General features: G+C 39.3%; 55 protein-coding genes and 1 pseudogene (2 of these 56 running past the window's edge). 44 read left to right on the top strand and 12 right to left on the bottom strand.

What is annotated here, in order from left to right; translation table 11 throughout:
- The 3 genes in view from IGI49_RS13605 to IGI49_RS13595 are tightly spaced (each overlapping or abutting the next) and all read left to right on the top strand, a layout consistent with a single transcriptional unit that may run on beyond the window.
- Positions 1-64, top strand: the final stretch of a protein-coding gene (locus IGI49_RS13605; RefSeq protein WP_207703965.1) for an ABC transporter permease. The gene continues 1,592 nt to the left of window position 1, outside the view; 64 of the gene's 1,656 nt are visible here — the last part of the coding sequence; the start codon falls outside the window, past its left edge; the stop codon is at positions 62-64.
- Positions 57-1,109 (top strand): ABC transporter ATP-binding protein, encoded by a 1,053-nt coding sequence (locus tag IGI49_RS13600; RefSeq protein WP_429962136.1) that lies wholly within the window; start codon positions 57-59, stop codon positions 1,107-1,109. The genes IGI49_RS13605 and IGI49_RS13600 overlap by 8 nt, the downstream gene beginning before the upstream one ends.
- Positions 1,100-1,993, top strand: a complete 894-nt coding sequence (locus IGI49_RS13595; protein WP_429962135.1) for a metallophosphoesterase family protein — start codon at positions 1,100-1,102, stop codon at positions 1,991-1,993. The genes IGI49_RS13600 and IGI49_RS13595 overlap by 10 nt, the downstream gene beginning before the upstream one ends.
- Before the next feature lie 63 nt (positions 1,994-2,056).
- On the opposite strand, the gene IGI49_RS13590 is transcribed toward IGI49_RS13595, so the two are convergent.
- Positions 2,057-2,983 carry an alpha/beta hydrolase gene (locus tag IGI49_RS13590; RefSeq protein ID WP_429962134.1) on the bottom strand — a complete coding sequence of 309 codons (927 nt, stop codon included), beginning with the start codon at positions 2,981-2,983 and terminating at the stop codon, positions 2,057-2,059.
- Between the two features lie 382 nt (positions 2,984-3,365).
- Here IGI49_RS13590 and IGI49_RS13585 point away from each other — a divergent pair, with 382 nt between their 5' ends.
- The 3 genes from IGI49_RS13585 (at position 3,366) to IGI49_RS13575 (ending at position 4,502) form a co-directional block, all read left to right on the top strand.
- Positions 3,366-3,773, top strand: a complete 408-nt coding sequence (locus tag IGI49_RS13585; RefSeq protein WP_429962133.1) for a hypothetical protein — start codon at positions 3,366-3,368, stop codon at positions 3,771-3,773.
- 91 nt (positions 3,774-3,864) lie between these two features.
- Positions 3,865-4,167: a DUF5960 family protein gene (locus tag IGI49_RS13580; RefSeq protein ID WP_429962132.1), complete on the top strand. Its 303-nt coding sequence runs from the start codon at positions 3,865-3,867 to the stop codon at positions 4,165-4,167.
- A gap of 104 nt (positions 4,168-4,271) precedes the next feature.
- Positions 4,272-4,502 carry a hypothetical protein gene (locus IGI49_RS13575; RefSeq protein WP_429962131.1) on the top strand — a complete coding sequence of 77 codons (231 nt, stop codon included), beginning with the start codon at positions 4,272-4,274 and terminating at the stop codon, positions 4,500-4,502.
- Positions 4,503-4,512: 10 nt separating this feature from the next.
- Here the strand turns inward: IGI49_RS13575 and IGI49_RS13570 are convergent, their stop codons facing one another.
- The gene (locus IGI49_RS13570; RefSeq protein ID WP_429962130.1) at positions 4,513-5,694 is read right to left on the bottom strand and encodes a NupC/NupG family nucleoside CNT transporter; all 1,182 of its coding nucleotides are present in this window, start codon (positions 5,692-5,694) and stop codon (positions 4,513-4,515) included.
- 202 nt (positions 5,695-5,896) lie between these two features.
- Between IGI49_RS13570 and IGI49_RS13565 the strand changes: the two genes are divergently transcribed.
- The 5 genes from IGI49_RS13565 (at position 5,897) to IGI49_RS13545 (ending at position 11,607) form a co-directional block, all read left to right on the top strand.
- Complete coding sequence (locus IGI49_RS13565) at positions 5,897-6,547, top strand: GntR family transcriptional regulator (protein ID WP_429962129.1); 651 nt, start codon at positions 5,897-5,899, stop codon at positions 6,545-6,547.
- Between the two features lie 138 nt (positions 6,548-6,685).
- Positions 6,686-7,903: a quaternary amine ABC transporter ATP-binding protein gene (locus IGI49_RS13560; RefSeq protein ID WP_278253139.1), complete on the top strand. Its 1,218-nt coding sequence runs from the start codon at positions 6,686-6,688 to the stop codon at positions 7,901-7,903.
- Positions 7,896-9,617, top strand: coding sequence for an ABC transporter permease/substrate binding protein (locus IGI49_RS13555; RefSeq protein WP_429962128.1), 1,722 nt, complete (start codon positions 7,896-7,898; stop codon positions 9,615-9,617). The genes IGI49_RS13560 and IGI49_RS13555 overlap by 8 nt, the downstream gene beginning before the upstream one ends.
- A 345-nt stretch (positions 9,618-9,962) precedes the next feature.
- Positions 9,963-10,874: a helix-turn-helix transcriptional regulator gene (locus IGI49_RS13550; protein ID WP_429962127.1), complete on the top strand. Its 912-nt coding sequence runs from the start codon at positions 9,963-9,965 to the stop codon at positions 10,872-10,874.
- A gap of 61 nt (positions 10,875-10,935) precedes the next feature.
- Positions 10,936-11,607: a flavin reductase family protein gene (locus IGI49_RS13545; protein ID WP_429962126.1), complete on the top strand. Its 672-nt coding sequence runs from the start codon at positions 10,936-10,938 to the stop codon at positions 11,605-11,607.
- 831 nt (positions 11,608-12,438) lie between these two features.
- Here the strand turns inward: IGI49_RS13545 and IGI49_RS13540 are convergent.
- Complete coding sequence (locus tag IGI49_RS13540) at positions 12,439-13,176, bottom strand: NADPH-dependent oxidoreductase (protein ID WP_429969598.1); 738 nt, start codon at positions 13,174-13,176, stop codon at positions 12,439-12,441.
- 93 nt (positions 13,177-13,269) lie between these two features.
- On the opposite strand from IGI49_RS13540, the gene IGI49_RS13535 reads away from it, so the two are divergent.
- From IGI49_RS13535 to IGI49_RS13515, 5 genes and pseudogenes are all read left to right on the top strand, one after another.
- Entirely contained in the window at positions 13,270-13,647 is a 378-nt protein-coding gene (locus IGI49_RS13535; RefSeq protein WP_429964919.1) for a winged helix-turn-helix transcriptional regulator, read from the top strand.
- 25 nt (positions 13,648-13,672) lie between these two features.
- Positions 13,673-14,000: pseudogene (locus IGI49_RS13530) on the top strand (AAA family ATPase); the annotation flags it as partial.
- 673 nt (positions 14,001-14,673) lie between these two features.
- Positions 14,674-15,789: a tyrosine-type recombinase/integrase gene (locus IGI49_RS13525; RefSeq protein WP_429964918.1), complete on the top strand. Its 1,116-nt coding sequence runs from the start codon at positions 14,674-14,676 to the stop codon at positions 15,787-15,789.
- Positions 15,790-16,318: 529 nt separating this feature from the next.
- A complete protein-coding gene (locus IGI49_RS13520) occupies positions 16,319-18,403 on the top strand; it encodes an LPXTG cell wall anchor domain-containing protein (protein WP_429964917.1) in 2,085 nt (694 codons plus the stop codon).
- A 78-nt stretch (positions 18,404-18,481) separates the two neighbouring features.
- Positions 18,482-18,928 (top strand): hypothetical protein, encoded by a 447-nt coding sequence (locus IGI49_RS13515; RefSeq protein ID WP_429964916.1) that lies wholly within the window; start codon positions 18,482-18,484, stop codon positions 18,926-18,928.
- A gap of 239 nt (positions 18,929-19,167) precedes the next feature.
- Here the strand turns inward: IGI49_RS13515 and IGI49_RS13510 are convergent, their stop codons facing one another.
- The 3 genes from IGI49_RS13510 to IGI49_RS13500 form a co-directional block, all read right to left on the bottom strand.
- Positions 19,168-19,995 carry a hypothetical protein gene (locus IGI49_RS13510; RefSeq protein WP_429964915.1) on the bottom strand — a complete coding sequence of 276 codons (828 nt, stop codon included), beginning with the start codon at positions 19,993-19,995 and terminating at the stop codon, positions 19,168-19,170.
- 73 nt (positions 19,996-20,068) lie between these two features.
- Complete coding sequence (locus IGI49_RS13505) at positions 20,069-20,629, bottom strand: 5-bromo-4-chloroindolyl phosphate hydrolysis family protein (RefSeq protein ID WP_429964914.1); 561 nt, start codon at positions 20,627-20,629, stop codon at positions 20,069-20,071.
- A gap of 57 nt (positions 20,630-20,686) precedes the next feature.
- Positions 20,687-21,340, bottom strand: coding sequence for a hypothetical protein (locus tag IGI49_RS13500; protein ID WP_429964913.1), 654 nt, complete (start codon positions 21,338-21,340; stop codon positions 20,687-20,689).
- Positions 21,341-22,337: 997 nt separating this feature from the next.
- Between IGI49_RS13500 and IGI49_RS13495 the strand changes: the two genes are divergently transcribed.
- From IGI49_RS13495 to IGI49_RS13465, 7 genes are all read left to right on the top strand, one after another.
- A complete protein-coding gene (locus IGI49_RS13495; protein ID WP_429964912.1) occupies positions 22,338-23,387 on the top strand; it encodes a tyrosine-type recombinase/integrase in 1,050 nt (349 codons plus the stop codon).
- Between the two features lie 381 nt (positions 23,388-23,768).
- On the top strand, positions 23,769-24,506 hold the full coding sequence (locus IGI49_RS13490; RefSeq protein WP_429964911.1) for a WxL domain-containing protein: 738 nt from the start codon (positions 23,769-23,771) through the stop codon (positions 24,504-24,506).
- A 76-nt stretch (positions 24,507-24,582) separates the two neighbouring features.
- Positions 24,583-25,647: a DUF916 and DUF3324 domain-containing protein gene (locus IGI49_RS13485; RefSeq protein ID WP_429964910.1), complete on the top strand. Its 1,065-nt coding sequence runs from the start codon at positions 24,583-24,585 to the stop codon at positions 25,645-25,647.
- Positions 25,644-25,985 (top strand): hypothetical protein, encoded by a 342-nt coding sequence (locus IGI49_RS13480; protein ID WP_429964909.1) that lies wholly within the window; start codon positions 25,644-25,646, stop codon positions 25,983-25,985. Before IGI49_RS13485 ends, IGI49_RS13480 begins: the two co-directional genes overlap by 4 nt.
- Positions 25,975-28,467 carry a WxL domain-containing protein gene (locus tag IGI49_RS13475; protein ID WP_429964908.1) on the top strand — a complete coding sequence of 831 codons (2,493 nt, stop codon included), beginning with the start codon at positions 25,975-25,977 and terminating at the stop codon, positions 28,465-28,467. The genes IGI49_RS13480 and IGI49_RS13475 overlap by 11 nt, the downstream gene beginning before the upstream one ends.
- Positions 28,468-28,488: 21 nt before the next feature.
- Positions 28,489-28,704, top strand: a complete 216-nt coding sequence (locus tag IGI49_RS13470) for a hypothetical protein (RefSeq protein ID WP_429964907.1) — start codon at positions 28,489-28,491, stop codon at positions 28,702-28,704.
- 85 nt (positions 28,705-28,789) lie between these two features.
- Positions 28,790-29,506, top strand: coding sequence for a winged helix-turn-helix domain-containing protein (locus IGI49_RS13465; protein ID WP_429964906.1), 717 nt, complete (start codon positions 28,790-28,792; stop codon positions 29,504-29,506).
- Between the two features lie 247 nt (positions 29,507-29,753).
- Here IGI49_RS13465 and IGI49_RS13460 read toward each other — a convergent pair whose 3' ends face one another.
- The 6 genes from IGI49_RS13460 to IGI49_RS13435 all read right to left on the bottom strand — a co-directional run bounded on the left by IGI49_RS13460 (position 29,754) and on the right by IGI49_RS13435 (position 32,793).
- On the bottom strand, positions 29,754-29,834 hold the full coding sequence (locus IGI49_RS13460) for a putative holin-like toxin (protein ID WP_242704509.1): 81 nt from the start codon (positions 29,832-29,834) through the stop codon (positions 29,754-29,756).
- Between the two features lie 125 nt (positions 29,835-29,959).
- Positions 29,960-30,637, bottom strand: coding sequence for a DUF2922 domain-containing protein (locus IGI49_RS13455; RefSeq protein ID WP_429964905.1), 678 nt, complete (start codon positions 30,635-30,637; stop codon positions 29,960-29,962).
- A gap of 46 nt (positions 30,638-30,683) precedes the next feature.
- A complete protein-coding gene (locus IGI49_RS13450; RefSeq protein ID WP_429964904.1) occupies positions 30,684-31,067 on the bottom strand; it encodes a hypothetical protein in 384 nt (127 codons plus the stop codon).
- Between the two features lie 20 nt (positions 31,068-31,087).
- Positions 31,088-31,294 carry a hypothetical protein gene (locus IGI49_RS13445; protein WP_429964903.1) on the bottom strand — a complete coding sequence of 69 codons (207 nt, stop codon included), beginning with the start codon at positions 31,292-31,294 and terminating at the stop codon, positions 31,088-31,090.
- 407 nt (positions 31,295-31,701) lie between these two features.
- Entirely contained in the window at positions 31,702-32,424 is a 723-nt protein-coding gene (locus tag IGI49_RS13440; RefSeq protein WP_429964902.1) for a hypothetical protein, read from the bottom strand.
- Between the two features lie 45 nt (positions 32,425-32,469).
- Positions 32,470-32,793: a hypothetical protein gene (locus IGI49_RS13435; RefSeq protein WP_429964901.1), complete on the bottom strand. Its 324-nt coding sequence runs from the start codon at positions 32,791-32,793 to the stop codon at positions 32,470-32,472.
- 787 nt (positions 32,794-33,580) lie between these two features.
- Between IGI49_RS13435 and IGI49_RS13430 the strand changes: the two genes are divergently transcribed.
- The 21 genes from IGI49_RS13430 to IGI49_RS13330 form a co-directional block, all read left to right on the top strand.
- The gene (locus IGI49_RS13430) at positions 33,581-34,687 is read left to right on the top strand and encodes a tyrosine-type recombinase/integrase (protein WP_429964900.1); all 1,107 of its coding nucleotides are present in this window, start codon (positions 33,581-33,583) and stop codon (positions 34,685-34,687) included.
- Between the two features lie 383 nt (positions 34,688-35,070).
- On the top strand, positions 35,071-35,757 hold the full coding sequence (locus tag IGI49_RS13425; RefSeq protein ID WP_429964899.1) for a WxL domain-containing protein: 687 nt from the start codon (positions 35,071-35,073) through the stop codon (positions 35,755-35,757).
- Between the two features lie 66 nt (positions 35,758-35,823).
- The gene (locus IGI49_RS13420) at positions 35,824-36,873 is read left to right on the top strand and encodes a DUF916 and DUF3324 domain-containing protein (RefSeq protein ID WP_429964898.1); all 1,050 of its coding nucleotides are present in this window, start codon (positions 35,824-35,826) and stop codon (positions 36,871-36,873) included.
- A 5-nt stretch (positions 36,874-36,878) separates the two neighbouring features.
- Complete coding sequence (locus IGI49_RS13415) at positions 36,879-37,280, top strand: LPXTG cell wall anchor domain-containing protein (RefSeq protein ID WP_429964897.1); 402 nt, start codon at positions 36,879-36,881, stop codon at positions 37,278-37,280.
- Entirely contained in the window at positions 37,273-40,056 is a 2,784-nt protein-coding gene (locus IGI49_RS13410) for a WxL domain-containing protein (protein WP_429964896.1), read from the top strand. The genes IGI49_RS13415 and IGI49_RS13410 overlap by 8 nt, the downstream gene beginning before the upstream one ends.
- 18 nt (positions 40,057-40,074) lie before the next feature.
- Positions 40,075-40,302: a hypothetical protein gene (locus IGI49_RS13405; protein ID WP_207703731.1), complete on the top strand. Its 228-nt coding sequence runs from the start codon at positions 40,075-40,077 to the stop codon at positions 40,300-40,302.
- Between the two features lie 60 nt (positions 40,303-40,362).
- Positions 40,363-41,079, top strand: coding sequence for a helix-turn-helix domain-containing protein (locus IGI49_RS13400; RefSeq protein ID WP_429964895.1), 717 nt, complete (start codon positions 40,363-40,365; stop codon positions 41,077-41,079).
- 323 nt (positions 41,080-41,402) lie between these two features.
- A complete protein-coding gene (locus tag IGI49_RS13395) occupies positions 41,403-43,940 on the top strand; it encodes a sigma 54-interacting transcriptional regulator (protein ID WP_429964894.1) in 2,538 nt (845 codons plus the stop codon).
- A 150-nt stretch (positions 43,941-44,090) separates the two neighbouring features.
- A complete protein-coding gene (locus tag IGI49_RS13390) occupies positions 44,091-44,609 on the top strand; it encodes a PTS sugar transporter subunit IIB (RefSeq protein ID WP_429964893.1) in 519 nt (172 codons plus the stop codon).
- Between the two features lie 11 nt (positions 44,610-44,620).
- Entirely contained in the window at positions 44,621-45,766 is a 1,146-nt protein-coding gene (gene dgoD, locus IGI49_RS13385; protein WP_429964892.1) for a galactonate dehydratase, read from the top strand.
- Positions 45,767-45,790: 24 nt separating this feature from the next.
- Positions 45,791-46,573: a PTS mannose/fructose/sorbose/N-acetylgalactosamine transporter subunit IIC gene (locus IGI49_RS13380; protein ID WP_429964891.1), complete on the top strand. Its 783-nt coding sequence runs from the start codon at positions 45,791-45,793 to the stop codon at positions 46,571-46,573.
- Between the two features lie 7 nt (positions 46,574-46,580).
- Positions 46,581-47,450 carry a PTS system mannose/fructose/sorbose family transporter subunit IID gene (locus IGI49_RS13375; RefSeq protein WP_429965008.1) on the top strand — a complete coding sequence of 290 codons (870 nt, stop codon included), beginning with the start codon at positions 46,581-46,583 and terminating at the stop codon, positions 47,448-47,450.
- A gap of 18 nt (positions 47,451-47,468) precedes the next feature.
- Entirely contained in the window at positions 47,469-47,966 is a 498-nt protein-coding gene (locus tag IGI49_RS13370) for a PTS system mannose/fructose/N-acetylgalactosamine-transporter subunit IIB (protein ID WP_429964890.1), read from the top strand.
- Positions 47,967-47,970: 4 nt separating this feature from the next.
- Positions 47,971-48,384 carry a PTS sugar transporter subunit IIA gene (locus IGI49_RS13365; protein ID WP_429964889.1) on the top strand — a complete coding sequence of 138 codons (414 nt, stop codon included), beginning with the start codon at positions 47,971-47,973 and terminating at the stop codon, positions 48,382-48,384.
- 31 nt (positions 48,385-48,415) lie between these two features.
- Positions 48,416-48,841 (top strand): PTS sugar transporter subunit IIA, encoded by a 426-nt coding sequence (locus tag IGI49_RS13360; protein ID WP_429964888.1) that lies wholly within the window; start codon positions 48,416-48,418, stop codon positions 48,839-48,841.
- A 29-nt stretch (positions 48,842-48,870) separates the two neighbouring features.
- On the top strand, positions 48,871-49,941 hold the full coding sequence (locus IGI49_RS13355) for a mannonate dehydratase (protein ID WP_429964887.1): 1,071 nt from the start codon (positions 48,871-48,873) through the stop codon (positions 49,939-49,941).
- 31 nt (positions 49,942-49,972) lie between these two features.
- Positions 49,973-50,611, top strand: coding sequence for a bifunctional 4-hydroxy-2-oxoglutarate aldolase/2-dehydro-3-deoxy-phosphogluconate aldolase (locus IGI49_RS13350; protein ID WP_429964886.1), 639 nt, complete (start codon positions 49,973-49,975; stop codon positions 50,609-50,611).
- Between the two features lie 606 nt (positions 50,612-51,217).
- A complete protein-coding gene (locus IGI49_RS13345) occupies positions 51,218-51,880 on the top strand; it encodes a hypothetical protein (RefSeq protein WP_429964885.1) in 663 nt (220 codons plus the stop codon).
- A 612-nt stretch (positions 51,881-52,492) separates the two neighbouring features.
- The gene (locus IGI49_RS13340; protein ID WP_429964884.1) at positions 52,493-53,584 is read left to right on the top strand and encodes a homing endonuclease associated repeat-containing protein; all 1,092 of its coding nucleotides are present in this window, start codon (positions 52,493-52,495) and stop codon (positions 53,582-53,584) included.
- Positions 53,585-56,080 (top strand): homing endonuclease associated repeat-containing protein, encoded by a 2,496-nt coding sequence (locus tag IGI49_RS13335; protein WP_429965007.1) that lies wholly within the window; start codon positions 53,585-53,587, stop codon positions 56,078-56,080. It abuts the gene before it with no gap.
- 293 nt (positions 56,081-56,373) lie between these two features.
- On the top strand, positions 56,374-57,671 hold the beginning of the coding sequence (locus IGI49_RS13330; protein WP_429964883.1) for a cation-translocating P-type ATPase. 1,384 nt of this gene lie beyond the right edge of the window; the window shows 1,298 of its 2,682 coding nt (coding positions 1-1,298); the start codon lies at positions 56,374-56,376; its stop codon lies beyond the right edge, outside the window.

Here is a 57,671-nt window from a genome sequence, read left to right as displayed (position 1 = left end):
TATCTTAGTAATTCTAAGTATTCGTTCCAGTTTGGAGAAAAAAGGGAGGGTAACGAATGACTAAGTTGATTGTAGAAAAATTGTCCAAAATTTATTCGACAGCTGCCGCATTAGAATCTATTGATTTAGCGATCGATCAAAATGAATTTATCGCAATTTTAGGACCTTCAGGTTGCGGGAAGACAACGTTGTTACGTTGTATCGCTGGTTTTGTCGAGCCTACCAGTGGTTCTATTCAGTTCAATGAGCAGGCCTTCTATCAAAATAGTCGCCAAATCCCCGTAAATGAGCGGGAACTTGGGATGGTCTTCCAACAATTTGCCCTGTGGCCACACATGAATGTGCTGCAGCATTTGTTGTATCCTCTAAACAGCAGCAAGCACAAGCAGCTGCTGTCACAAAAGGAAAAAGAAGAGCGTATTGCTGAAATTTTAACCCTAGTAGAATTAACGAACTTTAAGGAACGGTTTCCCAATGAATTATCCGGTGGACAGAAGCAGCGGGTGGCTTTAGCCAGAGCAATCGTTTCAAAGCCGCAGCTGCTATTAATGGATGAGCCGTTAAGTGCACTAGATGCTCATCTGAAGGAAACCATGATCCGCGAAATCAAGAAAATCCATCAAGCAACCCAAGCTACTATTCTATATGTCACACACGACCAGAAGGAAGCAATGGCTTTGGCTGATCGAATCATTGTAATGAATCAAGGAAAGATTGAACAATTTGATACGCCTTATAATCTCTATCATTATCCGGCCTCTGAATTTGTTGCTGACTTTGTCGGCAAAGCCCAGCTTATCCAAGGAAATTGGCGGGGATCACAGTTCTATCCTGCGGGCACCGATACTGAATTTTTCTGGACAGGCCAGGAGGTGCATCCACATTTTAGGCAGCAGCAAACCTATCCTGTTCATCCTGAAGATTTTGTTCTCTCAGCAGATCAGGGACTAACGGTTCAAGTAATCGACAAACAATTTTTAGGACGAGAAACACAATACACCGTTCAACTGCAGCAGCAGGAAATGGTCATTTTGTCTCAAGATGCCCAAGCAGCCGAAATTGGGGACCAAGTAAGGATCAATCGGAAAGGCTATCAACTATGCGGTTAATGCGTTCGGAAAAAAACTCAAGTAGTTTCCGTATCCTTCAATTCACTGATTTACACCTGCGAACCTGGCCGCTGGACGAAGCGGATCAGCAGACTTTGCAAATGATTCAAGCGATGAGCAAGAAAGAACAGCCTGATTTGATTTTGTTTACCGGTGATATTGTTTGGAGCACTATTGCCGACGCTCCCTTGGCCATATTTCAAGAGTTTATTGATTTTTGCAATACTTTAGAATTTCCGATTGCTCTAACTTATGGCAATCATGATTCCAATCACCCGGCTATTACGCGAGGAATGCTGCGACAAAAAGAAATGGACATCAAATCTTTGGCTGAAAAAAAGTGTTCGTTGATTGCTAACGATCGGGAGAGCTATGTATTGGAGATATACAATTCAAACCAACTACAGATTGAACATCTTTTGTTTATTATTGATTCTGGTGAATATACCGACAGCCCCTACAGCCGGTATGATTGGATCCTACCCGAGCAAATCGATTGGTTTAAAACAACAGCTCGTTACTATCATAAACATAGCGCAGTGAAGAGTGCGTATAGTTTTTTGCACATTCCTTTGCAGGAGTTTATGGAGGCTTACCAAGTAAATCGTCCGATAAATAGTGTAGTGGACGAGTTACGAGTCGATAGTCCGGAGATCAATACGGGTTTCTTTGCCGCATTGTTGTTTGATCCCATAACTAAAGGAGTCTTTGCGGGTCATAACCATGATAATAATTTTCAGACGAATTATTTAGGATTAGAAGTCGTATTTGGACAAGTTTCAGGCTATGGAGCGATTAGTCAAAACAGAAGGGGCGCTCGTTTAATTGTTTTGGAGGAACAGCAGCTTCAGACCTCGATTCTATATGGTGAGAATTATTTTTAAGACGGGATAAAAAAACGAAGCGAAAACCACCTATCAATGTGGTATCGCTTCGTTTAATTTATTTTACGGATGAGCAGTCAAGAAATTCTCAACTGTCTCTTTGTATTTAGCTGGGTCTTTCGACATGGCTTGTGCATGTCCAGCCCCGGCGACAACATATTTTTCCTTTGGTGCATCGGTGGCTGCATAGACCTCATCTAGCATATAAAATGGCACGAAGTCATCCTTGTCACCATGAATAAATAGCATTGGAGTTGTATTTTTCTTCAATTGTTTCACAGCATCTGCTTCGCCAAAGAAGTAGCCAGCGCGCACCTTGGTCACTAGACTGGTTACTGGAATCAACGGAAATGAGGGCAGGTTAAACATTTCCTTCAACTGATAGCTTAGTTCATCCTTAGCAGAAGTATAGCCGCAATCCTCAATGATCGCTTTCACATTCTCCGGTAATTTTTCACCGCTGGTCATCATAACGGTGGCAGCACCCATACTAACACCATGTAAGACGATCGATTCATCTGAGTTAGTCTTCTTCAATACTTCCTGAATCCACTGCACGTAATCCTTGCGTTCATCCCAACCGAAGCCGATATAGTCCCCTTCACTGGACCCGTGACCTCGAGCATCTGGCACTAGCACGTTGTAGCCTAAGCTATGGTAAAGATCGGCATACTCAGCCATGTCCTCAGCTTTGCCCATATACCCATGAGCCAAAATCGCCGTCTTCTTTTCATCGTTGTCTGCAGGTAAATAGATCGCTGATAAGTCAAGACCATCGTCCGAAGTCAGTTTCCAGGTTGTCCGATTATTCTTATCGGTAAACCAAGATTCTGCTTGGATCAGTTCTTCAGTTTTCTCACTGCTGCCATCTCCTAAAAAGCTCTTTTCAGCCGGAACGACAGCGTAATTGTAAAAATAATTACCAGCAAATACCAAGCCAATGATCAAAACGATCACAACACCAATTAAAATTTTCATACTTTTTTTCACAAAACTGCTCCTTCATCATTTTCTTTCGTTCAAGCTTTTCAGCCTGTGTTCTTCACTTCGATAGCTTGTCTACTTGTTAATTATACTTGAGAATAGGAGGGACTGCCAAATGCAGAATTAGAGCTGCCTCCAAAATAAGGGAAACAAATTTATCATTGATCTTCGGATGTCTGCCATCCAACGAAACAGGCAGGCATTAAGAGAGCTTTAATCCAAAAAATGTGCCAAAAGCTGGACTGACACCTCTTGCAGTATAGTGAATAGTTGGGCTGCTGACAAGAGGCGGTTAGCAATAGTTAAAAATAACTAATTATGCGCAAATTGATCAAGGCTATTGTTGGAAAACATGCTACAATCTGTTCTGGAAAGGACGAATGTACATATGAAACTTACTTTGGCAATTGATCTTCTAGAAAATGAATGGAACATAGTAGAACCCAATAAGCTTGTTTCACCGGAGCCGCTGATTTTTGCGACCTTCTTGATTCATAAGAAGCGGTTGACTGTTGACTCAAACAATCAGCCCCAGCTGGGTCGTAACGACGAACGGGAGTTGAAGAAAATTCTTAAGCTGCTGCGTACGAATCATCGTGAATATTTGCAGGCGCTGGATCAGGATATCCTGCTTTCAAATAATGAGCATCTTTTTCAGCAGCAGCTATTGATGCAGGCAATGCTTAGTGAATTACGTAAGCTGGAGGCACCCGATGAACTGAAACTGATTCGTTTGGAGCTGACAGGCAGCTGGCCCTTGTATCAAACCGAAGAAGGATTGATGGATTTATATTAGCCAGCTTATGTTTGGTCAATACCTTTCATTAACGTTTTTTGGAGATTTCTTTTACAATGAAAGAAAGAGCTAGTGAAAGGAAGGAACAAAAATGGTATTAGAATATTTTGATGGACAAGAAAATTTTTTCAACGACTATAAAAAAGCCGTAAAAGAGGAAGACTTTGACGAACAAAGCGTGATTGATGATGTAATGGCGCAGCTAAGCCTGCCTGCTGAGGATGGCAGGTTAAGCTATACGCTTTCCGGCAGCAAAACAAAAAGCAGCCGTCCATCAAGCTTCCCTTTTAGAAAAGAATTAGTTGCTCGGGATCCTGAGGCAACCGTTGACACCCTCTACTTTTATGAGGGCGAACCTTACGAATTTGATTTACAAGAAGACGAACAACCGTAGCATCCGACAGTTTCTGTGAAAGCAGAGGCTGTTTTTTTTGAGTCGTTTTAGCAGACAAATTTCCAGGACTTTTATAGGCTAGGGGATGAGGTGATGCACCTGTTTTGCAGCAAGTGCATCACAACTGGTGGACAGATGTACTCGTGCCATTACTGGGCTTTGTCATTACCATTTTTTTACTGATTAAGTTCGATTGGGTGGCTCAGTTTACCCAAATGGTTAACGGTCAACGTCACCTTAATCTGTTGGCGATTGGTGCGATGATAATGGGCTTTATCATTATGCCGGCATTATTGTATTGGTGGAACAAAAAAAGCTTAAGGTCGCGGCCTTAAGCTTTTTACTCTAATAAATTAACCCAGTAACAATGGCACTCAGAAAGCTGACCAAGGTAGCACTCAGCAAAATCTTTAAGCCATTTTTAGCAACCAGATTCCCTTTTTCTTCATTCAAGCCCTTCATTGCACCTGAAATGATGCCGATGGAAGAAAAGTTAGCAAAGGAAACCAAGAAAACTGAGACAATCGCAGTCGTCCGTCCGCTAAAATCCCAAGAACCCTTTGCCAGCTCAGTCATCGCCACAAACTCATTGGTCACCAATTTAGTAGCCATTAAGCTGCCAGCAGAAACAGCTTCATCCCATGGAATTCCCGTAATAAAAGCAAAGGGTGCAAAAATGTATCCCAAAATCTCTTGGAAGGTCAGTCCAGTTATTTTGCTAAAAATAAAGTTGATCATGGCAATCAATGCGACGAAACCAATCAGCATAGCAGCAACGGTAATAGCCACATGGAATCCATCTAAAATGTATTCTCCCAGCATTTGAAAGAAGGTTTGCTGGTCGTCTTCCGCAATCAACAGCTCGTCCTCTTGCTGATCCAATTGATAAGGATTGACCAAGGACGAAATGATAAAGCCGCCGAAGAGGTTCAACACTAGCGCAGTAATCACATAGCGAGGTTCTAGTAGTGCCATGTAAGAGCCCACGATCGACATCGAGACTGTCGACATCGCAGAAATACTCATCGTTGTTAATCGCTTTTCTGACAGGAAAGGCAGCTCCTTTTTAATCGAGATAAACACTTCTGACTGACCCAAAATAGCTGAGGCAATCCCATTGTAGGACTCAAGCTTCCCTAAGCCGTTAATCTTGCTTAGACCCAAGCCCACCCATTTCATAAAAAACGGCAGGATTTTGATGTAGCGCAGAATTCCAATAATGGCTGAAATAAAAACGATCGGCATCAGTACGGTCAAAAAGAACGGCGCACTGCCCTTGTTGGTAATTCCGCCAAAAACAAAGGTTACTCCGGAGTGAGCAAACGTTAATAAAGCCGCAAATACATTCGCTAAGCCACCGACTAAGGTAGTTCCGAAGGTTGTTCGCAGCAGAAGAAAGCCTAATAAAAATTGCAATACCAGCATCACGATCAATGGCCGCAGCTGAATTCCCTTGCGATTCGTGCTGATTCCATAGCTTAAGCCCAGCACCAATAAAAGACCGATAATCCCCATGATAAATGACAAAAAATCTCCCCCTAAAAATATAATCTGTGACAGATTACGACTTTTTGAAGCGAAAAGCGAGGCAAAACCCTCCAACTGGGCATTTTTTTAGCAAGATATTATATAGAAAGCACTAACAAATTAAGGTTTCTCTTGCGTAAAAATCCGTGGATAGGGTAAACTATGTATGCTTTTACCAAATGACGTAAAAAGGGGCACCATCATGGATAAAGATAAGAAACATGTGCGGCTGCCGCGCTATCAGCAGGTTGCGGTCGAGATTGCCGAACGAATTGCTGATCAGCGCTATGGGGTGGGCCAGAAAATTCACGCCCGTTCCACCTTGGCGAGCAACTTCAATGTATCCCCAGAAACAGCCCGCAAAGCGATCAATGTGCTAGTAGACTTAGAAATAATGGAAGTTCGTCACGGCAGTGGTGCGTACGTTCTTTCTCGTGAGAAGGCCCAGGCCTATTTAGAAAAATACAAAGATGTTCAATCCATTCAGGAAATCAAAAAGGAAATTTTGGACAGTGTCGAGCAGCAAAAGCAGGAGCTGGAAAACTTCTCCCATTTGCTGGATCAGTTGGTTTCTCAAACCAAACGGGTGCATAATTTCGCGCCGTTTATTCCTTATGAGTTGAAGTTGACAGAAGAGGCTCAGCATTTGAATGCAACGGTTAACGAATTGAATCTTTGGCATGAAACGGGAGCGACGATCATTGCCATTCAAGACGAGGATGAATTACTGCTGTCCCCAGGACCCTACGCGAAGCTGACGAACGGCTGCACCTTGTTCTTTGTTAGTAATGAATTAGGCTTCCAGCGGATGCAAAATCTTTTTTATCCTGATCAGCTGCCAGAAATCGAATAATTGACGCCAGCCTCTCAATCGAATTTGTTCACTTGAGGGGCTTCGCACGTATTTTCTGAAAATTTACACTTTCTCTTTGACAAAAGTGACCACATGGTGTTAATATATGGTGGTCACTTTTTTAAAGGAGGAAGTTGTTTGAGTAAAGTTAAGGTAGAACATTTAACCAAAATATTCGGCAAGCGGCAGCAGCAAGCCCTAGCCATGATGAAAGAAAATAAAAGCAAAACGGAGATCTTGAAGAAAACCGGCGCAACCGTTGGGGTTTATGATGCCAGCTTTGAGGTCAACGAAGGGGAAATATTCGTAGTCATGGGTCTTTCCGGTAGTGGGAAGTCTACAATGATCCGTTTATTAAACCGTTTAATCGATCCAACATCCGGTGAGATTTTTATTGATGGACAAGACATAGCCAAAATGAATAAAGAAGAACTAAGAGAGGTTCGCCGCCATAAAATCAATATGGTCTTTCAAAATTTTGGACTCTTTCCTCACCGTACCATTTTAGAAAATGCGGAATACGGCCTAGAAGTTCGCGGCGTACCAAAGGAAGAACGCCAAAAATTAGCAGAGCAGGCCTTGGATAATTCCGGATTGCTCTCATTTAAAGATCAATACCCAAATCAACTATCCGGTGGGATGCAGCAGCGGGTTGGATTAGCGCGGGCTTTAGCCAATGATCCAGAGATTTTGTTGATGGATGAAGCTTTCTCAGCGCTTGACCCATTGATTCGCCGCGAAATGCAGGACGAATTATTGGATCTTCAATCGAATGTGCAAAAAACGATCATCTTTATTACCCATGATTTGAATGAAGCACTGCGCATTGGTGATCGCATTGCCTTGATGAAGGATGGCGAAATTATGCAAATTGGTACCGGGGAAGAAATTCTGACCAATCCTGCGAACCAATATGTTCGCGATTTCGTTGAAGATGTCGATCGTTCCAAGGTACTAACGGCAGCCAATATCATGGTGCCAGCCTTTACAACGAATATCGAAATCGATGGACCAAACGTAGCCTTGAATCGGATGCGTAAAGAAGAAGTCAGCATGCTTTTAGCTGTTGACCGCAAACGGATGCTGAAGGGCAGCCTGACAGCCGACAAAGCGCTGGAAGCGCGGCAAAAGAATTTATCCTTGAAGGATGTTATTGATAAGAATGTACGCACTATTCCAAAAGATATGCTGGTAACAGACATCTTTAATCTGATTTTCGATTCTCCAACACCATTAGCAGTAGTTGAGAACAATCGCTTAGAAGGTGTAGTTATCCGCGGCAGTGTGCTGGAAGCACTAGCGGAAACAACCGATGAACAGACAGAGGAATTGGAAGGAGTGACTGCAAATGACTAATTTCCTACAACAAAGCTTGCCAATTGCTGACTGGGTTGAATCCTTCACTGATTGGCTGACCAGTACCTTTGCAGGACTATTTTCTGCCCTGCAGCACGGTGGACAATTCGTCATGGATGGCATGACCGGCATTTTAACGTCTATTCCAGCTTTGCTTTTAATTGCTGTAATTACCGTTGCGGCCTTCTTTATCTCAAATAAAAAATGGGGGCTGACCTCGTTTACCTTGATTGGTTTGTTGTTTATTTACAATCAAGGCTTATGGACAGACTTGATGAGTACGGTCACTCTAGTTATTTTGTCTAGTGTCATTTCGATCGTAATTGGGGTGCCATTAGGAATTCTGATGGCTAAAAATGAAACAGCGAAGACGATTATTACACCGATTCTGGACTTTATGCAGACCATGCCTGGTTTCGTGTACTTGATTCCAGCGGTAGCCTTCTTTGGTATCGGGATGGTACCAGGGGTATTCGCCTCAGTCATTTTCGCATTGCCACCAACTGTTCGTTTTACGAACTTAGGAATTCGTCAAATTCCGAAAGAACTGGTAGAAGCCTCTGATTCATTTGGTGGAACAGCCAGTCAAAAATTGTTCAAGCTAGAATTGCCATTAGCAAAAAGCACAATCTTGGCCGGTGTAAACCAAACCACCATGCTTGCTTTATCAATGGTAGTAATTGCTTCGATGATCGGTGCCCCCGGTCTAGGACGTGGCGTCTTGTCAGCCTTGCAACGTGCACAGGTTGGTAACGGCTTTGTGAATGGATTGGCTTTGGTTATCCTAGCGATTATCATTGACCGCTTTACCCAAAACATCAACAAGCCTAAGCAGCAAAAAGCCAAACAAACTGCTGGCAGCAAGAAAAAAACCGGCATTTTGATAGCCGCTGCAGCGGTAGTCGTAATTATTGGTTCAGTTGCTTTTGGCGGATCAAAGGATGCAACTAAGGGCACTGTTAATTTATCCTATGTAGAATGGGATACAGAGGTCGCTTCCACTCACGTAGTCGGTGAAGTCTTAAAAGACATGGGCTACCAAGTGAACCTAACGCCACTGGACAATGCGATTATGTGGGAATCAGTTGCTAAAGGCGAAACCGATGGAATGGTAGCAGCCTGGCTGCCAAACACCCATAAAGCACAATATGCTCAATACAAGGATCAAGTAGATGATCTAGGTGTGAACCTTGAAGGAGCTAAGCTGGGCTTAGTTGTTCCAGACTACATGGACGTTAATTCTATTGAAGACTTAACCGACCAAGCCAACAAAACCATCACAGGTATCGAACCTGGTGCAGGAGTAGTAAATGCAGCAGAGAAAGCCTTGACCGATTATCCTAATCTAGCTGATTGGAAGGTTGCTACTTCTTCTTCTGGAGCGATGACTGTAGCGTTAGGTCAAGCGATTAAGAACAAACAGCCGATCGTGATTACTGGCTGGTCTCCACATTGGATGTTTGCCAAATATGGGTTGAAATATTTGGAAGATCCGAAGGGTTCAATGGGCCAAGCAGAATCCATTCATACGATTGCTCGCCAAGGGTTAAAGGATGACGAACCAGAGGTCTACAACGTGTTGAATAATTTCAATTGGACCAAGGATGACATGGAAAGTGTCATGCTGGCGATCAACGAGGGTCAAGATCCGACCGATGCAGCCAAGGATTGGATTGCTGCTCACCCTGAGCAAGTCGCTGAGTGGAAGAAATAAGAAGAATCAGCAGTTGAATTACTGAAAAAAGAAAGACTCTCTTTGAATTCTGATATTCGAAGAGAGCTTTTTTTGACTATTGAAAGTATGTGTTTTTAGGAAAAGGTTAAGTTTTTAATTACCTTTTCATCTTATAGGAAGGCTGCAACCCCCTTATCCTGCGCGGGATAGGGATATACAAGAAGCCATCACATTTACACAGAGCGCTACCTATTGGATAAAGGGGAGGTGCTTTGTTTGTGATAGTGCAATGCTTGCCGGTTAGCAAAAAGACTAAATAACAGGAAAAGGAACAAGACATATAAGTGTCCTATTCCAATGTTATAATAGTTTGGAGGTGAGCGTATGAAAATAGACCGACTGATCGGTATCATTACAATTCTTTTGCAAAAGGAAAAAGTAACAACAGCACAATTAGCAGAGAGATTTGAAGTGTCCAGCAGGACTATCCAGCGTGATATTGATAACATCTGTAAAGCTGGTATTCCTATTGTATCTATGCAAGGATATGGTGGAGGGATTTCTATTGCAGAAGGCTATAAAATTAATAAAACAATACTGACAGAAAAAGAATTGAGTGCAATTTTTATGGGACTAAAGAGTATTGATAGCATCTCAAAAGATACTTATTCTCAAAATCTCATGGAAAAACTCACCAACGAAAGAAGCACGATCCTCTCTGACCAAAATAGAGTGCTTATTCATTTATCTTCCTTTCATCAAGAGAGCCTAACTGAAAAAATTGATGTGATAAAACAGGCCATTAGCAATAGAGAACTAATTTCTTTTCAATACTATTCTGAAAAGGGGGAGAGCCAACGTGTTATTGAACCCTACTACATTATGTTCAGATGGCTTGCATGGTATGTTTACGGATACTGCCTTGCTAAGCAAGATTATAGACTTTTCAAATTAAATCGGTTGAGCGAATTACAAAATGCACAAACAAATTATGAGGAAAGGTTTATCTCAGAAAAACAACTTAATTTTGATGATTATATTTGGATTGATGATATAAAGTTAATCGCTCTTTTTGACACCAGCGTAAAATATAGACTGATTGACGAATATGGACCTGAATGTATAACATTCGATAAACAATCCGGTAAGCTGCGGTTTGAGAACGTTTTTACCAACCGCAACCATTTAACCCAATGGATATTAAGCTATGGGGATGCCGTAAGGGTTATAGAACCTCTTGAACTAATTGATGAGGTTTGCAAAAATGCAAAAAACATTTTAGTTCACTATGAGTAATACGACATACAGTTGTCGTATTGCATGTGTTAGGTTAAATAAAAAGGAGGAGGAATTTATTATGAAAAAAGAAGTATCTATGTTTGACAGACCAGAGAAACTTGCTGGATACGATATTGAGCAATACGTGGCATTTTGCGGCAACTTGTCTTGGTATGATTTTGTTACATCCATTCCACAGTCGGTGTTTGTTGTTACAGGCTGGAAATCCAACGGTAAGGAAAATGCTTGTCTGCACTCTTGGTCTAGTTTTATGGGAAGTGGCTTGGACAACTTTATCTGTGTGCTAGGAAAAGTTGATAAAGGCGGACATATGTATCAATCACTAAAAGAAACAGGAGTATGTGTCTTAAACTTTCCCTCAAAAAAAATCTATGATCGCTGTATTAAAACGATTGGGAATAATCAGTTTGAAACAGATGAAATCACTGCTTCTGGTTTAACTGCGGAAAAAGCGTCAAAAGTCAATGCACCACAAATCAAAGAGTGCTTTCTGAATATCGAATGTGAATACTTATGGGAACAGGAGCTTTTTGTTGGGAGTAAAGAAGTGGTGATTGCAGTAAGAGCTGTCAATATTAGCATGGATAACGAATACTCCGACCAAACCAAACTCGGAAGATATGGGAAGAACGGCTATTTGTACTACATTGACCAGCCTACTAACCCAGAAACAGGAGAGATTACAACGACAATTAATTACGGAACAGTGGAACCGGGCGAACCCCTTTAACGGATTACGCATTAGCGTTGATTAACTGTTTGGTAGAAGGAGAGTCTTCTAGTTGAGAAGCATTTCATATGCCGAGCAACCTGACACCTAGGGCCAAGTTTACATGTTGTTGGCCGAAAAGAGCAGTACTACAGCTTTGCCGCTAGTTTATTGTTCATCCGTTTCCACTGGACCAAGGATGATATAGAAAGTATCCTGCTAGCGATCAATGAAGTACTTACTGGTTTACTGCTCACCCTGAGCAATTAGCTGAGTGGAAGAAATAAGCATTACAAGAAATAAGAAGAATCAGTAGTTGATTTACTGAAAAAAGAAAGGCTCTCTTTGAATTCTGATATTCAAAGAGAGTTTTTTTGACTATTGAAAGTATGTGTTTTGAGGTGTTCGAAAGTCTTACAAAGTCAGGTTTTTGAGCAGGTTCTTTTCTTAAAATGAAAGCAAGGATAACCCCTATGGCAAGTAGTAGCGGGAAAATAGAAGTAGTACTATCACAAAAGAAGTTATAGTAAGAATACTTATGGAATAGCAGCGAGATCGCCATCTATGGATATCGGTTGGAAAATGGAAAGATAATTTTGTAAACTAGTTATGAAAGGCAACCTTATCAACATTTTAAAAATCATATGCTATAACGAACGTGCGAAAAGAAAAAATTGATCTGTGCTACGGCACACGAAAGCACTACTCGGCTAGGAGTAGTGCTTTTTTTCGCTTTAAACAAGATAGTTACTGGAATTAATTAAAAGAAAATTGTTAAAAACGGCGTATTCAGCAAAATAGAAAACTTCCTCAAAAGTAAGACAGCCCAGTGAAGTATCTTTCCACTTGTAGTTAATTTAGTTGGAACCCTTGTTCCTTTAAAAATTCCGCGATCTCGGGTCTTCTGATAGTTTCAAAATAATCAATATTACTGTCAAGCCATGATGTTTGTTTTTGGTTATTTTCTCTGGAACTATAATATTTCCTAGATATTTTTTCATAGTCACTTAAATCAACAAATTGTTCTTTAGGATAATAATTTTCACTAATTTGATTTTTTTCTAACAGTCTAGGTTTGACTTGATTTTTACTGGAGGGAAACCCTACTGTTAGTCCAAATAAAGGAAGTGTATATTTTGGCAATTTTAACAATTGTGAAACTTTTCGTACATCATTACGAATACCGCCAATATAACAAATACCTAAATCCATGGATTCGGCAGCTATTGCCATATTTTGAGCCGCAATTGATGTATCAACTATACTTACAATTAGAGATTCCATGTTAGTTAATCCGTCTAGTGATTTGTTATTCTCGATTAACAAGTTTGATTGTCTATATAGATCAGCTACAAAAACAAAAAATGTTCCTGTATTTTTTACGTAGGATGAACTTTCAGTTATTTCAGATAGTTTTTCCCTTAATACTTTATCAGTAATTTCTAAAATTGAAAAAGCTTGAACAAAATGGGAAGACGACGCACTACGCGCTGCAGTTATCAATGTTGTTCTGATTTCTGGAGATAGCGGAATGTTTTTAAAATCTCTGACAGAAACGTGATCTTCCATTTTTTTTATACAATTATTCATTAAAAAATTCCTCCTTGATATTTACATCAAGTATACAGCCGAAGTATTATTAGGACAATACTGTCAAAAAAGATACCTGAAAGGAGCTTAAAAATGAGAAAGACGTATGAACAGATGATTGAGTGTAATTGCGATATGGCAAATACTTTAGCTATTGTGAGTGGCAAATGGAAACTATTGATTCTTTATCATTTATTAAATAAAGAACACAGATTTAATGAGTTACACAGATTATTAAATCGAATTACAGCTCACACTCTAAGTAAAGAGCTAAAAGAATTAATAGGTGATGGATTAATAGAAAAAACGACATATAATATCATTCCACCAAAGACTATTTATAATATATCTGATAAAGGTAAAGAGCTAGAAATCGTTCTCGTGGAAATGAAAAAATTCGGACACAGACACCCATTAAAGATTAGTGATGATGTATATAACAGCAGAAACGTTCCAGAAGACGATCAGTAAAGCGTAATATAAGTAGAAAAAATGATTGTTCTTGATTAGCATGTATGGTATAGAAAAACGATTAAGTAGATACCCTCAACTTTATTCTAGAATCGGATTTGCACAATCTATGTGAAGATGAAACACATCATATTATTGAATATAAGTGGCCTGGTCTTAGAATGGATCTTAAACTTGAAGAACTTTCAGATTACGAAGCTATAGCTAACATCATAAAAATCACGAAAGGTAATTTTGGATTGCTACACCAATTATTTTTTCAAATCCATCGGATATTGAAGATTGATGAATTAAACACCATTACCACGGATGTAGTAGAAGCAACAAGAGATACCTCAGTCATTGGCTTGTAAGGCCGTCATTTATATTTAAAGAAAACCGCCATTTAAATCTAAAAGTAACAAAGCCGCTTTTTTATTTATACGTTTTGAAGGCAACATAATCTATCTTATAGTAGGATTGTGTTACATTCGCTTGGAGGCTAAAAAGCTGTTTGAAGTCTGGATTGCTGCTCACTCTGAACAAGTAGCTTAGTGAAAGAAATAATTAAAATACCACAATATATAAGATGTTTTATTTATAAAAAATAAGAAGAATCGGCAGTTGCTTGTGTACGTTTTTGCTGAAAAAGGAAAAGCTCTCTTTGGACTTTGATAGTCAAAGAGAGCTTTTTTTGTTGTTTTTTAATAGAAAGGCTTTTTTGTTAAAAGCAACGGTAATATTTATACGATTTATAGAAAATCTATTTAATGCTGTTGTATCAGTGTTTTTAATGTTGAGTTTCTCAGTTTTACTTCGTGGTATGAAAAAAACCACGACATTGATCGGCTGCTATCGTCGTTTTTTTAAGTGAAGCTGAATAAAGTCATCTAAATTGTAGTATGTTTTTTTAGTCAGGTCAACAGTTTTATTTATAAAATACCTATTTTTTTATAAATATTGAAATGAATTAGTCAAAATAGATGACCTAACAGGAGGGGAAGCTGGTTTATCACCCGTCAGTTCCGCCGTCAAAAAGAAAGGAAGATGCTAGCAGTGAGCAAACGAGGCGAAAACATTTATAAACGTAAGGATAAACGTTGGGAAGGTCGTTATCGCAAAGGCCGAACCATTGATGGCAGGATTCAATATGGATCAATTTACGGGGAGACCTATCAAGAAGTGAAGGAAAAGCTTTATCCCTATAAAATCAAATACCAAACGATCATTCAGTTGCAGGGGGTTGGCAGTATCCCATTGTCAGAATGGGTTGCCGTTTGGCTAGCTGAGTTTCAAAGCAAATGGAAACCAGCAACCTATGCGAACTACCACCACAAATTGACCAAATACGTTTTAACGAAAATCGGCAATCAACCCCTGAACAAATTAACACAAGAAAGCCTGCAACAGTTGGTTGATCAGCTGCAGCGCGAGCCGCTGAGCCCTTCAACCATCGAAGTCATAGTTCGTATTTTAAGCAATTGTCTGAATCAGGCGGTCCAAAAAGATTTGCTGCGCAGCAACCCCTGTCAACAGGTTCAGCTGCCGCGCAAATCCCAAAGTAAGGTTCATGCTCTAACTAAAAAGGAGCAAAAAAGTCTGGAGTGTGAAGCAAAAAAAGTTCCCGCAGCACAAGGATTGCCGATACTTTTGGCTTTGCAAACCGGCATGCGAATTGGTGAAATAGCCGCTTTACAATGGAAGGATATCGATTTCGACAGCAATCTAATCCATGTGGGACATACTTATCAACGGGTGGCTGCCTTCACAGATGAAGGCCCAAAGAGCCAGCTTGTTTACGGCGAAGCTAAGACCCGTTCATCTAAACGGGTGATCCCTATCACAGATAAGCTGAAGAAGGTTTTGTTGAAAGCACAGAAACAGACGAATCATCATTTTGTCTTCTCGGTCAATGGTCATCCCTGTGAGCCGCGCCTGCTAACTCGCTATTTCCATCAACTCCGAGGGAAAGCAAAGTTGAATCAGATTCACTTTCATCAGCTGCGCCACACCTTTGCTACTCGGTGTATTGAAGCGAGGGCGGATATCGCCTCGGTAAGCGCCTTATTAGGTCATGCATCTGCCAAGATGACGCTGGATATCTATACTGATGCGATGCTAGAGCAGCGGGTTCAGGCGATTCATTTAATGGCTGCCGCCTAGTAAACCGTTTTCAAAAAAATAACTATTCCCCGATAGGTCTCCCCTTTTTTGCTTTCTTTAGGTAAACGCTTGCAAAATTATGTAAACTAAATTAGAAACGAATCTGCTCGTTTTTCTAGTAATTTTTCTCCCTCAACAAACCTGTCACAAAATAAAAGCCGTCAAAAATGGTCAACAACTAATCTAAAGTCAACTGCAGCAAGCCTTTATTTCCCTTCCCTAGTCTTTTTCAAACTAGGAAGCGAATGAAGGATATCTGCCGGTTTATTTCACTATTTTATTATAAATGAGCGTTATTTAAAAGCATGAAGATTCTCTTGCTTTGCACTTAAGTATTTCGCAAAAAGCACGAGCTAAAACGGCTAGATAACATTCACCAGAGCCACTGCTGGCGAATTGTTTATAAATCTAAATATGAAGTGAAGGGGCTGGTTGATGAAAAGACACTGTAGGCACCAAAAAATGGGGGAGTTAGCGAATTTCGCTAAAGATTTTAAATGAGACTGTTTCAAAAAAAGGAGAGAAATCATTGAAAAAGACGAAACTTATTAGTTCACTTGTCGTATCTGCTACTTTGGGTTCTGTAGCTGCAGCTCCAATTGTCAGCCAGGCAGCTGAAGCAACTGACAATACGGAGAAAACACAAAAAAGCTTTGACGAAACCAAATTTGTCGAGCTAGAGCAAGCAGCCAAAGACCGAGTAGAACAGGCTAAGTCTGACTTAGCCACAGCCCAAGAAGCTTTAGCCAAATTGGAAAAAGAAACACCAGAGCAATTAGCAGCAGGTAAACAAGCCATCGAAGATAAAAAGGCTGAAATGCCAGCAGCCAAAGAAGCATTAGCAGCAGCGAAAGAAGCAGTGGCAGCTGAAGAAGAAAAAATGGAAGCCGCTCAGAAAAATTACGATGAAATCATCGCTATGGCCCAAAATGAAATTGATACTTCGCAAAAGCTGATTGACGAAAAACAAGCAATCGCTGACGAAGCGAAAGAAGCAGTCGATGCTGCGCAAGCTGAGTTGGATGAAGCAATTGCTGACTGGAACGCTGAACAAGAAAAGCAGCAGCCAGCCATCGATGAAGCGAAGCAAGCAATTGTGGATGCTGAAGCGAAGTTACAAGCGGCTAGAGAAGCGTTCAATGCTTCAGAAACAGCCATTCAAGAAGCAAATCTTGCGTTAGAAGCAGTCATTGCGAATATTAACGACCAAGACAACGTAATTGCACAAGCAAATGCCGAAAAAGATGCCGCTCAAGCCGCAGTTGTTCAAGCACAAGTAAATGCAGCGGATGCAGTGAATAACCTTAATATCTTGGCCGCTGAATTGCCAGCAGCACAAGCAGCTTACGATACCGCCCAAGCCGATTTAGCATCTATGACGCCAATGCTGGACAATGAAATTGCTACATCTCTAGCAGCAATTGTTGCTCAAGCAGAAATTATTAAAAGTCTTGATCCAACAGACCCAGCCAATGCTGCAGCGATCGCAGCAGCGCAAGCAGAAATTGCTAATCAGCAAGAATTTTTAGACTATTCTCAAAGGGAAAAAGACACTCTTACTAATGCAGTAGCAGCTGCCCAAACACAACTAAACAACACCGCTGCTGCCTATGCCGCTGCTGAAGCTGCTATCGGTACAACTGAGGCTGAATTGCAAAATGCTTTAGCTGCTCAAGAGCAAACTAATCAATTAGCTGACGAAAAAATTGCTGAAGCCCAAGCAATTATCGACCAAGCCCCTGAATTGATCACTGAAGCCGAAACAGCAGTTCAAGAAGCAAACTTGAATCAAGAAGACAAACTTGCTGAAATGAATGCTGCTGAGTTAGAGCAAGCAGAGGTAAATACAGCATCTCAAGCCATCATCGATGAAGCCCAAGCAGCCATTGATGCAAAACAACCAGCAATTGATGAAGCTGAAACAGCTCTACAAGAAGCAAACCTTGCTTTGGAAGCTGCCCAAGCAGAAGTAGACACCGTTACTGCTGAACAGCAACCATTTATTGATTTCGCAAAAGAAACAATCAAGGAAGCCGAAGCAGAATTACAAGTTCAAAAAGATGCCTTGGCAGCTGTTCAAGCTGCTGAAGCAGAAGCACAAAAAACCGTTGATGAGTTAAAAGCAGCTATTGCAGATGCGAAGCAAGCCTACGAAGAGTTAGTAAAATCAACGACAGCTGCGATTTCAGATGCTAAAAATGCAGTCAAAGAACAAACAGCTGCAGTCAAAGCAGCGGAAGACCGCTTAGCAGGTTTGCGCGTAGGTGCTGCCGATGCCAAAGCCGGCAATAAGAAAGCCGACGTTTCGGGCGAAAGCGAAAGCTATCAATTAGGTTACGCTGACGGCTACGCGTCAATCATTGCTCCAGATACTGTAGATGTCGACAAAGCAGAAGATGCTGCTGATGAAGCGGTCGACAAAGCAGTGAACAAAACTACTGGAACCGTTCAAACGGCTGCTGCTGTTAAAACAGTACCAGCAACAGCTGGCGGAACTTCAGACAAACAATACCCACAGACCGGTTCTGCAGAAACACTTGCAGCTTCACTAATCGGATTAGGGTTAGTTTCCGCTACCGGTGCCGCAATGCTGCGTAAGAAATACCGCGTGTAAAGCACTCCAGAAGCGCACTGAAAGCCAGTCTTTTAGTGCGTTTCTCTATACATAGTGACGCAGAAAGGAATGTTTTTCGTGTCTTCGTTAGAAATCAAACTGGCCGATGGGGAAGTCTACATCATGAGCGGCGGCAAGCTGAAAAAACGACCGCCCGTCACTGCTCAGGACACTCTGGACAAGTCGGCCATTCAGTCAAAAATCGAAGCCCTCGACTTTTCCAATGAAATGACTAAAAATGCTTACCTCTATCGCCTGCAGGAATGCAAAACCGAAAGCGAACTCAACGATCTGATCGAAGTTATCGCGGTTGGCGAGGAACAGCTTTATTCAATTCAAACCGACCTCTTCCAGCTTTTGGAAAAATATGCCTGGCGCATTCAAGAGCTCCATTACCTGTCACTAATGCGCAAAAAGAGTCTGATCGAAGAATTGATCACCTGTGAATTGCAAGACGAGATGGAAGAATTATACCTCAAGGCCGTGGTGGAAGAAGAAGTTCTCAAAATCAGCCATGAACTCTAATAATATGTTGGCTGATCCTGCTAGATAAACGAAAATAGTTGAACCGCATTACAATACGAAAGCCAACCCTATTGCGACTAGGATTGGCTTTTTTTGTTCACTGTAACCATAAATGTGTGGATTAAACGGACTAGTTACACTATCGATTGTTGTCTTTGTCCTGCTAATGAGTAGTATGTCATTCCAACCTACTTTTTCTTGGTAAGAAATTGACTTTTAGAGCATCCAATCTACTATCGCTAATCGGTTATTTTCATCTCAAAATGCTCTGACAACCAAGTATACGTATTATTGGTAAATCGATCGATTTCTGCCAACTTTTTTTCTGTAAGGTGATCAAAATCGTCTTCATCAGCTAGCTTTCCTAAATATAGATCATTTACATCGACGAATACGCCTACACCATCAGGAAAAAGCCAATATTTAGTTAAAATCACATAACTTTGAGAAATTTCTCCCAACTCATCAGATAAACCACTTGAAGGACTAGCGTTAATAACTATCCCCGTTTTTACATCGCCGATATTATTTTGTTGGTATAGGGTTAGGAAAGAGCCACTCTCTTTCATTTTCTGCATTGTTACGCTCTCGAGTAAATTACCTGTAACCCGCACAGCGGTAACCCGTTCTGTCTCAAATCCGTTCGCTTTGTCATACATATGCTTTTTCCCGTCATTGACTATTGGAAATTGGGTGATGCCATTTTTTACCATTAACAAATTGTTGACTGAATCATAATTTTTAGTTGCGATAAGAGTGGTTTCGTTCAAGTGATTTTCTATACTTGAAAAATCGTTTAGTTGAAGAGTATACCCATTGCCAAAATTAAGATTCCCTCCATTAAAGCTAAGATCATATTTTTCAACTCTCTGATAGTCAGGCGGGAATTGAATCGATAGGTTTTGTTTGAATATAGGAATTTCTGTGAAGGGTTGATCTGCTTCAATCTGATCAAGTTTTTTTTGTGAAATAGCCACGATCCCTTCAGACACCTTCATAGCGACCATAGCTGCCAAGAAGGGACTTGCAGCAGCTAAGCCAATGGCGATAATTCCCAATAGAATCATCTTTCTAAGCTTTTTTTCTTGTAGAATTTTTAATTTGGGTTTTTCAAAAAGTTGATCATACTTCTCTGAAAAATTATTCTTTTTGTCCAGATGCGTGGTCTCCTTGCTTAACTGCTCCTTTTTCTATCACAGTTTCTTCTAATTCATCTTTCAAGTATCTATTATAATCGGTGACGATGGATTCACTCAATTCAATAAGGATCTTGTCTAGTTCTTTTTGCGTAGTTGTAAGTTCGCTGCTATCAATTGCTGTCTGTTCGAATGCTGCTCTTCTTTCTAAGGTATTCGAAAAAGCAGGCAAACTTCGGTAAAGAAAGTTATCATATAAGACAATATCTTTAGGTTTATCCATTAAATATCTAAATATCTCTTTACTTGCCGTAAGAGCAGAGTCTAAATACTGCTGCTCATTTTCTATCCCAGTCATTGCTTTTTCAGCTGTTCTGATTTGCGATTTTGCTTCTCCCAATGTTTCCTTGAAAATTTTTAGATCCCGATTGCTCAAGTTATGCTCTTCCTGAAAAGCATGAACTGCCAATAACTGTGCAGCCTTTAGTTTTGAGCGTTTCACTAATTCAAAGCTGATAACAAACAAAGCGGTAACCAAAATGATTACTAAAATATAGAAATACATCTTTTACTCTCCTGACAGAAAACTTTCTCATTATGGAGAAAATTCAGTTAATTCGGTTCATTTTTTAGTTGTATAGATAACAATGCAATCCTGTAAGAAATCATCCTCATCCTGCCCAAAACTGATACTATCATAATAGACAGCATCGTATTTTTGAGCTACTTTTACTCCAATTCGTTGAGAAATATCTTTGGTATCTAAGAAATCTGACAAACCGTGAATCGTATCAATGTTGAAGCAATAGATAGTAATACGTTTTAAATAATCTTCTTGAATCTCCTTTGCAAAATCCCAAAATAGATATTCAAACAAATGAAGAAATTCAGGATTTCTCGTTTGTTCAGGAGTTGATAGAAAGGGTGATATCTCGTGAAGGTTTTTTTCACCATAGGTTTCATAGATCACATCAGATAAATGTTGTATTTTCACTAGATATTCTTTATACATCTTTGTTCCTCGTAATACTAAAACTAGTTCGCCAACCCATCCCAATACTAAAAGAAAGATCGCAATCCACCAGGCTAAACCGTAGTTAAAAAAAGAAAATCCTTTAACCTTGATCAAATAAAGGCTATAGATAGAGACTAATAAGATAAATAGCAAGGTTGATAATCGTGTTAGCTGAAGAAATCTTTTTCTAATTCTTTCGTGTTTTTGCATCCGGAATATACTGCTATTTAAGTCTTTTATTGCATCCTCATATGTGATCATTTCACCAAACCCCTCTAATGTTAGATAGATCCAGTATATCCTAAATATTTTTCTTAAGGTAGACGAGTTTTCAAATTTGAGAAAATTCGTTTCATTTAGAAATATGAATGGCTTGTTTCTCTGTCTTTATTGCTTCGAGTTCCAAGCGTGCATTAAAATTTAGAGTTTTCTCTTGCCAGATATTTAGTTTGCGTCATTGCGAATTTACCGCTGATCGATAGAGGAATTTCAGTGATAAATGAAATTTAGCGATACCGTTTTTATAATTATGAGTGAAAAAGAATTCAAAAAGGCGTTTCTATAAAGCGAGGATAGTTGAAGCAGACTGAACCTTAAAATATCGGGTATGACGATTACCTCTGCTTCTATGAATAAAGGAACTAACGGTAGCTGAATCATGAACGGTAGTTATCTCTTGAGAGATGGTGCTTACGAAGAGGAAGTATTATTTTTTTGTAGATTGCCCACTAAAAGAGGGGGAGGGTATTTTTTGTAGATATCGTTCTATAAGTAATGGAAATAGAACGATGAATTATCATGATTCGCAAAGTATATAGATTGCACTTAGGTGTTAAATATTGCGAAATTTTATTTCGGTTTAATGAATTTTAGAAAATGATGTTTTATTGAACAATTAATCCACGAAATAATTTTATTTCTTTGTTATTCTTTGTTGAAAAAACAATTGACAATGTGAATGAAATATCTTAGTCTTCTCTAGACTAAGATATTTCAAACCTTATTTTAAGCTATTTTTAATTTTTCACTGATAATTGTATACGATAAATAGTGTTTTGGCAACAAAAAATCCGGAAAAACATTACTTTTCTGTATTTGAAAAAGTAATTTAAGTCACAATGTCTTTATTTCGGATTAAATTCCGTTTGGAATCCGGTTTTTTTATCCGTCAAATAAGCCGTCAGAAAGGAAAGAGTTCAAATTGAGAATCGGAGAAAATATCTATAAAAGGAAAGATGGCCGATGGGAAGGTCGGTACGTGAAGGGCAGAAAGAAAAATGGTAAAACTAAGTTTGGTTATGTATATGCTAGTACACTAAATGATGTCCGAAATAAACTGTATCCATTAAAGGCAAAGTATCATAATTTGAGGGAAGAACAAGGTGAAACTATTTTATCTTTCCAAGAATGGGGAGAATACTGGCTAGCCACTATAAAGAGAGAAGTTAAAGAATCCACATACTCAAATTATTTATATAAATTGCATCATTATGTTACACCAGTTATAGGAACAAAATCTATGAATGAATTAACAACTGAGACAGGGCACGTATTACTGAAGGATTTGGAAGAAAAAGGTTTAAAGGACTCTACCATTGAAGCTATTTTTAGAATAACCATTCAATGCCTAGACTATGCACAAAAAAGAAAGATAATTAAGAGCAATTCATTTAAGCTTTTGAAAATAAATAAGCAGAAGAAAACAAAAAGAAAATCCCTCACACGAAATGAGCAACGAAGTTTGGAGGAGCAAGCACTAAAAGAGAAGAATGGAAATGGAATTCCAACTATTTTAGCTTTGCATACAGGTTTAAGAATTGGAGAAATTTCTGCTCTTAAATGGGAAGATATCGATTTTGAGTCTAATGTGATCCACGTAAGACATACTTACCAACGTATCCTATCAAATCAAGAAGAACGTAAAACGACTCTTGTCTACACAAATTCTAAAACCGAAAATTCAGCACGAGTTGTGCCTATGACTAAGAAGCTTAAAACCATATTAAAGAACCACAAAAAAGAAGCATCAGGTCCCTATGTTTTTTCATGTAAATCGCTTCCTAAAGAACCAAGATTATTAACGTATCATTTTCATAAAATCACTAAGAAAGTACAGTTATCCCATGTTCATTTTCATCAATTGCGTCATACCTTTGCTACACGGTGTATTGAAATGAAGGGAGATATCTCAAGTATAAGCGCCTTATTAGGACACAGTTCAACACAATTGACTCTTGATACTTATGTGGATGCGCTGTTAGAGCAACGAGTGAAAGTAATTAGCCAAATGGAAAAAGCAATCAGATAAATCGTTTTCAAAAAAATTGAAGACATTTTCTGGGGGCTTTTTTTTCTTTTTTTTCGGTACTATTCATTTTAAATTCCAGATTTAGCAAACAATTGGATAACTGGAATAGGCTCTTTTTTTTATCTCAAAAATTTAAAAGCCGTCAAAAGCCGTCATAATTGGTCTAGATCAACTTGTCTGCTAGGAGTTGTTGGTTTTATCTTAGTCTAGAGAAGACTAAGATATCTGGCTGGAAAATTGTGAACTTAATTCCAAGGTAACGAATATGAAATTACTTATATTTTATCACGTTGTGTTTTGTTATAAAAAAGATATCCACTCTTATTAAAAAAGGGTTAGATATAAATGTGTATATTCAAAGGATAGAAAGAGGAGAAAAAAATGACTAAAAGAAAATTATTTACAGGTGTCATGAGTGCAGTAATGTTAGTAGGAGTAGTTGTTTCTTCAACAATTTATGCAGATGCAGCAACTTATTCAGGCCAATCGAATGGTTCTGTCAGCTTTAAAGCTGGGGATCTAGTTCTTCCGCCAACCACAGGACCAACTACACCACCTGCATCTGATTTTGGGTTGCTTTACATTCCGGGAGAATTCAATTTTGAAGAAACCTCAGTTCCTTCTTCAACAGTAACTGCCAATACGTTTATCAATATTGATACGAATTGGGAAGGAAGTCCTGCTGCGAATACTGGTGGAACAGGAGGGTCTAATCCAGCAACTAAACATGTGGGTATTGGTGATGTGAGAGGTACAAATGCAGGCTGGAAGCTAGAAGCAAAGCTGACAAATGATCTGATTGATGCTGGAGCAAGCAAAACGTTAACTGGAGCAACTATTGAAATGTCACAAACGCTAAAAGAAATTACCAATCCTGCAACGGGAACACTTGGTACAGTTGTTTCTACCGGTTTAGCACCTACTGTTGCTGCAACGGTATCTATTGGTAGTGGTTCAACTACCTCTATCATGAATGCTCCTGCGACAAAAGGACAAGGTTATTGGAATGGGGAATTTACAAACATTCGATTAAAAATTCCAGCTGCGGCTATGAACACTGTTGCTGCAGGTGAACAATATGAAGGTACTGTTGATTGGACATTAACAGATGCTCCATAAAGGAAATGAATAAATTTTAACAAAAAAGATGGATGAAGATGTAAACATCTTCATCCATCTTTTGTAAGGAGCCCCTATGAGAGCAACTAGATGTAAACGACTATTTACCTTTTTTTTAATACTAGAGTCCTTATTTTTCTCAACAATCTCTTTCGCAACGGAAGATAGAGATGTTTCAGAAACAGAGAAAAGAGCCGGTTTTACTGTTCAGCCTGTGTTACCAGAAAATCAAATTAATTCTGAAGTCAGTTACTTTCATTTACCTATTCAGCGGGGAGAAAACCAAGTCGTATCCGTGAAATTAATGAATAATACTGACAAAGAGGAGCGATACCGTGTGCAAGTCGTTCCTGCAGCAACGAATAAAAATGGAATGATCACATATAATGAAATTGATAAATCGGTGGATTCAAGTATGGAAATATCGATTAAAGAAATAGTAAAACCTAAAGAGAGTGAAATAACTGTGCCCGCTTACGGTACAGTCGAGGCAGCTTTAGAAATTGTGCCACCTGCTGAAAAATTTTCTGGAATCCTTCTTGGGGGTATTTATATCACACCGCCATCAAAAGAAAATACTGATAAATCACAAGGTGTATCTGTTACAAATACTTACGGCTATTCAATTGGTATAGTACTAACGGAAGATCTCGCGACCCCTATTTTTGGAGAGACTGATTTACACTTATTAGATGTTTCTCCTGAGATTGATTACGGAAGTAAAATAGTCGAAGCTGTCATTCAGAACCCTTACCCAGAAGCAATGGAGCAATTAACAGTAGAAGGAAGGATCGTTCAAAAAGGGAAAGATAAAACGATTATAAACAATACTTTAAAAGATGTACGGATAGCTCCCAATTCGGTATTTCCTTTTCAACTTGATTGGGGAATGAATCAGGTTACACCTGGAGACTATACGTTCAAAGGAGCTATAAAAGGAAAAGATAAGGATTGGACGTTTGAAAAGAATTTTACAATCAGTGGAAAAACAGCTGAAAAAATGAACAAACAAACTACATTCAAGATTTTCATTCCTGATTGGTGGCTCTCAGCTTTCTATTTGATAGGTGTATTAACCTGTGTCGTTCTTCTATTATTAATTCTTCGGATAATACAAAGAAGAAAGGAGAAGAAAAAATGACAAAGAAACTGTTTGCATTGTCAGTAATCTGTATGATAATTTTTGTGCAGAATAGCACTGTAGAAGCCTCCAGCTTTGAAGAAGAGACTTCTGTTGGTGTTAGTTTCATCAAGGAGAAAGAAGTACTTCCAACTACTATTGATCAAGAAGCCATAAAAAAAATAGATAAGCAAAGTATCAAAACTCCTGTTTATTCTGGAACAACTACCAGTGGAAAAGTGCTTCCAAAAACGAATGAAATTATTGGGCAAGGGCTTAAGATGCTGGGGGCCAGTTTACTATTTATTACCGTACTTATCCATTCTTTCAATCGTAGGAGGGAAAACTATGTACAGTAAAACAAAAACAATAGTGTGCTTACTAATTACACTTTGTATCAGTGTAGGAGGTTTAGTTTTCACAACAGTAGAAGCGTATGCAGATTATACTGTAAATGGAAACTATTACGGCACAATTTATCCTAGACCTATACAATTCGAGTTTGTAGATCAAAATGGGAATGATTTTTCAGAGAATCTCACACTCAGTGTGCCGGTAACAATTTTAAAGAGGAATGAAAAAATTGATACTGTGAATGATTCTATAATGGCTACTTATCCAGGACCTAGTACGGTGTCAAAAATAGGTGGCACCAATAAATTTGTATACGGAAACTCATTGTCAAATTATTTTTTTAGGCTGTATGCAAATGTGTATATATACACTCCTCCTAGGATTGGGTTTACGGATGAAGAATGGGAAACATTATTGTATGGACCAACAAGTATCCAAATTACTTCACCCGTTTCTTATGTAAAGGAATGGCGTTTAGAAGCTCCCCTGGGCTCAGGGTTACCTGAGAAAAACACTGTACAATATAATCTGAATGGCACTTTAGGGACTCATGTTCTGTCAACTAATATCAATCAAAGCACGTCATCACCCAATATCTTTGTAAAAAACAGTGATGATACCTTCGCAATTACTAGTGGAGTAGACATTCTAAACACTTATGCTTCACATCGCGCCGATCCAACTACTGCCACGCTGATAAAAAATATTTGTACGACGGGCGGCTCATCTAGTGTTCTTAGATACTATGCCTATTATCAACAAATCAAAGAAGTATTTGAAAATACTTCCGGTGGACAAATCACACCGCCTACAGGCTATATACAAGAGAAGTTGACAGATATTACGTCGGATCCTTTTACTTATACTATGCCGAATGGCAGCTCTTTACCACAAAGCTATGTTAACGACGGAAAGTTATATACTTACAAAGGTTGGTACAAAGGAGCTGGAAATCAACCTGCGATAAATACAAGTTACCCGCCAGCAATTACCATTAATGCCGAAATGGATGAGGAAAAGGATGAAATTCATATTGTTTACGACGAACAAAATTTATACCAAGTAGTCGAAGAATACATCGATACAAACGGTTCATCAATTGAAGCTGCTTGGAATATGACTACAGATGTCGGGAGTGGTGATACATTCACCGCTGCACCAGATTCTACCAAAACGGATAGTAATAATGTGGTATGGGAATACCAAGGATGGAAACTAAGCTCAGAATTGATGGATGAAGTTAGAACTACTCCCGTTTCTCAAGTGATCTCATCTGATACTAATCTGCAATATGTCTATAGTAAAAAGCAACATACGAAAACTGAAAAATACGTAGATGAGGCCGATGGGAATACGCTAATTTCTCTTAATCTGAACCCTGCCACTGGAACGGTAGACGACAACGAGGTATTCACAGCTGCACCCGATGAAACGATTGTGGACAGCACTGGTAAAGGATGGGCTTATGTAGGATGGGAGAATAGTACTCATGACCCTGGAGTAGTCAAAACTGGACCGGTATCCATTACTAATGTTAAAGAAAATATAGAGGTAAAGTATCACTACAGACAACAAGATACGACAGCAGCGATGAATTTGACGCCGGGATCTCAAATCGTACAAACGGGTGACACAGTTTATTGGACATCCAAGATTACAAACACAGGTACTTCACAGCTGAACAATATCGTATTGAAATCAACAAATAATTGGTCAAGTAATTTATCAGGACCAACGAGTATTACTGTCACATCACCAGGAGGCTCTGTCCAGTCGTTTACAGGAAACTTAGTCACCGGTATTCCACTATCCAACATAGCTGTACCTGCTGGTGGAAGCAACAATTATGTGGAAGTAACATTTTCTAATACCGTAACAGGAGGCTCTGCAAATCAAGTCTTACCAGCTGAAATTGACCTGTCAGCTAATATACCTTCAGCTATTCAAGCAGATAGTTTTGTACGTGTGGATGATATTAACGAACCCAATTTGAAACCAACAGGAAACTCAGGTTTTATTAATTTACCGGATTTTCGATTTGGAACGGTTTCAATTAGTCCTTTTGCTGAGAAGCACAATCTAGATGCTTCTCAGTATTCAGGTGGGTATAATCCGTATATTCGCTTCAAAAGTTTAGAAAATCTAGCTAGCTCAAGTGAAGTTTCAGTTAAAATTAGTCAATTTCAAAATAATACAGGTACTGAAGTTCTTCCAGTATCCACAACCATTATGTTAAAAAATGGAGCCCAAAAGAAAATTCAAAATTACAACAAGCCTAACGAAAACCTTGCGATGATGGATACGATCGCTACAAGGTCAATTGATACTTCAAATACAGATGTTTTTGTTTCATCTGCAAACAATCCAGGAATCTTTCAACTAGACTATAATCTTATGGACGTTGAATTACAAATACCCGGAAATGCTGGAAAGAAAGATGTCTCATATGAAGCCGTGATGGATTGGACTTTAACTATCGCACCGTAAAATAAGTTAAGGAGGTGCTCTATGTATGAGTATGTATGGTTAACATCTGGAATTAGCGGCATTATGCTATTTCTGTTTTTGTTTTTTCTAATTAAGGACCTAGCTTTTCATGAAAAAATGAGCAAAAAGAAGTGGTACTATCTTTTGCCAAATTGGTTACTGTTTATATTGACTCTTGGTTGGGGAGCCTTATCCATTCTTCTATACCTCAATATTCAAACACAACTCGGAGGGTAATTTCAATGGATGGTTATCTTAGTCAAAAAGGAGGCTGTCACAGGAGTGACTTGATTCATGTTTATGTTAATAAAAGGAGAATGATATGCAACCAATTTTAATACTGACTAAAAATCTAATTGTTGAACAGCCCCTGCAAAATGATTTGCAGCAGCTAGGGTATGAAGTCTTTTGTACGAAAGAACTGTTAAATAAAATAAGAATAAGTGTGAATGCACCTTACTTATTTCAACCGTATCCTATCATCATATTGAGTGGAACGCTATCTAATTTTGAAATTAAAGAATTTATCCAATTTCTGAATAATGAGAATCAAATTGTTCTAAGAAAGTTTCTACAAACACCTACTCTTGAGGAAGAAAATCAATTGGAAGAACTAGGAATAAATGATTGGTTTGATGCGGATCAGTCTCTAGATAGTTTACGTGAGAAATTAGGCACACATTTAAATCAACTGATGATCAATAGCAAATTGCGCGGGGAAAATTATCAGGAGTGCGGAATAGCAGAACGGCTTGAATCATTTGACAAACAACTAACCAAAAAAGAGCGGGCTCTTTTTAATCATCTCATGAAATCAAAGAATAATATTCTGTCACGTGCAGAATTATGCTCATATCTATGGCAAGATAAGCCGAACAATTCTCATTTATCCCAGCTTTCTTTAATAGTTCAACATATTAAAAGAAAATTACGAGATTGTGGTATCAATGATATCCGGATTGAAACTTCTTGGGGAAAAGGATATCAATTACATTCCACCTTCGAATATGCCCAGATAATCGAAATTCGAGAGCAGTAGACAGGAGTAGGGGCTTTCTGCATGGGAAGCCTCTTTTTTGAAACTTTAGTTACAGTCGACTACGACCAATCAGACTACTAGCTCTATTTATTCAATTATCAAAGGTTGCATTCCACCAGCATACCGGCAGAAAAAAGCTAAATTTCATCCTCACTTATGTAACAGCTGCTACTCAGATAAAAGGTGCCGCGCGCTGGCACCTCGATTAAGCACCGTTTAAGACGGTGACTGTGAGTAGAGCTTGGTACTATTTTTTGTTGTGTCGATCAAGGGTAATGATCAAGGTCGCAAAGGCAATTGCCAATGTCAACGCCTGATACACAGTCATGGCGGAAGTTCCTTTCCTAGGATGAACATGTCAGCATCACTCCTTTCTTAGAGTTCAGCCACCGCCATAAACACTGCTAAGTCATGCATCACCTCCTTTGTGACACTCAAGGTTAGGTGAGGGACTTAGCGTTTTTTCTTTTTCCCTTTTTTCTTCTTGGCTTCATGAAAGGCTCGGACTCGGTCTACTTGTGCCTTTCGCGAATTCATAGGCTTTTGGACTGTGGGACTATCGACTGATGGTGACGTTGATTCATTGGTTAGAGCTTCTAACTGCTGTGCTGAGTTGCTTGGTACAATACCAGTACTCTTGGCTTTTTCAACGACAGCTGCTAATGACTCAGAATTTGATACAGGAACAGTTAACGATGCTGCAGTTTCGGCAGGCTTCTGCTCGATTGATTTAACAGTTTCTACGGCTGCTATAGTTTTTGGTGCAACGATTTCTTCTGGAAGTACTTGTACTGCAATTTCTTTTTCTTCATTAACGACTGGTTTTACAGAAACTTGGGTTGCTTCTTCAGCTACAATATGAGCTGAAAAGATATTGCTTGGATCAGTAATATAAGCTTCTGGTGTTGGCTTCGATAGATCAAATATTGGTGTTTCGATGGTTTCCACGAATTTCGCAGAAACGACCTTAGTAAATTGGCGGATTCCGTCTTTCTGAAATAGATTTAACGTAGTGATGGTGTCTAAGGCTGTTTTAATTTCCTCTGGACTCTTCGTTGGATCTGGATCATTGTAGCCCCAGCGATGGGTTCTTCCTGCGGCATTTTCAAATACGGCGGCTAGTTTGAACATAGTTTTTTCTCTCCTTTAATTTTGTTTATCTTTATATAGTAGTTTTTCAGGAACTTTCTAAAGTATCCTGTTCATTTCCTTCAACAGTTGACGGGACGACTTCCATTAATTCTGTAGTGACATGTGCAGGTGGAAAACACCGAGCTGACAAGATCTCCCACTCATTCTCTTCAAAATATTCTCTAAAAAAATAAAAGTAACGGCGCAAGGCACGAGTAATCCGATTGTTGGCAAAGAGATGCTTAACTAAATCCTGCAGGAATAATTCAAAATCGGATTCGCCTAACATATGGCGAACTTTCATGGCTAACAACAGTTGAATCGTCACAGAACTATCTTGGGTTTCTTGATAATAGTGGCTGATTTGTTCCTCTAATTTAGTGTGTTTTAAATGAAACAGTTGGTATTGAGTGAAAGGCTGTTCAGTCATAGGTGGTTTCCTCCTTTGGTTTATTTAGTAACTCGTGTTTGATTAGTAACAATGATGCTGTCTAGGCTGCTGCCATCTCCTGCTAAGTCAGCCATAACTTCGCCTAACTTTGTAATGTCTGATTCTGCTGGGTTTGTGACGATGTTGCTGAAGTTCACTTTCTTTTGTTTGTCTTCACCTGCTTGTTCGATTTGTACTTGTAATTTGGTGCCTAACTGTTGGATCATTTGGGTTCCTCCTATGAGATATTTTTTTTGTTCCGGCCGGTGACTAAACAATAAATCAAAGGAATAAAAAAACAAAAGGAGACTTTTACAAAATATCAGAGACTTTTGCACGATTTTTTTGAAGACTATTGATTTGATCGTAAAGTATAATTTACTAAAAGCAAAAATCTAGAAGGATTTGCAAAAGTCTTGTGAAAGTAACGAATAGGAAGAAATACTGCTATGATAAGGATTATTGGCTAAAAAGGCTTCTGATGAAAATTGGTGTACGGTTTAAAAATAACTATATCGAAAATTCTGGGAATATAATAAAGGCAATTTCTCCAAAAAGATCGCTGCAGATCCTTAGTTAAAAACAAGAATCTGCAGCGATCTTTTTAATTAATAGTAGACTGTTTCGTTTTAAGCTAATACAGCCGAGCCTCTATATCTGGACAATCCGCTAGTTGTTGATACCAAAGTAAATGCTCCTCCAATTTGTAATGATTGAAAAACATGCCAGGACTCATGTGCCAGCGTTGAAGCAGGTCTTGGGTGTTTAGCAGCTGTCCAACTGGTGTAGCAGGAAGAGAAACGTAATCCAGTGGACAACCATCTGATTTTAAACTGGAGGCATAGTCTTGCCGATAAGTCGCCAAAGAATAGACAGCCTTGCCGGCTAAGTTGATTAATGAACGTTTGGAAATCGGCAGCTCCAGAGTCAACCCGTGGGTAAGGGTCACAGAGCAGATCCCTGCCTCCTCTCGAACGCAATCAATAGCTAAAGGATTGAACCAGCTAGATTCTTCGGGTTTAACAACTGGGAACAAAGCAAAATGCTGATTCACGATGGGTACCTTTAATAATGGTAACGCCTTCAACGATTGGCAGGTTCGCCGCATCAGGTGATAATCCATTAAGCGATGGGTTTTAAAGAATGTATTGATGGTTTCCAAGGGATTTTCCTTGGATAAAAAAGGCAGGTTTTCTCGTATAACAAGCGACCCTTTTCGATTAGGGATAGGGCACACTAAGGTAATTTCTCCAATAGTAAAATAATTAAAGGCCGGCGCAGTTTCCAACAAATACTTCCAATCCTCCGACATATTCTCACTTAATATTTTTCCCTCAAACACTCGTTTCTTACTCATGACAATCACTCCGATCAACAGGTATGTAGTGCGTTGTTTCAAAATCTAAGCTGTTACTGAACAGGGGGAGGGTGGCACAAAGTTGTTTGTGATGAAAGACAAGAGCGAACGGTAGCTATCCAATACTTGGGTACTGCTCAAATTCTTTCTTAGTGAAATACAGTATACTAACCAATTGTTTAATGGGGGTGATTCACTTGTAGTAATAGGAACATCCGATAATTCTCCAACCAATAATCTAAACCTTCCACTTAACTTTTGAGAATGAACTATTACTGATTGATTCAATAATTTTTGACAATCGGCAGTAATTTTTCCCTTTCCGACTATTTTTTGTTCAAACCGTAGACTATTTTGACTTTTATTCATACGAAACCTCCAATTCCTTTTGTTGAAACCGATTATAGACTACTGAAAAAGCCTTGTATACGGCAAAAAAGTTTAATAACAGTAGAAAATTTTGCAAATTCCAGAACGAAATTCCGATTTTTTGCGTATAAGGAAGTTTAGGAAAAAGAAGATATGAGTTAATCGACATTCGTTATTCAAAAAATGATTAAGTGCTGATATAATAATAATTTGGATATTTCATTAGTTATTGTAATAAAACTGAAAATTTTGAGAATCAAGCAAATGAAATAACGCTTTTTTTTCTGATTTTTTTCATTCTAAATTGATGTAGTGCAACTATCGCTATTAAAAGAAGTTGAACAATTTTACTATTTGAAAGTTTTTAAAAGAAGAAAAGTAGGTGTTTGAGTGGAAAAAGCGTGAGGAGGTAAGAAACAGCAACCTCGGGAAGAGCATTTTTTCTTCGGAAGTAACGAAGTCAAATTTAGTTATTTTGATTAACTTATTACTATGTCTCTACTGAATTAGTTTTGAATAAAGTTCCTGTTTGACATAAAAATACGACTTCTAGATGATACTATAGTGGAATAATAAACAAAAGGTCGTATGCAAAACTTACTTTTCGTTAATATTGTAAAATATTAGAATGTAAAAAGCAATAGTTAATTTTGCGAAAGTTTAAAAATGATTTTTTCAGCGAAAATATTACAACGAAATGATGTAAAGATGTTTTTGAAAACAGTAAACATGTTTCCTTGCGCCGTCATCATTAATCGTCAAAGCTTAAGTATATGGAGGTTATTTTATGTGTAGAAGAGGCGAAAATATCTATCATCGAAAAGATGAACGTTGGGAGGGAAGATATCATAAAGGACGCAAAGCCAACGGCCGACTTCTGTATGGCTATGTGTATGGCAAAACTCTCGAAGAAGTCCAAGAAAAACTGCGTCCTTTGAAAAAGAATGCAGAACTTACGCTGAAGTTTTATGGGAAGAGTGTGGTTACTTTCAATGAATGGAGCATCCAATGGCTCAATGAATTACAGGCCACGCTGAAACCAGCCACGTACGCCAGCTACTTGCACAAACTAAAAAAGTACTTGTGGAAGCCATTGGGAGAGTTGCCAATGTACCAACTGGATGCCAAAGCAATTCGTTCAGCCGTAGACTCCTGGAAGGTGGAAGGCTTGGCATGTAGTAGCATCAAGGTCTTTTTCCGCTTATTGAATCAAGCAATGGCCTATGCAATCAAGCAGGGCATGATTGAAAGGAATCCCTGTGAGTCAGTGGATTTACCAAAAGCCATCAAAGAAAGAGTCCGTGCATTATCGTTAAGTGAACAAAGAAAACTGGAGAAAGTAGTGGAAACAGACTGCGATCCTCGGTCAAAGACTGTCAGCTTAGCCTTAAGAACCGGGATGCGGATTGGGGAGATTGCGGCATTGAAATGGGATGCGGTTGATTTGGAACGGCGACTAATCTATGTCAATCAAACCTATCAACGGATCTGTTATGGCAATGGGAAAAAATCGGAGCTGCAGTTGGGACCACCTAAGAGTCAGACATCCCAACGTGTGATTCCAATGTCTGATAAAGTCTGTAGTTTGCTGGAAAACTTAAAGACAAACACAACAGCTGACTTTGTTTTTACAACAAAAGGCAAGCCTTGCGAGCCGCGTTTGTTAACTAAACATTTTCATCGCATCCTGAAAAAAGCCAAGCTGATCGGCATTCATTTCCACCAGCTGCGCCATACTTTTGCGACTCGTTGCTTAGAAGCAGAAGAGAAAATCTTTCCCGTCAGTCGCCTACTGGGCCATTATTCAGTCCAGTTGACCAGTGACATTTACTATGACTCCCAATTAGGAGAACGTATCGATGTCGTTACGTCGATGGACAAACTAGTAGGATAAGAAAACCTTTTCAAAAAATGCTGTTTGAGCTCCTTACCCCTCCCTTTTTTTTGCTTTTTTCAAGTAAGCGATTTCTAAATGCGAACACTCAATCCGACCAGTTTCCACAGGGATTTCTCTCATTTTAGTTTTATTCCACTCATTCTAACTGCTCCTTCATGTTATTTAAAGATAAATATAAAATTTTTTCGCCGTCAGAGAAAATCGTCAGCAGAAATGACCACGGATAGAGCGGTGTTTTCAAGACGGATCGTATTTTTATGTCAAACAGGAACTAAAATGCACCACCTTCTATTATAGCATTCATGAATTATCTTATTCAGATATCAATGGAAAGTACCATTTGATATAAATTTTATTTAAAAAAAAGGAGAGAAATGGTTATGAAAAAGAAATTAGTAACAGGTTTATTAGTTAGCGCGAGTGTATTGGGTGTTTGTGTTTTAGGTGGTGTAAGTTCTTACGCAGCAGAGACTGAGGTAGGGATTGGATTTGGTACTCATACGGATCCAGGTGAAACGGGCGACTTAAAAATTCGTTGGGTACCCACTGAGTTAGATTTTGGTACAAGTAACGTAGTAAACCAAACAACTAATGTAGATTTTCTGGAACAAGATGAAGCAAAATTAAACTTAAAGAAATATGCGGTAGTCGAAGATACACGTGATCATACGGGGGCAGACGTTGAGTGGAAATTAACTGCTGGTGTATCTGATTTAGTTAGTACAACTTCGGCAACAACCAAACTAACCGGTGCGGTATTAAAATTCGATACGGACAAGCATGATTATTCCGGTACGATTGATCCAGGCTTAGCTTCAGGGGGAATCGCAGCAGCTACCGCAGGCCATACCGCAACCATAGCACCGAACTATACCATCAATGCAGATACATCTGCAACAGCTATCAAAGTGATGGAAGATGGAGACATTGCTAGCAGTGTGACTTCCTTTGAAGGAAATACCGCGATGGAAATGAAAAATATGAAATTAAGTGTCCCAGCAAATGTTGCCAAAAAAACACATCAATACAAAGGCAAAATGACTTGGACCTTGACTAACGCGATTTAAATGAAAGAAAAAAGAGGAGCAGGAGGGCGTCTCCTCTCCCCTTTTTTGTTGGAGGAGGACGCTAGCATGAGGCAAATGAAGACCATCAAACTTATTTTTGTAGGCTGTATCCTAATTATGGGAAGTTTTTTATTTTCTTCTGTCAGCTATGCTGAAGAGGAGCCCCAAGGTGGTGCGGGGTATACCGTGGAAAGTATTATTCCCGAGAATCAGGTGGATAAGAACTATACCTTTTTCTATTTAAAGACAATACCGGAACAATCACAAACCATTGAGGTGAAAGTAACCAGTACCCAAAAAGATCCGGTCACAGTAACAGTAGCAGTTCACGATGCGGTAAGCAGTTCCATTGGCGAGATTGACTATGCTCAACCAAAACCCAAGCTTGATAAAAGTTTAACCAATCCCATCACCAGCTTTGTCAAAGTCAAAGACGGTGTCAAAAAAGTTACGGTCGCAAACTTTGAAGAAAAAATTGTGGGCTTTGAAATCACGCCACCAAAGGAAGCGTATCCAGGAGTGAAATTGGGATCAATCCGCTTCCTGCGAGAAGCTGAAGAAAGCGATACGAAGCAAACCGGGCTGGTACCAGAGTTTGCCAGAGTGATTGCCGTGATGTTAACTGAGGACGAGGAAGACTTTGATCATGGGGCCGAACTGCATTTAAAAAAGGTGGACTTAACCCTGTTCAATGGACGGAAAATTATTGCCGCCAACATCCAAAACGATCAGCCAAAGGTTCTACAAGAAATGACCATTAAAGGGAAGGTAACTCGCAAAGGTGAGAAGGAAGTCCTAGTAGAACAGGAACAAAGCAACTTTGCTGTTGCGCCGAATTCCAACTTTGATTTTCAGTTGCCTTTAGGTATCGAACGATTCACGCCAGGTACCTATATCTTTACTGGTGAAGCCACTGGTGATGATCGAACCTGGAAATGGAATGAAGAATTCACGGTTGGTAAAAAACAGGCCGATAATATCAATGATGAGACTGTCTTTAAAGTCAATGTGCCTGCTTGGGTACCAGGGACCGCAGCCGGTTTATTGGTAGCACTGATTGGTCTAATTGCCTACCTTGTGCGTCGTCAGCACCAATGGTTTGAAGGGAGAAAGTGAGGAATGTGAAAAGGAAAAAATTACTCTTACTGGTAACCATTTCCTGTGTGTGTTTCCCCACCTCAGTATTTGGTGAAGAAATGCAAACGAAAGAAACGGGTATCGGGATCGGCTTTCGTGATGAACAACCTGCACCAAATCCAGATCCGACACCTGTACCAATACCTGATGATCCAATGCCCTATGCCCCAGCACCGATCGATAATGTGCTGCCGATAGCCTTAGGGCAAACTAGGTATCAAGCTCAAGCCAAGCAACTACCAGCAACCAGTCAGGGAACCCTGCCGAAAACCGGAGAACAACAGCAAGTGGTGTTTCTAAGAGTCCTTGGACTGGCATGTATTGCCAGCTGCTTTTGGCTGTTTCTCTTTACTCGTCTGAGAGAGGAGGAGCAAGAGAATGGCTAAACAGCGACAAAAGTTTCGCTCTATTTTCTGTGCTCTACTGGTTACGGTTCAACTGGTTTCTGCTTCTCCGGTGATTGCAGAAACCATTCAGGATGTGCCAGTCGGTGAACCCACGATCTCTTCAAAGGTCGAAGATCCGTTGAAGGAGTATAAAGAAAATGCTCAAAACTATGCCCCAGTGGTGGAGAGTATGGGTTCCCAGGATGTCCCAGAAAAAACAAGTGAATCAGAAACTCCCCCAGAAGAAGGAAGCGATAAAGCAGATGAATCCCCAATACCTGCTAGTGATTCAAGTGGAGAACAATCGAAGATAACCAATCAACGAATTGAACCCAGAGGTGGAATTGTGCCCTTTGCTGAAACACCCTTAGTAGAAGGCGTGCCAGGTGACCCGTTTCCTTATGATATTGATAAGGATTTTGCGAATGTAATTCGGATGTATACTTATGCAGCACCCAATCCTTTGACGGTTGAATTTATGGGGAATTTGAAGACCATGACTTTTTTGAGCTATAAGAATCTCACAAGTCTTAAGGGAATTGAATATGCGACAAATTTGACGAACCTGTCTGTTAATAGTAATGAGCTAACTGAATTGGATTTAAGCAGCAATACAGCATTAAAATTTTTAGAATGTTCATATAACCAGTTAAGTGATTTGAACCTAACTGGAGTAAACTCCTTGCAGACCTTAATGTGTAATTACAATCAATTAAGCGAACTAGATGTTAGTAGTAAGTCAGAATTGGTGTTTTTAGAATGTGCTAGAAATGAGATAAGTAATTTAAACGTAAGTGCAGCAAGTTTATTGAAGACTTTTTATTGTCAAAATAATAAGCTAAGTGAATTGGACGTTAGCAACAAAACGGCCTTAACGGATTTTCATTGTTCAGATAACCAGATAAGTAATTTGAACATGACGGGCACAAACTCCTTGCAGAAATTATCCTGTGCAAGTAACCAGCTAAAAGAATTAGATCTTAGTAATAAGTTAGCGTTGACGTATATAACCTGTGGATACAATGCACTAAGCAATTTAGATGTAAGTGCAGCAAGTTTGTTGTTTACTTTAATGTGTGAGAATAATAAGCTAAGTGAATTGGACGTCAGCAGCAATCCAGCCTTGGTGAATTTAAATTGTCAATATAATCAATTAAACAATTTGAACCTAACTGGAGCAAATGCTTTGGGGAGATTAGTCTGTTCTAGTAATAAGCTAACTGAATTAGATGCTAGTAGTAATTCAGCATTGATGAATTTAGAATGTAGAGAAAATCTGCTAAGTAATTTAAATGTAAGTGGCGCAAGCTTATTAAAGGCTATATTATGTGATAATAATAAGCTAACCGAATTGGATTTAAGTAGCAATACATCCCTAACAATCTTACACTGTATGAACAATCAGTTAAGCGAGTTGGGTGTGAGCAACAATACGGCATTAGTGGATTTATTGTGCTTTAACAATCGCATTAGTGATATTAGGTCTGCCAATGGATTAACGGCTTTAAAATATCTTGATGCATCTAATCAAAAACTGACTGTTCCTGTCCCCCCAGTATCTTCGAGCGGTGATGCGACAGTAGATATCTTAAAAACAACTGCCCAAACAGGTTTAACTTCTACTAATCGAACGATTGTTCCAGCGCCAACAAGCATTCTTCCCAATGCCAGTAATGGAGATTTAATCGAGCTGACAGGAGTAACCAGATATTCATTAAGTGAAAAGTCGCTTAATTTTGACTATGCTCCCACTGCACTACAAGAAGGTGCAGGTAGCTATAATAGAAAGATGTTTTCAGGGATTATCACATTCGGTACTGTCAGTGAACTAAAAAATGAGCTACAAGTTAGCCCGAGCAAGGTCAAAAACGGGGAAGAACTGACTTGGACCTGGACGATTACAAGTTTGACTCAGAAAAAGGCGGAAGATATTAAGGCGACCTTTACCTTACCTAATTATGTAACTGGAGATATTTCAGATATTGTAGTTACGAAAGGGCTTAGTAGTGTCTCTGGGGATATGAACCACCTTAACGGCACTACGAATCTAGGTGATTTGGAGCAGGGTGAATCGATAGTGATTACGTTTAAGTCTATAGGCAGAGGTACTGCAGAAGAATGGGTGGAAGCGATTGGACGAGTAGACTGGTCAGATGATACACCGTCTAGTCCAGGTTTTAATGAAGCGAAGCAGAGCTATAAAATTCTGGATGATGAACAACAGGATTTAACAAAGGATAATGATGACATGGGTATACTGTCTGCACCACTACGTTTCTATTTTGGCATACAAAGCGTTTCTTCTAGTATAGCAACTCACCACTTAAACGCTCAAAACTATCAAACCAATACCAATGTTGTCACAGATGGTTTTTACACGCGTATTAAGGATGATAAAGTGGTTTCAACTGGCTGGAAGTTAACTGCGAGTCTTTCTGATTTTAAGGATTCGGTTGGTCGTGCGATGCCAAATGGAACAGGTACGTCTTTAAAGCTGCAGAATATGTTTATTCAAAAGGTCACTGATCGTGATACACCACAGGAAGCGATTGATCCGTCACCATCTGGAACGCCAACAACGGTTCAGACTAATGAGACCTTGATTACTGGTCAAACGGCGAAGACGTTGGTTTCAGCCCAAGTTGGTGAAGGACAGGGAACTTGGCAGCTGCGGATGCCGTTTGATGATATTTCGTTGATCTTGCCTGCTGGTGCTGGGAAGGGGAGTAGAGAGTACACGGCCAAGCTGACTTGGTCATTAGATAACACCCCGTAGTGTGAAAGGAGAATGTACATGACCATTCCAATGTGGTTGGGAGTTTTTGGTTTTCTGGCAATTGCTGGGCTGGTGAGTTTTTTGATCTTTTTTATCAAAGACAGCCGGTTGCGGATGGAATATGAAAAGAAATCAACCATTTTGTTAGTGGATTGCGGCTTGTTGTTTGTGATGTTGCTGGCAATTGGTGCGGTTATCTTCTTGTATCTTGATTGGCAGGCACAGTTAAACTACTTTTTATCTTGAGAGTGCGAGGGGAGGGGCTCTCCCCTTGCTTTCAAGTGAAGAATGAAAGGAAGTGAGCCAATGTGCCCACTCTTAATTTTAACCAAGAACTTATTAATAGAACAACAGATGCAGGAGCAGCTGCAATACTTGAACTATGAAGTTTTCTGCTCTGTAAAATTAGTAAAGAAACTAAAAACTAGTGTGAACCGCCTGCAGATGATTCATAGTTATCAGGCGATTATCTTTAGTGAGACCTTATCTGATGAAGAGGTTCGCAAGCTGCTGGTATTTATTGGCAATGAAGGCCAGCTTTTGATTCGCAAGTTTGGTCATTTACCTTCTGTGGAAGAGAAGGCCGCTTTATCTAAGTTGGGAATGGACACTTGGATTTACGCCGATCAATCCGCGGATCTGTTGCGGGAGCATTTGGCTGAGAATTTAGAAAGAGGACAAAAGAAGGAAAGCAAGAATGTGGTTTTTCTTTATCAAAAGGAAGACTCTCCTCGAACCCTAGAAGAATTCAAAGCTAGTCTAACCAAGAAGGAATGTAAGACGTTTGAATGTTTACTTGCCAGTGATGGCGGAATGATTTCTCGTGAAGAGATGTGCCAATACCTCTGGGGAGGTGCATCGAACAATTCACGGATGACTCAAATGTCTGTATTAATGAAACGCTTGAAGGAGAAGCTGTATAAGGCTGGTTTCCGAGAAGAATTAATAGAGACAGTGTGGGGCTACGGCTACAAGCTATCCCCTAAGCTTTTACAATTTTATGCACAGGAAGTAGTGGAATGACTTTTCTTAGGAGAGGTCATTTTTTTGCGATAGAAGGATAAAATATATTTATTGAAAAAAATCGATAAGTTTGAGAACGGTTTCGATAGGCACGGATTTTTTTTGTAAATATTTGTTAGTAATGAAAACTTGACTACCTAACTACCTTTTTAACTTGGAAAGTAGTTGGGTATTTTCTTTTCTTCTGTAAAATCACTAGCAGGCTTCGAAGGAACTCGAATAACTGAAGTTTGTGAATAGCTCTACTAGCAAACGAATTTCAATGTTAAAATGATATTAAGTAAGAATGAGGAAATTCGGTGAAATAGTAGGGGGAGAATGTCATGAAGGTTTCTAGGATTAATCGAGTCGAAGCTGAATTAGATTATTTAACCGAACAAGCAATGAAAGACATAGATTTTGAAAATGAAGTAACAGCAGAAAAATTGGCAAAAGATTTGAATCTATCTAGAGATAATGTCAGTCGGGATCTGAACTCCCTTGTTAGGGAGAAAAAAGCAGTTAAGAAAAAGGGGAAGCCTGTTCTATTTTTTTCATCAAAGGTATTGGAAAGAGAGCTCTCGATAAAGATTTCTACTTATGTGGTAGACAGTTTTGATGAATTATATAAGAAGGATAAAGAGAGTCATTCAAGTGATCATTTTTCATTAATTGGTTCAGAAGGTAGTCTTAAAGACCTGATAGAAATAGCTCAATCAGCTATGGTATATCCACCTCATGGGCTGCCGACCTTAATTAAAGGTGAGACCGGGGTTGGTAAGTCACTATTTGTAGAAGCTATGTATAATTTTGGACAAACGGAAGGCATTCTTTCGAAAGATTCTCCCTTAATCATCTTTAACTGTGCGGATTATGCGGATAATCCACAGCTGCTGATGTCCCAGCTGTTTGGGCACGTTAAGGGTTCCTATACAGGGGCGGAAGTTGAAAAGAGTGGATTAGTAGAAAAAGCAGAAAACGGGATTCTATTTCTAGATGAAATTCACAGATTGCCTAAAGAAGGACAAGAGATGTTGTTTCTTCTTATGGATAAAGGCGTATATAGAAAAATGGGAGATTCCAACAGATATCAAGAATCAAACATTTTGATTATTGGTGCAACTACGGAGAATGATGACTCTTTGCTCCCGACCTTTTTGAGAAGAATTCCGCTAACAATAGAGTTGCCACCTTTGAAGAGTAGAAAGCTTTCCGAAAGATTGGAATTGATCAATCATATTTTTGATTTAGAAAGCAGGCGGTTGAAAAAGAGTGTAGTCGTACAAAAAGAAGTGATCAAAGCTCTTTTGACCTATGAGTGCAAAGGCAACATCGGACAATTAAAAAGTGATATTCAAGTGATTTGTGCTAAAGCTTTCTATAAGTCAATGCAGCTTGGTTCTGAGTGTGTTTCTGTAAAGGTATCGTATTTGGCATCATTCATCTATGAAAGCTTATTTGACATGAATAATCGAAAAGAGATAGATGATCTATTGGGTTTTTTTAGTGTGAATGAATTTAAATTCCCTCAGAATATTGGAAATGAGAATGTTCTAGAACTCAGCAAAGACGAGTTTGATTCTGAGGCACTCTATGAAAAGGTAACGTCTTTATGGAATGAATGGTCATCCTCTGATTTGGGAATAGAAGAAATGAACAAAGAATTGAATTCTGTATTGGAAAATTATACGTACAACAAGACTATGGAAGTTAGCATGATTGTACAGAATCAAATTTTGGATAATCAAATAGTAGGCAAATTGAGAAGCATTTTAAAGAAATATTTTTTGACAATGAATTCAAAAGAAATAGAAAAAAGTTGTCGAATAATAGCGATACATTTGCAGCATGTTATTAACCATCATCAGGAAAGATCTAGAAATGAGATAAGCTTTGATTTAGAAATGAAAGAGTCTTTTGCCTCCTTTGAAAATAGAGGAGAGGTAGAGATTCAGGCAGCAAGAGAGATATTAGATTCGTTATCATCGGCTTATTCAGTACCTTTCACTTACATGGATTTTCTATATATTGTTAATTATTTATCGATTATCCAGAGAAAGAAGCAAGATAAAGTTGGGCTTATCGTGATTATGCACGGAAAGTCTACAGCTTCGAGCATGGCTGAATTTGCGAATCGTTTGTTAGAGATTGATTTTATTAAATCAGTGGATATGGATTTGCATGATCAAATGCAGCATGTTTTGCAACAAACCATTGATAAAGTAAAAGAGGTTGATGAAGGCAAGGGAGTCGTCATTTTAGCAGATATGGGGTCAATTTTAAATTTTGAAAAGAAAATAAGAAAAGAGACCAATGTGGAGGTTTATACCGTTGATTTGGTAAGCACGCCAATTTTATTGGAGCTAGCGGTGAAATCTCATGGACACAACATGGATGCAGAAGAATTGTTCCACTATGCAGAAAAACTAAAAATTCAGTACTATCGAAACAAAGAAAAAGATACCAGCATTCAAAAGGATCACCTTAGTTATTTTGATAAAGTTCTTGTGAGGAATATTGATAACTCATTAATGTTTCTTAGTGCAATTAAAGCGTACGAGGTATTAAAACCGATCTTAAGCAAACTCAGTATAAGGTATAACTTTGTGTTGGATGACGACATTTTAGTCAAATTTATGTTCCATGGCGCAAGTATGCTAGAGAGGTGTTTAACTGAAGATTATCTGCCCTATAAAAATTATCAACGCCAATTTGACTTATACCCCAATTTTTCGAAAGAGTTAAAAAAAGAGTTCTTCAAAGTTGAACAACATTTTGGTATAAAGATCCCAGAGGAAGAAATAGCTTCTATATTAGATATTTTTATTGTACAGTCAGATGGTCAATTAGAAAAACACACATTTAACACACGTGATAAATAGCCCGACATTTTATTTTAAATGTGTGTTGATAAAAAAAGAGACAGGATAGAAAGGTAGATGAGACACTGTTTCATCTGCCTTTCTTTTTTTTGGCACGGTAATTGCTCTATTTAGGATGAAGGGTAGTGCCATAGCTGAAAGGAGGAAAAAATGAGTAATAGCGATTTTGCTTCAGTAGGAACGGTTAGATGTGATGACAGACTGATTCATGGCCAGATTATTTATAAATGGCTCAAGTTTCTAAATTTGTCAGAAATTACAATCGTATCAGACATCGTTACACAAAGCATTGATAGTCAGCGATTGATTTTACTTTCCATTCCTAAGGGAGTCAAAGTTAATTTTTGTTTAGTCAATGATTTTGTTAAGAACGTGAAAAACGAACAGTATAACAACAGCTTAGTTTTAGTTGAAAATATCAATGTTTGCTGGCAAATCACAAGTTTAGGGGTAGTAATAAAAGAATTAATCGTTGGTAGAATTCCTTCGGCAGTAGGTAGATCAAAAGTAGCAAATAATGTTTTCTTAGATGCGAATGACTTGAATAAGATCATAGAAATCATTGAAAAAGGCAGCCATGTAATTATACAAGATGTTCCAGACAGAGAAATTATTGATGTAGAAAAAGAGATTATGTGTATCAAAGAAATAATAAACCGAGACAATTAGGAGGAAATTAAGTGAAGATTACAGATGTGACCGTTTATACAGTAAAACCGAGATGGGTTTTCTTGAAATTATCAACTGATGCAGGTATCGATGGCTGGGGGGAAGTTGTTTCAGGAGCTAAGACTGAAACAGTTGTAGCGGGTGTTTATGAACTGGGGAAAAGAATCATTGGAAGAGACCCCTTCGAGATCGAACGACTATTTCAAGAACTTCATCGATCGTTTTATCGCGGCGGTCCTGTAAATGGCACGGTAATTTCTGGTCTCGAAATTGCTATGTGGGATATCAAAGGGAAGGCCTTGAACGTTCCAGTGTACGAGCTCTTAGGGGGAGCTGCAAAGGATCGTATTAAAGTATATTCCTGGATTGGCGGGGATCGCCCAGAGGATGTCGCGAAGCAGGCAAAAGAACGTTTGGATAAAGGATTTACTGCAATTAAAATGAATGCGACCGGTGAATTGCATTACATCGACTCCTATAAACGGATTAAAGAAGTTGTGGAACGTGTAGCATCGATTCGAGAAGTTTGTGGGGATGAAATGGAAATTGGCATCGATTTTCACGGCCGTGTCCATAAAGGCTTTGCTAAAGGTCTGGCTAAGGCATTGGAACCGTATCATCCGATGTTCCTAGAAGAAGTGGTGCTTCCAGAGAATGAAGAAGCATTTGATGATATTGCTCAGCATACTACAACGCCTTTAGCAACAGGTGAACGCTTGTATACCCGTTGGCAATATAAAAATCTGTTCAAGCAAGGTGCTGTAGATATTATTCAGCCAGACGTTATTTTATGTGGTGGTATTCTCGAAATGAGAAAAATTATTGCAATGGCTGAAGCCTACGACATGGCCGCTGCTCCTCACGCTCCCTATGGACCAGTCGCATTGGCTGCCACACTTCAAGTGGATGTTTGTAGTCCGAATGTATTTATTCAGGAGCAAAGTCTTGGAATTCATTACAATCGTGGATTTGACTTATTAGATTTTGTGAAGAATAAGGAAATGTTTGAGTACAAAGATAGCTTTGTTGAAATTCCCAAACTGCCAGGCTTAGGAATTATCATGGATGAGGAGAAAGTGAAGGAAGTTGCTGAGGAAGGACTTCAATGGTCCAACCCATCGTGGAAAACCTATGATGGATCAATTTCGGAATGGTAATACAAAATTGGGAGGTAAATAAATATGGGTGTTAGTAGTTTACAAGCAATAATTATTGCTGTATGGGTAGGATTAGTAATGTCGAGATCTCTTTTTGGTGCAGCTACACTAAGCCTTAGGTTCTCACCAATGATGACAGGATTAATAGTTGGTATTGTATTTGGAGATGTACCTTCTGCGTTAAAGATTACGGCAGCAATTCAATTGATCTATATGGGTGTCTTCGCTCCGGGAGGCCAGATGCCGACAGAACCCTGTATTGCTGCAGCAATCGCTGTGCCAGTAGCATTGTTAAGTAACTTGGAACCAGAAGCAGCAATTGCAATTGCAGTTCCAGTGGGGCTTTTAGGTGGATACTTATACCAATTTAGAATTTTCTTGAATTCATTTTTGAATCGCTACACCGATAGAGGAGTAGAGAGAGTAAGTGAGAGTGAAATAACCCGAGGTGCAATTATCTTCCCTATCACCGTTTCGATGTTGTTGTTTGTTCCGTTCATGTTTATCACGTTGAAATTCGGGGCACCAGTTATAGCTAATTTTGTGCAGGCTAACTCAAGTACCATGATTTTCCACATTCTAAGTGTAATTGGCGGTGGATTAGTCGCAATTGGTATTGCTACAACCGTTTATGTTATTGGTAAGAAAACTTATTTACCATTTTTCTTAGCGGGCTATTTCTTAGCTGTTGTAACGAAGGATGTCGGATTAACGATGTTAACATTTGCAATTATCGGAACGATTATGGCTGCTGTCTGCCTTATAATTAAAAATGAAGCAATCTCAGAATCGGAAGGAGATGCCTAGTATGGAAATGAATAAAACAACTGAAAATCCGACAAAGCAAGCGTATGAAGTAACAAAAAAGGATGTCAGGCTTGCGTGGTTTAGATGGTACTTTTCAAATGCGATTTCTCATTCTTTTGATCGATATTTAGGACCAGCATTATTATGGGCATTGTTGCCTATGCTGAAAAAAATCTATCCAGATGAGGAGGAGAGACGGGCTGCTTATGAACGGCATGCCATGTTCTATAATACCCAAGTTTCTTGGGGTGGAGGTACGATCTTAGGTATCGTCGCTTCTATTGAAAATAAAAGAGCCCAAGATGTTGCTGAGGGGAAAGATAAAGAGGAAATAAATGAGTTAAGTGAATTGATTCTAAATACTAAAACCGGGCTAATGGGTGCATTGGCTGGTGTCGGAGATTCCATTGACTCAGGAACAATTCTTTATATTTTTATTGCTATTTGTTTACCTTGGGCACAAAAAGGAATGTTCATTGGAGCATTACTTCCATGCTTGTTGATGGCGTCTTATCAAGCGATTAGCGGACTCTATTTTTCTTATCTAGGTTTCAATCTTGGCCGATCTGCGGCAGCCGAAATTGTTGGAAGCCGTAAAATGAAAGGTATCATTGAGGGTCTATCCATGTTAGGTTTATTCATGATGGGCGTACTTGGTGCAAGTTACGTAAAAGTAGAATCACTCCTGAAATTTACTATTTCTGGAAAAGAATTCGTACTTCAAGATATTTTTAACCAAATTTTACCAGGGATGTTACCTCTTGTAGTTATTGGAGCGGTATATCTCTATTTCATAAAAAAAGATATGCAAGTAACGAAAGCATTACTCGGGTTGACTATTATTTTAGGTCTTTTAGCAGCCATTGGATTGTTATAAAAGGAAAGGTGATACAGTATGGGTAAAGTAGTCTTAGCACGAGTGGATGAACGATTGATCCACGGCCAAGTAATGACACAATTGTCGAAAAAATCAGGAGCAAATGCCATATTCGTAGTAGACGATCAAACGATGAACGATGACTTCCTGAAACAAATTTTTTTAAGTTCTGGAACAAGAACAGGATTGAAAATCAAAATCTTCAGCGAGGACAGTTTAATAACCTACTGGAAGGAAACTAATTTTGAGAAATTTAATGTAATCCTGTTAGCTAGAACGATTGAAACTTTTTATAAGCTTATTCAAGCAGGCGTTGTAATTCCTTCACTCAATTTGGGGGCTGTTTCAAAGAAGAGTGATACGGTTTCGGTTATCAAGACGGTTTCTATTACTCATGATCAGTTTGGATTATTGAAGGAATTAGCGGAAAAGCATCAGGTTGAAAGCTATTTTCAAGCAATTCCTTCCACAAAACGTGTATCGATGAAAGATGCTGAAAAAGCAATGAAAGGATAATTTTATGATATCTGTACTAGTAGTGACTCATGATGGGTTCGGAAACGGCATAAAGAAAACTGTAGAGGCTATCTTAGGTCCCCAAGAGCAATTCGATATTAAGGAATTCGATGAGACTCAAAGTGTGGAATCCTTTAGTGAAGAAATAGAAAGTATAATCAATGCCATGTATACCGATTTAGGGATGATGATATTTGTTGACTTATTGGGGGCTACACCAGCAAATGTTACAGCATCACTCTTGTCTAAAGATTTGGTCAAACATAAAAAGCTCTCTATCATTACTGGTGTTAACATTCCAACATTATTTGAGTCACTACTAGGCAGAGAATCAGAGGATGATTTATCTTTACTCACAGAGAATGCTATCTCAAAAGGAAAAGAGGGCATTTTGAACATGGTGGACTTGTTACGATAAAAAAGTTTTAGAATTAGGAGAGGTGAATCGCTTGATTGGTGTTTTAATTGTAAGTCATAGCAACTTGTCCAAAGGGTTACGAGATAGTGTTGAGATGATTATGGGAGAAAACGATAAATTTGATGTATTAGGATTTTATGAAGATGAGAGTTTTGAAACATTAAAAAAAGATTTCTATCAAAAGGTTGTGGATTTAGATTCTGGTGAGGGAGTTTTGGTTTTCGTAGATTTGCTTGGGGCAACACCTTATAACGTTGCTGCAATGTGCTTTAAAGAATTGCAAAGTGAAAATCACAACATCAGAGTTGTCTCAGGTGTAAATCTGGCAATGGTTATTGAATCTTTAGGTGCTCGTTCACAAGCCGATTGCACGCTAGACTTTATTTATCAGAATGCGATTGATAGCGGAGTTGAGAATATTAAGGAAATGACGAATGTCGTTAATACCGGATACTAGATCGAAAAAGATAAGGAAGGTGTTCAATAATGAAGTGGGGATTCCGATGGTATGGAGAAAATGATGATTCAATTCCATTAAAGAATATTAAGCAGATTGCAGGGATGAATGGAATCATTGGTACCTTACTAAGCAAGATGCCAGGAGATGTCTGGGAAATTTCAGAAATACAAGCTTTAAAGGATTCGATCGAAAAAGAAAATTTAGAGCTGCTAGGTATTGAAAGTGTGGCGATCCATGATTCAATTAAAGCAGGGACAGCTGAACGGGATCATTACATCGAAAATTATATTCAAACAATTAAAAATTTATCAACATGTGAGGTCAAACTCATTTGTTATAGTTTTAAGCCGATTTTTGGCTGGGCGAAGACAGAGCTTTCTCATGAAAATGCCGATGGAAGTTTTTCGATGTTATACGATCAATCTGTTATAAAAAACATGGTTCCTCAAGATATGTATACTCTAATTCACAGTCAGTCAAGAGGCTTTCGATTGCCTGGTTGGGAAAAAGACCGTCTTGATAAATTCAATAATTTGGAAAAATTATATGAAGGGCTAACAGAGGAAGGTCTATATGAAAATCTCAAATACTTTTTATTGAAAATCATCCCTGTTTGCGAAGAAATGGATGTAAAGATGGCCATTCATCCTGATGATCCACCATGGAAGCTTTTTGATTACCCACGAATCACCAAAAATTTAGTTGATTTGAAGAGAATTATAGAGAGTGTGGATTCGCCATACAATGGTATCACTTTCTGTACAGGTTCTTTGGGAGCTTCGCCTTCGAATGATTTAATTGATATGATTGATAAAATTGGCCATCGAATTAATTTTGTTCATTTTAGAAATGTTGAGTATCTAGAGGAAGGCAAATTTAGAGAATGTGCTCATTTGAGTTCTGATGGCTCTTTGGACATGTATAAAATCATGGAAGCGCTTGTTGAGAAAGGCTTCAATGGCCCTATACGTCCAGACCACGGGAGAACTGTTTGGGGAGAAGTATCCATGCCAGGTTATGGATTATATGATCGCGCTATGGGTCATTCATATGCGCTGGGACTATATGAAGCAATCACGAAAAGCCAGCAGAGCTAAACTAAAATTTAAAAGCAGAAAGTGAGAAAAAATGTTCGCAGATATGGCGCATAAACTATATAAAGAGATTGAAGAAGCGAAATTTTTACCTCTGTATACAGTGAACGATTTTAAATATCTGGATATACTAGAAGAAATTTTAATTGAGAACAATTGCCCTTTCATTGAAATCGCCTTTAGGAATGCTAATGCAGCTGCGGCAATAAAAAAACTGGCTGCCTCAGAAAAATTAATTGTCGGCGCAGGGACGGTTCGGACGGTGAAGGAAGCAACAATTGCAGTAGAGAATGGCGCTAAATTCATCGTATCACCGGCAATTGATCCAGAGGTTATTGAGTATTGCATTGAAAAGAAAATCCCTGTTTTTCCAGGTGTAGCAACACCTGGTGATATCCAAAGAGCTTCAAAGTATGGGATTAAGGTTGTCAAATTTTTTCCAGCAGATATTTACGGCGGGTTGAAAGCGATTCAATCATTGAGTGGACCATTTTATGATGTTAAGTTCTTACCAACTGGTGGTATTGATCAAGATAATTATGTTGATTATTTGAATCATGACCATGTAATAGCGGTAGGTGGATCATTTATCATCTCAGAGAAAGTGATAAAAAAAGACAATGGTAAAACGGCGAGTAAGATTTTAAAATTTCTTGTAAAGAATGCTGGTTAGTTCTAACAGGGGTCTGCTAAAGATCTAATCAATGTTCATTAAATTGTAGAATCGCTTTTTAAGGCTAAAAGTATTTCTAGAAATTCGAATGAAACAAATGTATTAGAGATTATCGAGCGCTACAAGTATTGCTTTCAAAAGAATTAATCTTTTAACATGGGGCAATCGGACTTCAATGTTTCAGAATAGTTATAAAGGGATCAACCATCAGAGCGTGGATTGATCTCTTTTTGCATGATAGTAAGTTGTACTATTTCCTCTCTGCAAGTCGGCTTATAAACCCCTTGTACAAGTGGTTCAACACGGCATTTTTTCACGCTTGGCTAAAAATGTATACAAAAAGGAAGCATCTACTTATTGCATGGGTTTCTATTGTTTAGATTGACGTTGATAGTATTGGACCATCAAGAAATAAGAAAAGTAAAGGACAACTATTGCTTTAAAAATTTGGGTTTTAGTTGCCTTTTTTCCATCCTCAATTATCACTCTATTCAACAAGACTCTATTTTAGCTTAGATGTTTGTCTTTTTTTGGTAAAATTAGAATATATAAGGTAGTCAGGTATAAAATATAATTATCACTATACTGGAAACGGAGCGGAAAGCGATGTCTATGCTAAGTTCACTAATAGGAAAGAGCATCATACTCCTTCTTCAATCATTTCTCAGCTCACGTAAGGAGAAGCGATTCGGCTACCTGCTTCCAATAGTTTTTCTGTTATTAGCTGTGCTCCAGCAACTGTCACAGCCTGGTTTTTTGGGCTATCTTTTTGTGTTTGATTTGCTCTTTCCAGCATTCTTATGGCTTGAATATATCGTTGTTTCAGTATTCGTAGGTAAAAGAGAGCCGAAGCGGGTTTCTAAAAAGCTCTTAGCTGCAATCGCTCTTTCTTTCGTGCTGCTTCTTTCCGGTGTTTACTTATATGGAATGTTTTCGGTGATCAAAACTCATCAAATGATTATAAAGCAAGCGCAAAGTTATCCTGAAAAGGAAATCAATTCTCATGATGGCAAGTATCTGTTGAAGACTCGCGTAACAAAAGAGAAATCTGGTACCTATGCGACGTTTAGTATTTTTGATCCTGTATCTGGAGAAGAACTATACCAATGCCCCAAGCACTACCGGACGATGGATTTGAAAAAAATTGATTGGATGGATGATGCCTCGTACACTATTGAGATTTCCTCGGGTGACATAGGTACTGAGCGTTACTACTTTGATGCAAATACGTGGGAGCCTGAAGAAAAGAAAGTGATAAATAATGAATAGAAGGAGCAGTAAGTTTTGTTTTAGTGAATCATTATTTTCTGCGTTTCTGTTTTCTTGGCATAGAGTAAGAATTATTCGTGAATCGAATCGGCTGCACAGTTAAAAGAACAGAGTAACGGAGTAGTAAGAATGAGGATCTCTTTCTCCAGTGGTATACATAATTGCAAAATAACTTAAGCTCAGCAAAGGGCTTAGGTTATTTTGTGTGTAGCTGTCTCTTAAGGGGATCTTTATGAATAGCTGTGACAATCATTTATAGGTTGTGGAAATGGTTAAAGATTCCCTTTCCAAGTGCATCTTCATGATTTCCTTTCTAATGGATAATAAAATATTTCAATAAAAAGTGAAAAACAGTGTATTTTTTTGTTTTACCCAACGAATCAATGAAGTATAATTACTCACGTGTTCTTTTTTTCTAATAAGTAACAAACTTTGAGGAAATGATAGTAGATTTGATGATTCTATACAGCGAAGACAAAATTTCTCATCACGAGAATAGAGCTGTCTTCAAGGATTACATACACGTTGAATAAAAAAAGCAGATGAACTAGGCCAATCAACAATTACATATCGCTTCACTTTATGGTTCATCCGCAACAAGGAGATTGATGAATGGTCACGGATTTAAATAAAATAAAACCAAGCAACGAAGAACTGATTGTATTAATTCAGGAGGAGGCTGCTAAACTAGGGCGAACACCTCTCCAAAGAGAGTTTCCATATAGAGAATTAGTACGCTGGCGATTTGGTTCATGGACCGCCTTTCTGCGACAGGTCGGTATGGAGCCGCCTTCCCGCAAAAGAGATATCAGCGCTGAAGAGTTAATCCAACGGGTCCAAGAAAGGGCTGCTGAATTAGGGCGAACCCCTTTTAAGAAAGAGTTTGAACTGAGTCATTTCGCCAATCGGCAATTTGGTACCTGGAGCAAGTTTATAAACAGTGCTGGATTAGAGCTGGCAGAAAATCCAAGGAGCAGAAGAGCAATTACCAATGAAGAGCTGATCGGATTGATTCAACAGGAGACTTCTAAATTAGGTCGGGTCCCTATGAGTACCGAGTTCGAGTATCGTATTTTAGCCAGGGATCGATTTGGCTCTTGGAAAGAATTCATGGATCAGGCTGGACTAGAGATGAGTAAGCTTAAAACGGGTGTAACCAATGAAGAGCTGATCGCATTAGTCCAACAGGAGGCTGCTGAAAAGGGGCGAACCCCTCTAAAGAAAGAATTCAAGTATGGTGGACTAATCACTACTAGATTTGGCAATTGGGGCAAGTTTTTGCAGCAGGCCGGTCTGGAAGCAGGAACACTAGCTATGAACAGAAGAAAGATAAGCAATGAACAGCTGATTAAAATGATCCATGAAAAAACGGAGGAGCTAGGACGAACCCCCTTCGTAAAAGAATTTGAGTATTCATCACTAGTGGCAGGCAGATTTGGTAACTGGGGCAATTTTCTATTGGCTGCAAAGCTCGAACCATCAGAGCCTAGATGGTATACCATTCCGGTAACGGATGAGGAACTGATTGAATTAGTGCAAAAGAAAGCGGCAGAATTGGGTCGATCTCCCAAAGCGGCAGAGTTTCATTACGGACCTTTAGCCAAAAGCAGATTTCGTGGCTGGAAAAACTTCTTAAAAAGTGCTGGATTGGATCCTAAAACACCACACAACTATAAATACAGTGACGTAACGAATGACAGGTAAATCGAACTGGTTCAACTGCAAGCTGAAAAGTTAGGTCGAACACCTGTGAAGAATCAGTTTGAGTATGGGACGTTAGCTGCAAAGCGCTATGGTACGTGGACAGGTTTCCTAAAAAGTGCTGGCTTAGAGCCGGTAAAACCCGGAAAACCAGGGGAACCTGTCGGGCCTAGAAGGAAGATCACGAATGAACAATTGATCGAACGAGTCAGAGAGCAGGCCGAACAACTGGGCCGAACACCACGTATGAGAGAGTTTGAATATGGATCATTAGTAGCAAAGAGATTTGGCGGCTGGAAGAATTTTTTACAAAATGCCAGGCTGGAGCCGCATACACCGATTCATAATGTAACCAACAAAGAGCTGATCCAGCTTGTCCAGCAACAGGAGATTGATTCAGATCAAGAACCAACTGCCGAAGACTTTAAGTATAGTTCCACAGCTATCCATCGCTATGGCAGCTGGGAAAAATTTTTAGAAGCTGCGGGTCTTGGACCGCATAGACACAAGCAACTTAAAAAACGCCTCAGCAATAATCACCTGATTGCATTAGTGCAAAAACAAGCAGAGGAGTTAGGAAGAACGCCGAAGTTTAAAGAGTTCAAGCATAGCGGAACAATTGTGAAAAGGTATGGCACCTGGAACAGCTTTTTGGAAAGAGCGGATTTAAAGCCGCGTGAAGGCAGAAATTTGAGAAGGCGCATAAGCAATGAGCAGCTGATTGAATTAGTACAAAAACAAGCAGAAGAATCTGGCCGAACACCAAGGGCTATTAATTTTAAGCATTACGGGATTGCGCAAGTCAGATATGGCAGTTGGAACAACTTTTTGGAAAGCGCTGGACTAGAGCCGGTGCGCTCCTTGCACGATAAGCGATACCTAAGCGACGAGGAGCTGATCGAGCTAGTACAAAAACAGGCGAAAGAACAAGGGGAAACGCCTACGTTAGCCGAGTTTGAATACAAAAGAACGGTGAAAGCTAGATATGGAAGATGGGGCAAGTTCTTAGAAAGTGCTGGCTTAAAGCCGCGAATAGGGAAATCACATAAGAGAGACATAAGCAATGAAGACCTGATTGAACGGGTACACAAGCGAGCGGAAGAATTAGGGAGAACACCCGGACTCAACGAGTTTGACCAGGGGAGACGCGCATCCACTAGGTTCGGCACCTGGAACAACTTTTTGGAAAGTGCCGGCTTAAGGCCGCGTCGAATTAAGCAACATGTGGAGGATATACGTAATGAAGAGCTGATCGAGTTGGTACGAAAGCAGGCGAAAGAACAAGGGAAAACACCAACGGTCAGAGAGTTTAGATATAGAAGCACAGTAACAGTCAGATATGGCAGCTGGAGCAACTTTTTGGAAAGTGCTGGTTTAGAGCCACGAAGACGCGAAGCATCTAAGCAAAAGAGTAATGAAGAGCTGATCAAATTAGTCCAAAAACAAGCGGAACAATCCGGACGACCGCCCACGTCTAACGAGTTTTATTATAGCGACCTTGCGAAAAAAAGATATGGTGGCTGGAAGAATTTTTTGGAAAGTGCTGGTCTAGACTATCAAAGTTCTCAGCAAAATAAGCGTCGCATAAGTAATGAGCAATTGATTGAGTTAGCGCAAAAGCAAGCCAAAGAGTCAGGGGAAACGCCAACGTTCAAAACCTTTGACTATGGGTATCTTGTGACCAAAAGATATGGCAGCTGGGAAAAATTCTTGGCAAACGCCGGCTTAGAATTAAAAAGAGCCAAAGATTATCATAAATCTTTCAGCAACGAACAGTTGATTGCCCTCGTGCAAAAGCAAGCGGAAGAATTGGACCGAACGCCGACGTACAACGAATTTAACTATGGGTCTCTGGCAGCAAAAAGATATGGTAAGTGGAGCAAATTTTTAGAAAGTGCTGGCTTAGAATTGAGAGGATCCAAACTGAATGATGCGCATATCACCAACGAGCAGCTGATTGAGTTAGTGCAGAAACAAGCGAAAGAGTTAGGGAAAAGGCCAATGTCCAAAGAGTTTGCTTATGGCTACCTGGTGAGAGAAAGATTTGGCAGCTGGAAGAATTTTTTGAAAAGCGCTGGCTTAGAATGGCAAAAGCCCAAACAATATACCAAACCTATCAGCAACGAGCAGCTGATTGCCTTCGTGCAGAAACAAGCGAAAGAATTGGGCCGAACGCCGACGTACGACGAATTCGACTATAGAAGCCTGGCGATTGGCAGATATGGTCGCTGGAATGAATTTATAGAAAGTGCCGGCCTAGAATCGAGAAGACACAAAAAATCTGATGTGAATATCAGCAACAAACAATTGATTGCCTTCGTGCGAAAACAAGCAAAAGAATTGGGGAGAAACCCGACAGTCAAAGAATTTGAATATAGTAAACAGGCGTCTATGATTAATGGTGGTTGGAACAACTTTTTGTATAAAGCAGGTCTAAGGGATGAGAAACCTCTGGGAAATACCTCATTTGGAGAATGGCTGAAGCAAACGTTGAAGTGATGAGGTTGTTTATCTAAAACGGAATAGTATACGGTGGTTGGACTCCTTATACTTTTCTTTACCCATAAGCATAAATATGGTGAATTCTCATGGTATCCGCTATGATGAATATACAGTAAGATTATTCCTTAGGGGAGTAACCAACAACAAATGTTGTAATAATGCCAACAGTAAGTTAGTCGCAAGGCTTTCTGGTATTATTTTAAATGGTGAGACCTAAGACAAGTTCGCTTGTCTTAGGTCTCATTTTTTTATAGGGAAAATTACTGAAAAAACTAAAGGGAGCATCGTGATTGGCACAAGAAATCTATCAAAAAAAATTAAGTGATGTATTAACGGAAAATCAAACCTCGGAACAGGGTTTAACCACCTCAGAAGCGCAGCAGCGTTTAACAGAAAATGGTCCGAACCAGCTGAAGGAAGCCCCACGAAAATCCAGCTTTAAGTTGTTTTTGGAAACCTTCAAGGATGCGATGGTAGTTGTGCTGCTGATTGTTGCCACGGTGCAGCTGGTGATGGGGGCTTATGTTGAATCGATCGTCATTTTCGCGGTTTTGCTGCTGAATTCGGTAGTCAGTGTCATTCAAACGAAAAAGGCGGAAGGTTCGCTGGCTGCTTTGAAGAATCTGTCCGCACCGGATGCCAATGTAATTCGTGATGGTGCGGAGCAATCAATTTTAGCTAAGGACTTGGTAGTAGGCGATATTGTCCTTTTGGAAGCTGGAGATTACGTACCAGCGGATGGTCGTTTGCTGGAAGAAGGCTCCTTGAAGGTTGATGAGGGGATGCTGACGGGGGAATCTACACCGGCAGAAAAAGAAGTTCAGCTGATTGACGCAACGGTTCCGATTGGTGATCGTTTGAATATGGTTTACAGCGGAACAATTGTGACTTATGGTCGTGGAAAATTTGTTGTAACGGCGACGGGGAACAATACAGCCATTGGTGAGGTTGCTGGTTTGCTGGAAACAACCGTTGAACAGAAGACACCGTTACAGCGGGGCTTGGATCGCTTTAGTAAGAAATTGAGTTTGGCGATTCTAGGCTTGTCGCTAATCATCCTAGGAGTACAGGTAGCTCGAATCTTTATGGGGGATGGTACGGGTGATTTAACCGCCGACCTAGTCAATGCCTTTATGTTTGCGATTGCTGTTGCAGTTGCAGCAATTCCAGAGGCTTTGCAGTCGATTGTGACGATTGTTTTATCTTTGGGAACGAAGAAAATGGCCCGCGAACATGCGATTATCCGCAAGTTGCCAGCCGTTGAAACGTTAGGCTCAACGAGTGTCATCTGTACGGATAAAACCGGTACGCTGACACAAAATCGGATGACAGTGGTGGATTACTTTTTACCGAATGGTCAAAGTGGCAAATTCTCGCAAACACCAGACAGCTGGACGAAGGACGAACGACGTTTAGTTGAGATTAGTGTCTTAGCCAATGATGCGGCAATTGCAGAAGATGGCGCGAAGCTTGGTGATCCAACAGAGGTTGCGTTGATCGATTTTAGTAATAAACAGGAGCAGCCTTACAAGGAACTTCGTCAAAAATATCCACGATTAAACGAGCTTCCCTTTGACTCTGATCGGAA

The sequence above is a fragment of the Enterococcus sp. AZ071 genome, assembly GCF_050499065.1.
GTDB classification, from domain to species: domain Bacteria; phylum Bacillota; class Bacilli; order Lactobacillales; family Enterococcaceae; genus Enterococcus_A; species Enterococcus_A ferrettii.
The sequence above is the reverse complement of the archived record's forward strand: the minus strand, read 5'-3'. Positions and strand labels throughout refer to the sequence as shown.

Coding starts and splice junctions, on each gene's coding strand:
- IGI49_RS13600 (WP_429962136.1), top strand. CDS start 57: ATGACTAAGTTGATTGTAGAAAAATTGTCCAAAATTTATTCGACAGCT.
- IGI49_RS13595 (WP_429962135.1), top strand. CDS start 1,100: ATGCGGTTAATGCGTTCGGAAAAAAACTCAAGTAGTTTCCGTATCCTT.
- IGI49_RS13585 (WP_429962133.1), top strand. CDS start 3,366: ATGAAACTTACTTTGGCAATTGATCTTCTAGAAAATGAATGGAACATA.
- IGI49_RS13580 (WP_429962132.1), top strand. CDS start 3,865: ATGGTATTAGAATATTTTGATGGACAAGAAAATTTTTTCAACGACTAT.
- IGI49_RS13565 (WP_429962129.1), top strand. CDS start 5,897: ATGGATAAAGATAAGAAACATGTGCGGCTGCCGCGCTATCAGCAGGTT.
- IGI49_RS13555 (WP_429962128.1), top strand. CDS start 7,896: ATGACTAATTTCCTACAACAAAGCTTGCCAATTGCTGACTGGGTTGAA.
- IGI49_RS13550 (WP_429962127.1), top strand. CDS start 9,963: ATGAAAATAGACCGACTGATCGGTATCATTACAATTCTTTTGCAAAAG.
- IGI49_RS13545 (WP_429962126.1), top strand. CDS start 10,936: ATGAAAAAAGAAGTATCTATGTTTGACAGACCAGAGAAACTTGCTGGA.
- IGI49_RS13540 (WP_429969598.1), bottom strand. CDS start 13,176: ATGAATAATTGTATAAAAAAAATGGAAGATCACGTTTCTGTCAGAGAT.
- IGI49_RS13535 (WP_429964919.1), top strand. CDS start 13,270: ATGAGAAAGACGTATGAACAGATGATTGAGTGTAATTGCGATATGGCA.
- IGI49_RS13525 (WP_429964918.1), top strand. CDS start 14,674: ATGCTAGCAGTGAGCAAACGAGGCGAAAACATTTATAAACGTAAGGAT.
- IGI49_RS13510 (WP_429964915.1), bottom strand. CDS start 19,995: ATGATTCTATTGGGAATTATCGCCATTGGCTTAGCTGCTGCAAGTCCC.
- IGI49_RS13505 (WP_429964914.1), bottom strand. CDS start 20,629: ATGTATTTCTATATTTTAGTAATCATTTTGGTTACCGCTTTGTTTGTT.
- IGI49_RS13500 (WP_429964913.1), bottom strand. CDS start 21,340: ATGATCACATATGAGGATGCAATAAAAGACTTAAATAGCAGTATATTC.
- IGI49_RS13490 (WP_429964911.1), top strand. CDS start 23,769: ATGACTAAAAGAAAATTATTTACAGGTGTCATGAGTGCAGTAATGTTA.
- IGI49_RS13485 (WP_429964910.1), top strand. CDS start 24,583: ATGAGAGCAACTAGATGTAAACGACTATTTACCTTTTTTTTAATACTA.
- IGI49_RS13480 (WP_429964909.1), top strand. CDS start 25,644: ATGACAAAGAAACTGTTTGCATTGTCAGTAATCTGTATGATAATTTTT.
- IGI49_RS13475 (WP_429964908.1), top strand. CDS start 25,975: ATGTACAGTAAAACAAAAACAATAGTGTGCTTACTAATTACACTTTGT.
- IGI49_RS13470 (WP_429964907.1), top strand. CDS start 28,489: ATGTATGAGTATGTATGGTTAACATCTGGAATTAGCGGCATTATGCTA.
- IGI49_RS13465 (WP_429964906.1), top strand. CDS start 28,790: ATGCAACCAATTTTAATACTGACTAAAAATCTAATTGTTGAACAGCCC.
- IGI49_RS13460 (WP_242704509.1), bottom strand. CDS start 29,834: ATGACTGTGTATCAGGCGTTGACATTGGCAATTGCCTTTGCGACCTTG.
- IGI49_RS13455 (WP_429964905.1), bottom strand. CDS start 30,637: ATGTTCAAACTAGCCGCCGTATTTGAAAATGCCGCAGGAAGAACCCAT.
- IGI49_RS13450 (WP_429964904.1), bottom strand. CDS start 31,067: ATGACTGAACAGCCTTTCACTCAATACCAACTGTTTCATTTAAAACAC.
- IGI49_RS13445 (WP_429964903.1), bottom strand. CDS start 31,294: ATGATCCAACAGTTAGGCACCAAATTACAAGTACAAATCGAACAAGCA.
- IGI49_RS13440 (WP_429964902.1), bottom strand. CDS start 32,424: ATGAGTAAGAAACGAGTGTTTGAGGGAAAAATATTAAGTGAGAATATG.
- IGI49_RS13435 (WP_429964901.1), bottom strand. CDS start 32,793: ATGAATAAAAGTCAAAATAGTCTACGGTTTGAACAAAAAATAGTCGGA.
- IGI49_RS13430 (WP_429964900.1), top strand. CDS start 33,581: ATGTGTAGAAGAGGCGAAAATATCTATCATCGAAAAGATGAACGTTGG.
- IGI49_RS13425 (WP_429964899.1), top strand. CDS start 35,071: ATGAAAAAGAAATTAGTAACAGGTTTATTAGTTAGCGCGAGTGTATTG.
- IGI49_RS13420 (WP_429964898.1), top strand. CDS start 35,824: ATGAGGCAAATGAAGACCATCAAACTTATTTTTGTAGGCTGTATCCTA.
- IGI49_RS13410 (WP_429964896.1), top strand. CDS start 37,273: ATGGCTAAACAGCGACAAAAGTTTCGCTCTATTTTCTGTGCTCTACTG.
- IGI49_RS13405 (WP_207703731.1), top strand. CDS start 40,075: ATGACCATTCCAATGTGGTTGGGAGTTTTTGGTTTTCTGGCAATTGCT.
- IGI49_RS13400 (WP_429964895.1), top strand. CDS start 40,363: ATGTGCCCACTCTTAATTTTAACCAAGAACTTATTAATAGAACAACAG.
- IGI49_RS13395 (WP_429964894.1), top strand. CDS start 41,403: ATGAAGGTTTCTAGGATTAATCGAGTCGAAGCTGAATTAGATTATTTA.
- IGI49_RS13390 (WP_429964893.1), top strand. CDS start 44,091: ATGAGTAATAGCGATTTTGCTTCAGTAGGAACGGTTAGATGTGATGAC.
- IGI49_RS13380 (WP_429964891.1), top strand. CDS start 45,791: ATGGGTGTTAGTAGTTTACAAGCAATAATTATTGCTGTATGGGTAGGA.
- IGI49_RS13375 (WP_429965008.1), top strand. CDS start 46,581: ATGAATAAAACAACTGAAAATCCGACAAAGCAAGCGTATGAAGTAACA.
- IGI49_RS13370 (WP_429964890.1), top strand. CDS start 47,469: ATGGGTAAAGTAGTCTTAGCACGAGTGGATGAACGATTGATCCACGGC.
- IGI49_RS13365 (WP_429964889.1), top strand. CDS start 47,971: ATGATATCTGTACTAGTAGTGACTCATGATGGGTTCGGAAACGGCATA.
- IGI49_RS13355 (WP_429964887.1), top strand. CDS start 48,871: ATGAAGTGGGGATTCCGATGGTATGGAGAAAATGATGATTCAATTCCA.
- IGI49_RS13350 (WP_429964886.1), top strand. CDS start 49,973: ATGTTCGCAGATATGGCGCATAAACTATATAAAGAGATTGAAGAAGCG.
- IGI49_RS13345 (WP_429964885.1), top strand. CDS start 51,218: ATGTCTATGCTAAGTTCACTAATAGGAAAGAGCATCATACTCCTTCTT.
- IGI49_RS13340 (WP_429964884.1), top strand. CDS start 52,493: ATGGTCACGGATTTAAATAAAATAAAACCAAGCAACGAAGAACTGATT.